Origin of the sequence: Mesorhizobium sp. M1273 (genome assembly GCF_040318195.1) — a bacterium.
Classification (GTDB): Bacteria; Pseudomonadota; Alphaproteobacteria; order Rhizobiales; family Rhizobiaceae; genus Mesorhizobium.
Genome location: NZ_JAMYLV010000034.1, coordinates 1 through 56,001 on the forward strand (window position 1 = coordinate 1; position 56,001 = coordinate 56,001).

The following is a 56,001-nucleotide window of genomic DNA, read 5'->3' on the forward strand; positions in this document are numbered from 1 at the left end:
AGAACACGATCCACCATCGCGAATCTCCCTGCTCCAACCTCACAACAGAATCACTGATCGGCTTCTGTGCAAAGATCTCCTTGTGGGAGAAGGTGGCCGAGCGAAGCTCGGTCGGATGAGGGGTGTCGGATGAGGGTGTTGGAAGGATCGCTACCTCAACGGAATTAGCGTTTAGCGCTCCCGTCCCAATCTTCCCACGCCGCGTTTCTTCCAGCACCCCTCATCCGGCTCGGCGCTACGCGCCGATCCACCTTCTCCCACAAGGGGAGAAGGAAAAGTCCCCTCCCGCGTCAGAACGCGTCCATCCTGGCCGCGACCTTCGCGATGAACCTCGTCCGCGTCTCGTCCGTCGACAGGTTCATCGAGTAATGCGCGAGATAGGAGACCGACCCGCCGGGTTTGATGGTGGCGCGCAGCACCCGCTTGACCAGCTTGCGCGGCGGGTCACCCATCAGCATGGCTCGGAACCGGCTGCCGCCATAGGTCGTGACCGCGACCACCTTGCGGATGTTGTGCAGTGACGGCGTCACCTTGCCGTCGACCAGCTTGAACGACACGCCGGGCAGGAAGACGCGATCGAAAAAGCCTTTCAGAATGGCCGGATAGCCGAAGTTCCACACCGGAAACGACAGCACCAGCGCCTCGGCCCGCAGAAGGCGCTCGACATAGGCTGACGCCGGATCGCCGTCGCTGCGTTCGTCGTGATAGGACATCCGTTCGGCGTGCGTCAGCCTGGGATCGAAACCCTCGGCATAGAGATCACAGTCGTCGACCACATGGCCGGCCGCCGTCAGGCGCTCGACGATGGTCCGGTGCAGATCGGCGTTGAAGCTGGTCTCCACCGGATGAGCGTAGAGGACGAGGATGTTCACAGGAGAACATCTCGCAAGTCGGCACCAAGCACCCCCCTCTGCCCTGCCGGGCATCTCCCCCTCAAGTGGGGAGATCGGCTGTCAGTATCGCGTTCGCCACTCGACGACGTTGGAAGATGGTCGAGACGATGGAACTGCCAATCTCCCCCCTTGCGGGGGAGATGCCAAGTGGTGGCAAAGAGGGCAGGCCAGAGGGGGGTACAGCGCCACACGCCCGTCATCGTCTCAACCCGCCTTCTCCAGCCCCTTGAACAGGAACGACTTGCCCGAGCGATAATCATAGCCCGGGTTTTCCCAGGCGATCATCTTGCCCGGATTGAGCAGCCCTTGCGGGTCGGTTTCGCGCTTGAAGGCGAGCTGCACCTCGTCGGTGCGCTTCATGCCGCCTTCTTCCAGCGTGTAGCGGTGCGGGTTGAAGATCCAGCAGCCATTGTCCTCGTGGATGCGGATGATCTCGTCGAGCCGCTCCGCCGTGGTGAAGCGCACCAGCGGCAGCCCTGCAATGCCGATTGCGCCGTCGAAGCGGATGAATTCGAGATGCGCCGGCACCTCGTCGCCGAAGCGGTCGACCATCGCCTTGACGTGGCCGAGGTGGTCCGGCGACGGATAGCGGGTCTGCAGATAGGTGATCGTCGGATCGACCCGGATGGCACGCAGCGTCGTGTGGTTCCAGGTCAGCTCATAGGCCGGCGGCAATCCCTTGAGATCGGCCTCCTTGTCGGCGCGGAAGACGATCTCGCCCTTGCTGCGCGCCGTGAAGGCGAGGAAGGCATCCATCGCATGCGGCGCGATCATCAGGACGACGATGCTTTGGCCGCGCCGGAAAAACCGCTGGTGGCGCTTGAAGTAATCGTAGGGGATGGGTGCTGCGATTGGCGTGATCAGTTTCGCCAATATGCCGTCCTGAATGGCAAGATCGTTGCCGAAGCCAGCCGCATCCATGAAATCGTCGAAGCCGACGATGACGTCGATCCAGTCATAGCTGGCGGTCAGAGGCATCTCGACTTCGGTGATGATGCCGTTGGTGCCGTAGGCGTGCATCACCTTCAGCACGTCCTCGCCGGTGAGCTCCATGACCCGCGGCTGTGCCTCCATCGTCACGGTCCTCAGCCGGATGACGTTGCCGAGGTCGCGCAGTCCGCCCCAGCGGATCGAGCCGATACCGCCGGAGCCGCCGGCGACGAAGCCGCCGATCGATGCCGTGTTGTAGGTCGACGGCGACATGCGGAGCTCCTGGCCGGAATGCGCCCGCGTCGCTCTGTCGATGTCGGCGAGCACGGCGCCGGGGCCGGTGACGACACGGCCGGGGGCAATCGTCTTGACCGCGTTCATCTCGGCGAGATTGAGCACGACGCCGCCGGACAAGGGCATCGCTTGGCCGTAGTTCCCGGTGCCGCTGCCGCGCGGCGTCACCGGGACGCCATGCCGGTGGCAGGCGGCGAGAATGCGGACGACCTCGTCTTCGGTTTTCGGCGTCACGATCAGGTCACCGGTGACGTGTTCGAGCTGCTGCTTCAGCACCGGGCTGTACCAGTAGAAGTCGCGGCTCTTCTGCTGGACGATCGCCGGATGGTCGTCGATCTTCAAACCGTCCAGGTCGCGCTTGAGCGCCGCAATATCCATCATTCCACCATCAGATCATCGAGTTCGGCATAATCGGGCAGCTGGCGCTCGATCGCATGCCCGTCGCGCACGACGATGCGATCCGATTCGGGCCGTGACAGCAATTCCGTCCAGCTCCGCCCCTTGAAGACGACGAAATCGGCCGGCGCTCCTGCGGCAAGCGTGCCGAAACCATCGAGCCGCATCACCTTGGCCGGCGTCGCGGTCACCGCCTGCGGCCAGTCGGCGACGGGATGGTCGAGATGCAGGATGCGCGTCGCCATGCGGTAGACCTCCAGCATGTCGAGATCGCCATAGGCGTAGAACGGGTCGCGCGTATTGTCGGAGGCGACGGCGACGGCAATGCCGCGCGCCTTCATCTCGTGCAGCAGCGTCACCCCGCGCCAGCGCGGCGTTGTCCTGTCGCCTCGCCGGTCCTGCAGATAGAGATTGCACATCGGCAGCGACACCACCGCCAAGCCGGCCTTGGCGACCTTGTCCAGGGTGTCGAGCACGTCGAGGTCGGGCTGGCGCGCCAGCGAGCAGCAATGGCCGACCAGGCTGTTCCCGTCAAAACCGTTCCAAAGGGCGGCTTCGGCGATTTTCTTCAGCGAGATCGCCGCGATATCGTCGGTCTCGTCGGCGTGGAAATCGAGGTCGAGGCCGTGCTTGATCGCCTGCGCGAACACCTGGTCGAGCAATTCTTCGAGATCCGGCACCATGTAGGTGACGACCCCGAGGACACCCTTGGCGGCAGCCACCCGTTTGGCCAGCCTCTCGAACCATTTCCTGTCGCGCACGCCCTCGATGCCGAGCAGGCAGGCCGCCTGCAGCTCGATGCGGCCGCGCCATTTCTCCCGCATCGTCTCGAACACCGGCCAGGAGATCTCTTCCTGCGGCGCGACGCTGTCGAGATGCGTGCGCAGCGCCCTGGTGCCGTGCGCGTAGGCGCAGCGCAGCGAAAAATCCATGCGGCGGGCAACGTCGTCGGCGCTCCAGCGCGCCGCCCGGTCAGCGCCGGTCGCATTCAGCGCGCCCATGAAGGTGCCGTCCGGGTTGGGCTTTCGGGGCCAGATATGGCCCTTGTCGATATGGGTGTGGCAGTCGACAAAGCACGGCAGCACGATGCGGCCGCCGAGATCGATGGCGTCCGCCGGTGCTGCCGATCGCCGATGCGCCGCAATGCTGGAAATCCTGCCGTCGGCGACCGCGATATCTGCGAGTGCAAAACCGTCGGCGTCGGAAGGAGCGGCAAGACCGGGCGTCAGGGAGGCGTGAAGCCGGACCTTGGAGAGGACGAATTGGCCGGATTTGGGGATCATCGCAGAGGTCATCGCTGCCCCTCATCCGGCTGCCGCCACCTTCTCCCCGTATAGAGACGGGGAGAAGGGGCTGACCGCGACCGCGGCGCACTTTCAGCAACGCTGGTGATGGGCGAGATCGTCGAGGAAGGCGTCCTTCTCCCCGTCACTATACGGGGAGAAGTGCCCGGCAGGGCGATGAGGGGCAGCGCTGACGCCGGGATGGGCGACAGGCAGCTTTTGCCTACAAAACACGGCACCATCACCGCTCCTGCCTCAGCGCGCTCTCGTGCCAGCGCCGCAAAATGAGATGCGAAATCAGCGACAGCACCAGGAAGATCAGGATGCCGGTGAGCGAGATCAGGATCAGCGCCGCGAACAGTCTTGGTGCGTTGAGCCGGTAGCCGGCCTCGATGATGCGCGAGGCTAGGCCGGACGACTGGCCGGTGGCGCCGGCGACGAACTCTGCCACCACCGCGCCGATCAGCGACAGGCCGCCGGCGATCTTCAGCCCGCCGAGGAAATAAGGCATCGCCGCCGGCAGCCGCAGATAGCGCAATTGCTGCCAGCGGGTCGCACCGTTGAGCTTGAACATGTCGCGCAGATTGCGGTCGACGGAATTGAGGCCGAGCGTGGTGTTGGAGAGGATCGGGAAGAAGGCGACGATCCAGGCGCAAAGCAAAAGCTTCGTCGTCTGGTTGTCGACATAGATATTGATCAGCGGAAAGATCGCGACGATCGGCGTCACCTGCAGCACGATGGCGAAGGGAAAGAACGACATCTCCACCCATTTCGACTGAGCGAACAGCACTGCCAGCCCGACACCGCCGACCACGGCGAGAAGCAGGCTCAAGAAGGTGATCCTGAGTGTCACCAGCAGCGACGAGAACAGCAGCCCGGCATCGTCGTGCAGCGTTTGCAGCACCACGCCGGGGCGCGGCAGTATGTATTTCGGAATGTCGTTCCAGACACAGATGCGGTCCCACAGCCAGATGGCCAGGATCATGATCGCCAGCGGCAGCAGCCATCTGCCGATGCGCTCGAAGCGCTCCTGGCGGACGCGGCGCGCCTCCTCCGGGTCGAGCGCCAAGACTGGTTCTTCAATGGCCGTCATGATGCGGTCCGGCAGTTGAGTTGATGGCGCCGATCAGCACGTCGGATGCCTGGCGGCAGAGCGCGGCATAGTCGGGCGAGGTGCGAAACGCCTCGTCGCGCGGATAGGGCGCGTCGACGGCAAGCTCGGCAAACACCCGGCCCGGCCGCGCCGCCATGACGACGACGCGGTTGGAGAGGAATACGCTTTCGAAGACGCTGTGGGTGACGAAAACGACGGTAAAACGCTCATCCTGCCATAGCTCCAGAAGATCGTTGTTGAGCTTGAAGCGGGTGATCTCGTCGAGTGCGGCGAACGGCTCGTCCATCAACAGAATGCGCGGCTTGGTCACCATGGCGCGGGCGATCGAGACGCGCATTTTCATGCCGCCTGACAGTTCGCGCGGCACGGCCTTCTCGAAGCCCGTCAGGTGAACCCGCGCCAGCATCTCCATCACCGCCGGCGCCGCCTTGGCCCGCGACACACCCTTCAGACGCAGCGGCAGCCAGACATTGTCGAAGACGTCGGCCCAGGGCAGCAGCGTCGGCTCCTGGAAGACGAAGCCGATATTTGAACGGTCGCCGATATTCGAACGCTCGAGGGCGCCGCTGCCGCGCCAGTCGAGCACGCCCGAGGTCGGCGTCGACAGGCCCGCAATCAGCCGCAGCGCCGTCGATTTGCCGCAGCCCGACGGCCCGAGCAGGCTGAGGAAATCGCCCTCCCGGATCGTCAGCTCGACATTGCTGAGCGCGGTGACGCCGTTGGAAAAAACCTTGCCGACGCCACGCAGCGCCAACAGCGTCGGCCCCGATACGCTTCCTGGCTGTTGCGCCACTTTCTCCAGCTTCACGGCCTACTTCTTCAGGTCGAGCCCGACGCTCTTGTTGACGAAGGCCAGCGTGTAGGCCTTCTTGATGTCGATGCCCGCCGGCGTGACCTTGGCCTTGACCATCTTGTCGTAAAAACTCTGGATGCGCGCATCGGTCATGGCGCCGATGCCGAGCTTTTCGCTGTCGCCGGAATCGACCACGCCGAACTTCTTCAGCTGCTCGATCGAGAAGGCGATCTGCTCATCCGTCATGTCCGGATTTTCCTTTTTGATCATCTCGTTGGCGGCCTTGTTGTCGCCGTAGAGATAATTGTACCAGCCTTTGGCCGAGCCATCGACGAAGCACTGGACCACCTCGGGACGCTTGTCGATCGTCTCCTGCATGGTCTCGACCGTCGTTGCATATGTGTCCCAGCCATAGTCGGCCAGCAGAAACTGGTTCGGCGTGAAACCGCCCTGCTTCTGGACGGCGAATGGCTCCGAGGTGACGTAACCCTGCTGGATCGACTTCTTGTTGGCGATGAACGGCGCCGGGTTGAAGGTGTAGGGCACGCGCTTGGCGGCATCGAAGCCGAGGTCGGTGACCATCCACTGGAAGAAGGTCTGCGCACCTTCGTCGCCGAGGATGTACTGGTCGGCGTTCTTCAGGTCTTCCCATTTATCCAGCCCCTGCCCGGGATGGGACATGATGACCTGCGGGTCCTTCTGGAAGTCGGCCGCCACGACGCGCATCGGTATGCCTTGCTGCACGGCATCGAAGGCCGACAGCAGGTTGCCGCCCATGTAGAAATCGATCTTGCCGGCCAGCAGCAGCGGCCGGCCGCTGACCTGTGGGCCGCCCTGCATGATCGTCACGTCGATGCCGCAGGCGGCATAGGTGCCGTCCACCACGGCCTGGTAGTAACCGCCATGCTCCGGCTCGGCCAGCCAGTTGGTGCCGAAGGTGACTTTTTCGTTCGCTGCCGCGGCAAGCGTGCCTGCGCCAAGCAGCACGATCACGCCCGCCGAAATCTTGAGTTTTCCGTACATCCACACCACCCTTTGTTCGCTCCGGCGCGTCACGCGTCGGGCTCGACACCATTGTTTCAAGAAGCAAGACACATGCCACCGGCGCGTTGCGCCGGGACCGCCCGCTTGTGCAATGCCCGCCTGAGCAATGGCGGCGCGAAGGCCGGACGGGTCATGCTGTACGAAAGGCATCGTGCCTATTTTTTGATCGCCTGTCCACAATCGCCCTCGTGACATGCACCGCCATCTTGATGCCCGCATCGATCCCGCTTTAGGCTGCCGTGAACGGAGATTGCCATGTTCAAATTTCTCACGCCGAAGTCGATCAAGCCGCCCTTCGCCCGCTACAGCCATGGTGTCGAACTGCCGCCCGGCAAGCGGCTGGTGCTGTGTTCGGGCCAAGTCGCAATCACCCCGGACGACCAGATCCCCGAGGAGGCCGGCGCACAGGCCGAGCTTTGTTTCCAGAACATAGCGGCGATTCTCGGCGAGGCCGGACTCGGCCTGTCCGACATCGTCCGCATCAACACCTACGTCACCGACCGCGCCTTCCTGCGGCCCTATATGGAGGTTCGCGACCGGCTGTTTGCCAGCCCGGCGCCGGCCTCGACGCTGATGATCGTGTCCGGTTTTGCCCGGCCGGAATTCAAGGTCGAGATCGAGGTCATTGCGGCGGGATGATCGACAGCCGATCGTTCCCGCGTTAGGTCTGGGCTTGTCGGTTCAAGAGGGCATGACATGACCGCTGCAAAAAAACGCGTATGGTGGGGTGACTACCGGACCACCGAATACGCGACCGTCGATCCTGAGGCGACCATTGCCGTTCTGCCGCTGGCGGCGATTGAGCAGCACGGCCCGCATCTGCCGGTCTCGACCGACACCTCGATCATGAACGGCATGCTGGAAACGGTGATCGCGCGCCTGCCCGGCGATCTCGACATCCGCATCCTGCCGGTCCAGGCGGTAGGCAAGTCGAACGAGCATTTGCATGCACCGGGCACCCTCACCCTGCCGGCGACGACCTTGGTCGAGGCGTGGACCGAACTTGGCCTGTCGGTCGCGCGCGCCGGCGTCCGAAAACTGATTGTCGTCAACTCGCATGGCGGCAATGAGGAGATCATGGGCCTCGTCACCCGCGAATTGCGCGTGCGGGCAAAGATGCTGGCGGCAAAGACCAGCTGGCAGCGTTTTGGCCGGCCGGCCGGCATGTACACCGAGCTCGAAGACCGCCACGGCATTCATGGCGGCGACGTCGAGACCTCGTTGATGCTGCATTTCCGGCCCGACCTCGTCGACATGGCCAAGGCCGACAATTTCGTGTCCAAGGTCGCCCGCGCCGAAAAGGAATTTTCGCTGCTGCGCCACACCGGAACGCACGCCTTCGCCTGGATCGCCAGCGACCTCAACCCGAATGGCGTGGTCGGCGACGCCAGCATTGCCACCGCCGAAAAAGGCCGGCTGACCGCCGAACATCAGGCCGACGGCTTCATCGGCCTGCTGAGGGACGTGGGCAAGGCAAAGCTGGCGGATTGGTTGGCGTAGGTGTTTGATCCCACCAGCTCAGGCCTCGCTCACGAGGGGCGATTCCATTCGCGCGCGAGGATCCTCACTTCACCTCTTGAAGCGGCGACACCGTGTAGATTTCGTCCAGTATCTTCACCATCAAGGTGTTGGCGGTCGCCTGGCCGTCGAGCGCGAGAGTCAGGTTGGTCCATATGACCAGGGTGACGTCATTGGCCGGATCGTAGCCCATGAAGGACTGGTAACCGGGCATCTCGCCTTCGTGATAGTAGATTTCGTTAGGCCCGAAAGTCAGCGTTAGGATGCCATAGCCGTATTTTTGCATGGCGGGTTCGCCCGGCTCCGGCGCCTCAGGGCTTGCAAGCCACTGCCGCTGGAAGTCGGCATTGAAGAGCTTGCCCCCGACCAGCGCGCGCATCCAGGTCGCGAGGTCATCCGCGGTGGAGACGACTCCGCCAGCCGCAAAGTAGGCGGACGGGTTCTGCCATGTGTCGTCGTTGGGCTTGAGCGTTCCCGCCCTGGCCGCAGCCTGGAGGTCGTCCGGATAGGGCGCATCAGCCAGGGCGTACGAAGTACTGCCGTAGAGATAGCCGTTTGAGTATGGCTCGGGGATGGCGTTCGACGGGCTCGGCGGCAACGCCGTGTTCTTCATGCCGAGCGGCCCGAACAGGCGGTCCCGGAAGATGGTCGAGAGCGGCTTGCCGTCGATCTTCTCGGCAACAAGGCCGAGCAGATAGTAGTTGGTGTTGTTGTACTCGAATTCGGCACCCGGCGCGAAGTCCGGCGGCCGTTTGAACGCCATGCCGAGTACTTCATCAGCGGTCCATACCCTGTAAGGATACTTGTCCAGGCTTTCGGCAAGTTCCGGCGCATTGGTGAAGTTAGGGAGGCCGCTCCGCATTGTTATGAGCTGCCGAATGGTTATCTCGTCGCCGTTGGGAACGCGCTGGACGTATTTCGAGATCAGATCGGCGAAGCTCAGTTTCCCTTCCTGCACCAGTTGCACGATGACAGCGGCGGTCATCGTCTTGGTGTTCGAGGCCGCACGGAAGTGGGTATCGGCGCGCGGCGGGTTCGTGGCACCCAGTTCAGTCGTACCGTAGCCGAAGACGAGGTTGCCCCGCGGAGTCTTGAGCAAAACCATGGCGCCGGGCAGCATAAGTTCCTTGGCCAAACCCTCGACAGTGGCTTGGAGCGCTGCCAGGTCGATCGACTTGAGAGCCGGCATGGACGCGGCCATGGCGCTGCCTGTCGCGCAGACCACGCCAACAACGATGGCCAAAATTCTCCCGATCATCATTCGCCCCTTGGCCGTGTGCTAGAACTCCTGCGCACTTTTCCTGGAATTTGTTTTTAGGCTCAGATTTTCAACGCAAACGGGGTGCCCTCAAACGCTTCGGCGCCACGCCCGATCGCCTCGATGGCGCGGCTCATGCGGCCGTTGCGCTCGAGCAGTGCGTCGGCAATTGCGATCAGCCGCGGATTGGGCGTCGCGGTGGGCGACAGCCTGCGCAGCGTCTCGGCCAACTCGGCCTCGTCGCGCTTCGGCGCCAGCGCTGCCGCGATGATATAGGCCGAGGCGGTCGAGCGGCTGATGCCGGCATAGCAATGCACCACCAGCGGCCGCGACCGATCCCATTGGCGGGCGAAATCGAGCAGGTTCAGGACATGCTCCTCGCCCGGCATGGTCATGCCCTCCTGCGCTACCGCAATGTCGTGCATGACCAGATGCAGATGGTTTTCCCTGGTGATCGAGGCCGGTCGCATCACCTCCGTTCCGGCGGCAAGCAGCGAAAGCAGCCGCCCGGCCCCGGTCTTCGTTACCGTTTCCTCGACTTTGGACAGCGAGCAGACATGGATCATTGGATCGTTTCTCCCTTGGCATCATCGTCGCGCCGCGGGGCCCAGCCGGCAAGTGCGGATTCGAGCCGCCGCCATTCTTCGTCGGCTCCCGGCAGGCCGGCGCGCAGCACATCCGGACGATCGGCGAAATGCCGAAGCAGGATGCCGCGCTGGCCGAGCACCGAAAACAGGCCGGCAGCGTTCGCGAGCCTGATATAGCGGAACAGCGCGGTGCCACCGGCGACAGGCAGGCCGAAGCGGCCGAACAGCGTATCGAGCCGTGCGGCATCCTCGGCCAGACGGCGCCGCATCCCGGCCTGCCAGCCGGTATCGGCAAGCGCCCTTATGCCATATTCGAGCGCCGGCCCGGCAACCGCCCATGGCCCGAATTGCGCCTCCAGCCGCTCGACCGTCAGCGCATCGGCCAGTGCAAAGCCAAGCCGCAGGCCGGCCAGGCCGAAGAACTTGCCGAACGAACGCAGCACGACGATGCCGCCCTGGTCGACGTCGCCGGCCAGGCTTTCGCTGCGCGGGCCGACATCCATGAAAGCCTCGTCGACCACCAGCAGCCCACCTCTGGCTCGTAATGTCCCGGCAAGTCGAAGCAATCTTTCGCGCTCGACGACACGCCCGTCCGGGTTGTTGGGATTGACGACGACGGCAAGGTCGGCCGCCGCCAGGGCTTCGAAATCATCGACTTCAGCCGCCGCATGGCCGGCGATCGCCGCTGCCCGCCGATGCTCGGCATAAGTCGGCCCGAGCACCAGCGCCGTGCCCGTGCTGACCAGGGAAGCGACGCGCGGCAACAAGATCTGCGTGCCGGGCGCCGCTGCGACATTCGCCGCCGACGGGGCGCCATAGGCGCTTGCCGCGCGTTCAGCCAAGTCGCGGCCGCGCGCTGTTTCCGGCAATCGCGACAGGGCGGTGGCGGGCAAATCGAAAAGCGGGTAGGAGTGCGGATTAATCCCGGTCGAGAGGTCGACGAAAGGCAGCGGCGCGTGAGGGAAAAGCGCCCTCGCCCGGCCAAGGCTTCCGCCGTGGTCCACTGCCGCCGTCACTCCATCAAGAGCCTTCATGCCGATCCTGATCACTTTCCTGTCGCTGGCCATCGAACTTGTACTCGGCTACCCGGCCCGGCTCTTCGATGCCATTGGCCATCCCGTCACCTGGTTCGGCAGGCTGATATCCTTTCTCGACCGCAGGCTCAACCGCGCCACTGATTCCGACGCCCACCGTCGCGGCTGGGGCGTCTTCGCGCTGCTGGTGATCGTGCTGGTGCCGGCCGCCCTCGCCCTCTGGCTCGAAACCTTGCTTTGGAGCATTCCCCTCGGCTTGTTGGTCACCGCAATCCTGGCGACGTCGCTGCTGTCGCAGAAGAGCCTGGCCGAGCATGTCGAAGCGGTCGCCGATGCCCTCGACAGCGGCGGACTGGACATGGGCCGAATTGCCGTCTCGCGGATCGTCGGTCGCGACCCGGAAAAGCTCGACAGGGCCGCTGTCTGCCGCGCCGCGATCGAAAGCCTGGCCGAGAATTTCTCCGACGGCGTCGTCGCTCCGGCCTTCTGGCTCGGTATCGGCGGGCTCGCCGGCGGCGTCGCCTACAAGGCCGCCAACACCGCCGATTCGATGATCGGCCATCGCACTCCGCGCCACGAAGCCTTCGGCTGGGCGGCTGCGCGCTTCGACGATTGGATCAATCTGCCGGCGTCGCGGCTGACGGCGCTGCTGATTGTACTCGCCGCTTTTCTGGTCAAGGGCGCCGACGCCAAGGGCGCCTGGCACGCCGTGCGGCGCGATGCGAAAAAACACCGCTCGCCCAATGCCGGCTGGCCGGAAGCAGCGATGGCCGGCGCGCTCGGCCTGGCGCTCGCCGGCCGCCGTTCCTATGACGGCGTCATGGTCGAAGACGCATTGATGGGCGAAGGCGGCCGGCGCGATGATGTCGAGAGCACCGACATCCGACGGGCGCTGAAACTCTACCGCGTCGCCGACTTACTGCTGATCGCGCTGTTCGGCGTGGTCGCGGTGATCGTCATCGCCGCGTGAACGTCCGAATGGGTCGGCAAACCCGACCTACCAGGTAACACGGACTTCCTTTGCGCTCGGATCGGCTTCCACGCCAAACCTTTTGATCGCGTACCCACCGGCAGCTACGGGAGAAGATTTCAATAAGGGTTCGACTACGACAAAAAGTCGTTCAGCGTTTGGCCCATACATGTAGAGGATGCATTCGCCTTCACCAAACAAGTCACCGTCAAACTCGCCGACCGATGCATCCTCGATAGCTTTCTCTAGCCGATCCTCGAGCGCATAAATGGATTCGCGTTCGTCAGCGGCACCAAACTGACCATCATTGAGAATAAGATAGACGATTACCGCCTGGTCCACGAACAATCTCCAGCTTCGCAAGCGACCAGAACTCTATCCCCTGACATCCGGCGGCACTGAAACTCTACCGGATCGCCGACTTTCTGCTGATCGCACTGTTTGGGGTAATCTCGACGGTCGTAATTCTGTTGTGATCTTCGCCCGATCTCAGGCGAAACAAAAACCCGCCATGCGGCGGGTCGTTGGAGCCAATTAGCACCATACCGAAATTAGTAGCATAGCTGCCGGCACAAAGCAAGAACAAAATAGGGCTACGCCTCAAATGATCGCTTCAGGTCGGCGCTGCCCCTCACCCTTACCATTCCAGGGGCGAGCCGCTTCGTGCGGCTTTCCCTTCTCCCCTTGTGGGAGAAGGTGGCCGCGAAGCGGCCGGATGAGGGGTGTTCCAGCTTGGCACCAAACAGCGCCCCGGCCAGCACCTCTCAACCGTCTTGGCGCTGCGCGCCAATCCACCTTCTCCCACAAGGGGAGAAGGAAGAAGAGGCGCCAGCAACACCCCTCAGAACTCGATCCCCTGCTGCGCCTTCACGCCGGCGGAGAAGTGGTGCTTGGTCACGCCCATCTCGGTGACCAGATCGGCCGCCTCGACCAATACCGGTTTGGCGTTGCGGCCGGTGACGACGACATGCAGGCCTTCGCGACGCGCCTTCAGCGCCGCGACCACCTTTTCGAGATCGAGGTAGTCGTAGCGCAGCGCGATGTTCAGCTCGTCGAGCACCACGAGGCTGATCGACGGCTCGGCCATCAGCTCCAGCGCTTTCGCCCAGGCAGCCTCGGCCGCCGCGATGTCGCGCTTCAGGTCCTGTGTCTCCCAGGTAAAGCCTTCGCCCATGGCGTGCCAGACGACACGATCGCCAAAACTAGCAAACGCGTCCTTCTCGCCGGTGTGCCATTTGCCCTTGATGAACTGAACGACGCCGACGCGCTTGCCATAGCCGAGCATCCTGAGTGCCAGCCCAAAGGCGGCCGTGGTCTTGCCCTTGCCCGGTCCGGTGTTGACGATCAGCAGCCCCTTCTCGACCGTCTTGGCCGCGACCTCTGCGTCCTGCACCGCCTTGCGCTTGGCCATCTTGGCGCGGTGGCGCTCCTCGTCCTTGGGATCGATAGTATCAGCCATGTCATTTCACCTTGAGCGGCAGCCCCGCCACCATCAAAAGCACGGTGCCGGCAAGGGCCGCGACGTCCTGGTTCAGCCGGCCGGCGGCGTCGCGAAACCGTCTTGCCAGCGCATTGTCCGGCACGATGCCCTGGCCGACCTCGTTGGACACCACGAACCACGGTCCGCGCGGCCGCGACAGCACATCGGCCAGCCTCCGGCATTCGGCCTCGACATCATGGTCGGCCAGCATGTGATTGGTCAGCCACAGCGTCAGGCAATCGATCAGCACCGGCTGGCCGTCAGGCAGCGCTCCGATCGCGCCGGCAAGGTCGAGCGGCGCATCGATGGTCGTCCAGCCGGCGCCGCGGCGCGAGCGGTGCAGCGCGATGCGCTGGCGCATCTCCTCGTCATAGGCTTGCGCCGTGGCGATATAGCTCCAAGGCGGCGGGCCGACCGTCACCAGGCTCTCGGCATGCGCGCTCTTGCCGGAGCGCGCACCGCCGATGACCAGGGTCAGTGCCCCGGCAGCGCGGTCAGGCAAAGCTGTCGCGCAGGCTGGTCGCCGTGCCCGTGAAGCGTCCGCGCACCACGCCGACGACCGCGCCGAGCACCAGCCAGAACACCAGATTGGTCAGCGTCACCGCCACCACGAACTGGTGGTGCAGGCCTTCCGGGATCGCGGTCTCGAAGCTATCGGGCTGCGGCGCGCCGACAATATGCGGCGCCATGATCAACGCTACGGCAAGGATCGCCAGCGGCAACGATCTGCGGAAGGCGATAAGGCCGAGCCCGGCGGCGGTCGCCACCACTGTTGCCCACCACCAGATCTGGCGTTGGACAAGGTCGGCCGCCGGCATCGCAGGCAGTTCCGGCGGCAGGCCGAGGCCCGGCGCCAGCGTGAACACGGCAAAGCCGGCAAGCCCCCAGAACAGGCCCTGGCGCCAGTTGCCGATGCCGCCGGCGAATTCCGAAACCGCGACCAGGACCAGCGCGAAGCCGATGCCGGTGACGATATTGGCAACGACGCTGAAGCCGAAGCGCTCGAAACCGTCGGCCGGCGCCCAGCCTTCGCCTTCCGCCGGAGCCATTGCTTCAGCCGGTGCCGGCGCGGCGCTGCTCATAGCCGTCGTGCCCGCGGCGCTTTCGGCCGGTGCCGCAGGTGCCGCGGCATGGTCATGGCCGCCGCCGGCCTGTTCGTAGACTTCCGCCTTCAGGATGAGCGGCACCGTGGCATAGGCTTGCATGCAGGCGAGAGCCACGCCGGCCACAAGCCCTGCGATCGCCGCGATGAACACGACGTTGCGAAACAGTGTCATGATGTCAGCCCCTTGTCAGTGGCAGGGAAAGCCCATCGAATGGCGATAGTCGTGCGCGGCATTGTGGACCGCATCGATATGCGAGAAGCCGACAAAGCCCATGACGAAAATGCCGAGGAATGCAGCAAGCGCCAGCTGCATGAGACGCGACTGCGAGGAGGCGGAAGCGCCGAGCGAAACGGAAGCGGTATTCATGTCTTGTCCTTTCGCCCTCCACCCGAGGGCATAGAAGTCAGTTTCCTGTCGCCGGCAGGTCTCCTGGCTCGCGGATCAGCGCCCTTCCCCACCTTCCCGAAGGCGAACCTTCAGTGGCATATGGAGAGGACTACCGCACACAGTTGCGGGGGCAGCCGCGGCATTGGGCAAACAATTTCGCCCGCACCGCATTCCCTCTTGGTTCCAAACGGAACCGACGACATCAGCGACTATAGGCAGAATCGCCGCGCCCGGTAAACCAAATTCCGCCGGATCGTGTGGCGAATGCGCCGCCTCGCCAAGTTCGCAGACCGGCGCCGCGATTGACAATTTTCGCAGCCGGGTGTCGGCTGGCGGATGGAGAGGAAGCCGGGCATGCAACCCAGCCCGAACAAGCGATCCCTACAACGGCCTGACGCGGCCCGAGCCGACGCTGCCGTCAACAGCCTATTGGGACATCGCGGCCTATCAGCGCGATCTCGAGGCCATCTGGTATCGCAACTGGCTGCTCGTCTGCCGCGACGCGAAGCGCTCGCCGATCCGGCCGCCGATATCGACAACATCGTCGCGTTCGGTACCCAGGTGCTGGAGGAGGATGCTGATATCTGCGAGGTCAACCAGATGGGCCTGCGCTCGATGCGCCATAAGGCCGGCGTGCTGATGCCCGAGGAATACGACTTGCACCGCTTCCACAACTGGGTGCGCGAGCGCCATGCGGCGCTCGCACATCAAAGCGATTTGGGCAGATAACGCCAGGTGACGAAGCCGCAGGCCACCGCCAGCAGCCCGAGCGTCGCGAAAACCGCGCCCAGGCCGAAGAACGCCAGCACGCCGGCCAAAGGCTTTCCGGCTGTGGCCTAAAGCAGCCCTGATGCCGACCGGCGCCAACACGACGCAAGGCCCAGCTTCTTTTGACGGTGGCAACCGTGATAGTCGTCTTGCCGGGGCTGAACCAAGACAGCGAGACCATGAGCATCGACACGCCGACCGCAGCCGTTCAGGATCAACCGAAGTCGAAGCGCATCGCCGTTATCGACATTGCACGCGGCATCGCTTTGCTTGCCATGGCGAGCTATCATTTCACCTGGGACCTCGAATTCTTCGGCTACACCGATCCCGGCCTCACCGCCTTCGGCTGGTGGAAAATCTACGCGCGCTGCATCGCCTCGAGCTTCCTGTTCCTGGTCGGCATCAGCCTCTATCTCGCCCATGGCAAAAAAATCCGCTGGACCGGCTTCTGGAAGCGCTTCGCCATGGTTGCCGGGGCAGCGCTCGCAATATCGCTGGTCACCCGCATCGCCACGCCCGACGGCTTCATCTTCTTCGGCATATTGCATGAGATCGCGCTCGCCAGCCTGCTCGGCCTGGCGTTCCTGCGCCTGCCGGCGCTGCTGACGCTGCTTGTCGCCGTATTCGTCGTCGCTGCGCCTTTCTACCTGCGATCCGAGCTTTTCGATCATCCGGCTTTGTGGTGGGTCGGCCTGTCGGCGACCAACCCGCGCTCCAACGACTACGTTCCGCTGCTGCCCTGGTTCGGCGCCGTACTTGCCGGCATCGCGGTTACCAAGCTCGCTGCCACCTCCGGCGCGCTGACGCGGCTGTCGGCCTTGGCGCCCGGCCGCTGGGCAAATCCGCTGGTCTTCATCGGCCGGCACAGCCTTGCCTTCTACCTGATCCATCAGCCGGTGCTGATCGGCTCGGTCTGGCTGTTTTCGCAATTCATGCCGGCGCAGGCCGAAACCAGGGAGGTGAGTTTTCTGAAATCCTGCCAGATATCCTGCGAGCAGGCACGCGACACCGAGTTCTGCTCCAGCTATTGTGCCTGCATGCTGGACACTCTCCAGGGCGAAGCCTCGCTTGACCGGCTCTACAGCGACGACCAGTCCCCGGAGTGGAAGGCGCATATTGGCGAGCTCGCCGGCACCTGCACCGCCCAAACCGAGGCGGCGGAACCGGGAACGCGCTAATCGAGGGAGGACAATAATGAGCGACAGTCACCCGAAACCCGTGCAGCAAAATCCTGGGCAGCCGAAGCTGGGGCACATCCCATGGCCGCCGCTGATCTACATCGCTGCCATCATCGTCAGCGTCGCGCTAGGGCTGTTCTATCCGCTGCCGTGGATCGGCGATCTTCTCGGCGACATCCTGTTCGCCGCCGGCCTTGTGGGGTTGGTGGCGGTTGCCGCGCTCTGGTTCACGGCAATCCGCACCATGATCCGCGCCAAGACGACGCTCAACCCGAACGGCGTGCCTGACCATCTGGTGACCACCGGACCCTTCGCCGTCAGCCGCAACCCGATCTACCTCGCCAACACGCTGCTGCTGGTCAGCCTCGCCTTTGTCACTGGGATCGCCTGGTTCCTGCCGCTGGCAGTCATCGCGGCGTTCCTGACGCAGAAGCTGACGATCGAGAGCGAGGAGAAGGTGCTGACGGCCAAATTCGGCAAGAAATACCGGGACTACGCCAAAAGGGTGCGGCGCTGGATCTGAGCCGAGGCTGACACCGGCTTAGGTGGTGACGCCGAGCTCCACCAGCCGCTCGACGCAGGATTCCTCGGCCTGGTCGAGCTCTGCCAGGGTCTCTTCGAGGTCGCGGCGTTTCTGGCGAAGATCCTCGCGCTTTTCCTCGATGCGCTTGATCATCAGTTTGAGCTGGCCTACCTCGCCGGGCGGCTCCCTGTACATCTGGATGATCTCGCGGATCTCGTTGATCGAGAAGCCGAGTCTTTTTCCCCGCATGATCTGGCGGATGAGATGCCGGTCCGACGGACGGAACAGCCGCGTGCGGCCGCGTCTTACCGGCTGCACCAGCCCTTCGTCCTCATAGAAGCGCAACGTCCGCGTCGACACGTCGAATTCGCGGGTCAGCTCCGTGATCGAATAATATTCCCGCATCGTCACTCCAATGCCCCGGCCACGCCGCGAGTTCCAACTGGCCGGCGCCGCCGGCGCCCAGGCGCGTACCAGAATCGGCGGACAAGGCACCTTTCAAAGCCTCGCATGGCATTTACGTAAAAGTCAATTGAGGTGACGTTCAGCGCACGCCGAACCACCATGTGGCGAGCCCGAGAAAGGCAAAGAAACCGACGACATCGGTGACCGTGGTGACGAAAACCGCCGAAGCCACAGCCGGATCGATCTTGAAGCGGTCGAGCAGCAGCGGGATAAGGATGCCCGCCAGAGCCGCCACGAACATATTGATGATCATCGCAGCCGCAATGATGCCGCCGAGATTGCGATCGTGGAACCAGGCAGCAGCGACGAGGCCGATCAGGATGGCAAAGATGATGCCGTTGATGAAGCCCACCCCGATTTCGCGGCGGATGATGCGGCCGGCATTGTAGATGTCGAGGTCCCTGGTCGCCAGCGCCCGCACCGTGACCGTCATGGTCTGCGAGCCGGCATTGCCGCCCATGCCGGCGACGATCGGCATCAGCACCGCCAGCGCCACGATATGCTCGATGGTGCGGTCGAACAGGCCGATCACCGAGGCCGCCAGGAAAGCCGTCAAAAGATTGACCAGCAGCCAGGGCACGCGCGAGCGCGAGGTCGAAAAGATGCTGTCCGAGAGTTCTTCGTCGCCGACGCCGCCCATGCGCAGCAGATCTTCCTCGGCCTCCTGCTGGATGACGTCGACGACGTCGTCGATGGTCAGCACGCCGACCAGCCGCTCGTTCTCGTCGACGACGGCGGCGGACAGAAGATCGTATTGTTCGAATTCGCGTGCCGCCTCCTCCTGGTCCATGGTGGCCGGGATGGCATGCCTGGTCTCATGCATGACCTCTTCGACCTTGACCGAGCGCTTGGTACGCAGGATCTGGTCGAGGTCGATGGCGCCGAGCAGCTTGAAGCTCGGATCGATGACGAAGATCTGGCTGAAACGGTCGGGAAGATTGTTGTCCTCGCGCATGTAGTCGATGGTCTGGCCGATCGTCCAGAACGGCGGCACCGCGACGAACTCGGTCTGCATGCGGCGGCCGGCGGTCTCTTCGGGATAGTCAAGCGAACGCCGCAGCCTGATCCGCTCGGTGAACGGCAGCTGCGACAGGATCTCGTCCTGGTCCTCCTGGTCGAGGTCTTCGAGAATGTAGACCGCGTCATCGGAATCGAGATCCTGCACCGCCTGGGCGATCTGCGCATTGGGCAGACTGTCGACGATGTCGCGGCGGATCGCCTCGTCAACCTCGGTCAGCGCGGAAAAATCGAAATCCTTGCCCAGCAATTCGACCAGCGCGCGTCGCTGTTCCGGGTGCAGGGCCTCGAGCAGGTGGCCGAGTTCCGACTGGTGCAGATCGTCGACTTCGCGCTTCAGCGTCAGCGTATCGCGATCGGCGATCGCGGCACCGATCTGGGCGAGGAACGATGACAGGATGACGCCGTCCTCGTCATAGATGTCGGCGCGGCGCTCCTCAGCCGCCCTGGCGCCGGTCATCTGTTCGTCCTGGCCTTCCACCAGCGCCTCCCGCCATCGGATTTCCGGATAAGGTGCCTGTCAGGTCTAGACCATGATCCTGACAATCGGAATCGATTTTGCGAAAGGACCATGCACAACGACAAATTGCTACAGCGCCGTTCGCGCGTCCAAACGACGCGGCGCATACCGGATGGTAGGAGGAGAGGACGTTCTACAAACCTGCGGCGCTGCAAACCTTCGCGGCGGCAGGTAAAGGGCAGCGTATCTCCCCGCCCCGGTCAACCAGATGGGCAGATCGACACTGATTCAAAAACGGCGAGGCCGACGGTGCGACGGCCTCGCTGGATATTGGACTTAACGGCTTCCCGATCAGGCGGCGTGGCGCTTGGCCTCAGCCGCATAGCGGTCCAGGAGACCGCTCCAGCCACCCTCCGATTCGAAGGCCTCGCGCATCGCCTCTGCGATTTCGCCCATGTTCTCCAGAAGCCTGTGCTCGAGTTCCACGCGCGTCGCGTTCTCGCCGAGCGCGACAAAGCGGATCTCGACTTCGGTCAGCAATGCCGGATCGTAGCGCCAGCCGGCTCCAATGCGCCAGGCGAGCGTCAGCCTCGACGGCGGATCCCAGGCGAGAACCTCGCCCCAATCGCATTGTGACCCATCCTCGTCGATCTCGTACCAGCGGCCGCCGGCTTTCGGTTCGATCACCGCGGTCGTCAGGGCGGATTTGCCGATCGAGTGCGAAGCCGGCCACCAGCGCCCGAATCCTGTGGTGAACACATCGAATGCCTTGTCGAGCGGCACCTCCACCGTCACCGACTTCCTGACCGGCGCGGGCTTGATCATGGTCGTCATTTCCTCTTCTCCTTGCTGTTGTCGACTTCCCGTTTGAAGGCGTCGAGCGCATCGCCCCACATGCGGTCGAGCCAGGCACGCATCTCGCCGAGCCCATGCGGGTCGAGATGATAGATGTTGCTGGCACCTTTCGGCTCTGCGCGGACCAGCCGGGCTTCCTTCAAGACCTTGAGGTGCTGCGATACCGCCGGCTGCGAGACCGGAAGCACTCGCGTCAGATCTATGACCGAGCGTGGCCGATCGGCGATGAGCTCGAACACCTTGCGGCGCGTCGGATCGGCCAAGGCCACCATTCCTGCATAATCATAAATCATGACTTATGATAAGCTAAAACTTATGATAAGTCAACCGAGGGCGTGGCGGGCCCGTGTTCAAGCAACCGGCCGGCCCCGAGGCTCCGGGGCAATTCCTTCACGCGGGGGCATGGACAGCGATGCGGATGCAAGACTGCTCAGGGAATCGATCCACCGCATGCGGGCCGGCCGGCAAATGTCGACCACCGGCGAAAAGTAAACCTGGCAGCAAGGTTTTTACCTTACCGGTGTATGTGTCTCTCCGGCGAAACGTTAAGAACAGGTAAATTGGTTTGGCCCTAACCACGGAAGCCTCTCGCTACAGGCCCTCCGCCATATGGCAATTGCGCCTCTCCTTGTTCATGGCGACATACGTTTTAGGCGCATCTGCATTATATCCAGAAATATTCTATACGTCCGCCTTAATCTATTCTCACAAGTTTCTTGTTGGCATTCCGGTGTTGTTTATCGGCGGCGTCTGCTGTGCCGCGCTAATCCATGGCCGGCGGCAACCGGTTCGCTACGCACTGGATTTGGTTCAAGGGCGCTGGCGCGGTTGTCTGCTGGTGCTGCTGTTCTTCTTTGCCAGCTTGACCGCGTTCTCTACCTACAAGATCGCCATCCCGTCCGTCGTCCCATACTATGCCGACAACTGGTTGGCCGACGCTGATGAATGGCTGCACGGGATGCCGCCATGGGAGATCGTCCATAAGCTCGACAGCAACAACTGGTCGTTCGTCGTCTTCAACAGCTATGAAGTCATTTGGTTTTACCAGTGGTTCGGCGCCATCCTTTTCGTGTCGCTCTGGTCGGACGAGATTGCCCGCATCCGCTATCTCTGCGCAGCAGCGCTGACGTTGTCCGTCCTCGGAACGGTCTTGGCCGTGGCGCTGGCATCGGTCGGACCGGTTTACTACCACCACTTTGTCGGCGTGGATCGCTTCCACGGATTGAATGTGGCCTTGGACAGGCTGGACCATAGTTACATGGTGCGGGAACCCGCGGCATATCTCCTGATGGCTTACCAAAGCGGCCGGCCAAGTCTTGGCGGCGGCATCTCGGCCATGCCAAGCATGCATGTCGCCTTTGCCGCATTGAACGCCTATTTGCTGTCATCGATCAATCGCTGGCTTGGCGTTCTGGGTTGGACCTTTGCAGCCCTGATCCTGTACGGATCGGTGTTCACCGGCTGGCACTATGCCATGGACGGCTACGCATCGATCGTTGTTGTATCGGTGATCTGGTGGGCGACCGGACGCCTGGTGCGCGAATAGAGTTATGTGCGCTTGTCGATAGATGGCCATGCCTGCCGATGGCCACTTCGCATAAGCCAAACTCGCGACCGCAATCAGGCAAAAAGCACGTGCCCCGACATGGACGCTCCCTGCCGTGCTCGAATTTCAACGGGCAAGAGATTCCGCTTTCGAATTTAATGGTGCGGTCGAGATGCAGCGCCGCAACGCCTCCCGCGTTGATTTTAAGCCATTTTTCTACGATTCTGTGGCGACCTGTATTGAGGATGGTTCGGCAGCGGCAAAGCATGTAGTTCCAGCCAGCCACCATCGGCAGGCAGCTGGCAGCCTTGCCATCACATCCTCCTCTGACGAACACCTAGTACGGTCAACCCTTAGCTGCCGCGCCGCGCCGCTCGAGCGCGGTCTTGCGGATGGTTTCTGCGATCTCCGGGCTGCTGCTGCACAGCATCTGGAAATCCGCCGAGTGTAGCGACAGGAGTGAGACCACCGTTGTGGCGCTGACGGTCGCCGAGCGCGGTTCGCCGGTGATCAGCGCCATCTCGCCGAAGAAGGCGCCAGGGCCCAGATCCACCGGGTTCGGCGTCGCGACGCTGACGCGCCCCTCCACGACGAAGAACATCTGGTCACCGGTCTCGCCATTGCGGCAGATCACAGCGCCCGCCGGCACGATGCGAGGTCGTAATGCGCGCACGATCTCGACTAGTGTGGCCGGGCCGAGCTTCTGAAACAACGGCACGGCGGCGACCAATTGCCAATTGCGGACGAAATCCTCGCGACGGACTTCTTGATAAAAGCCGGTGGCAAGAATGCCAGCCCAGAGCGCGAAGATGCCGATGCCACTCATCATGACCGCCCCGGCAAGGACGCGGCCGGCGAAGCTTTCCGGAATAGCGTCGCCATAGCCGGTGGTGGACAGCGTGACCACCGCCCACCACATTGCCTGGGGGATGCTGCCGAACTGTTGCGGTTGGACGTCGCGCTCGATGACATAGGCTGCGAGCGCAAAACCGAAAAGAACGATGCCGAAGACCGTGGCGACGCCGATCAGGTTGCGCGCTTCGTTGGTCAGGATTCTGCCCAGCAGCGGGAAGAAAGTTGAATCGCGCAGCGGTTTCAGCAGCCAGACAGCACAGTAGAGGCTCCGGTCGGGCGTGCCGACGAGCAGAAATGCGGCGAGTGGAACCAAAACCGCGAGCACATCAATGGCGATTGCCGGCGTCCTGTCCCGAACGTCTCCCGCCCGGCGCTTGAGCAGTTTCTCGGCCAATTCCAGGAGATAGACGCCCCAAATGACCGCGAGCACGGCAGCCAAAGCCAGTCTGCTTCGTCCGGACAGGTCCGGTGTCGTGAGCGTAGCCACCGCCACAAGCCCAGTCGCAGCCAGCACCGCGTTGAGCGGCGCGTAAATTCTTAGGAAAGGCAGTACCGACATTCTATGCCCACGAGCGGATACTACCCGCCAGAATAGGATGCCTTCAAGGCAAGCGCAAAGGGGCTTATTTTCGCTGCGATCGTCGCTGGACCATAGGCCATGAACCATCCGATCAGCGTCGAGATCGAGCTGCCCCTCGAACCACACCCAGCGCCGGCTCGTTCTGGGTTGGACCTTTGCAGCCCTGATCCTGTACGGATCGGTGTTCACTGGCTGGCACTATGCCGTGGACGGCTACGCATCGATCATTGTTGTGTCGGTGATCTGGTGGGCGACCGGACGCCTGGTGCGCGAATAGTTTGCACGCCAACCGCATAGATGGCTCCGCGCGCCGATTGCTTCTTCACTGGGCCACATTCGTGATCGCAACCAGGCAAAAAGCCTCGCGCCCCGACAAGGACGCTCCCCGCCGTGCTCGAATTCAACGGGTTAGAGGTTCCGCTTTCGAATTTAATGGTGCGGTCGAGAAGACTCGAACTTCCACGGGTTGCCCCACAGCGACCTCAACGCTGCGCGTCTACCAATTCCGCCACGACCGCACGTGGTAGGAGCCGGAACCAACCGGCCCGCGGCGTGTAGCAAATCGTTTCCGGTGAAACAAGTGCGCGGCCAGCAATAATCGGCCGGACATCGGCATAACTCTTCAAGGGCCGAACGTGCCGGAACTGGACGTTTGTACCGATTGCCGCCATATGAGTGGCGAGACGAGATATCATGACAGAGCGCAGCCAGATCGCCACGTCGTTCCTGCCCTTGCCCGGCTCGGCGCCGGTCGAATGGCGCATCGAGCCCGGGCTCACCGCCTATCCCGATGCGCTCGCCGTAATGGAGGCGCGCGCCGAGGCAATCCGCAGCGGCGGCGCCGGCGAGATGGTCTGGCTGGTCGAGCACCCGCCGCTCTACACCGCCGGCACCAGCGCCCGCATCGAGGACCTGATCGAGCCGGACCGTTTCCCGGTCTTTGCCGCCGGGCGTGGCGGCGAATACACCTATCATGGGCCGGGCCAGCGCGTCGCCTACGTCATGCTCGACCTGAAGCGGCGGCGCGAGGATGTCCGCGCCTTCGTCGCCGCACTCGAACAATGGATCATCGGCTCGCTGGCCGCCTTCAACGTACGCGGCGAACGCCGCGAGGACCGCGTCGGCGTCTGGGTGGTTCGGCCGGACCGCCCCGCTTTGCCCGACGGCTCGGCGGCCGAGGACAAGATCGCCGCCATCGGCATCAGGCTGAGGCGCTGGGTGAGCTTTCACGGCATCGCCATCAATGTCGAGCCGGACCTTAGCCATTTCAGCGGCATCGTGCCGTGCGGAGTCCAGGATCACGGCGTCACCAGCCTTGTCGACCTCGGCCTTCCCGTGACCATGGCCGACCTCGACCTGGCGCTGAAATCTGCTTTCGAGGACGTGTTCGGGCCCGCCGCGGTGTCGCCTGTCGAAGTGTCCCGCAAGGCCGGCTGAAACACTCGCCCAATGCCTGCGCCAATATGCGAAGGCGGCCCTCGCTCATCAGCATCGAGCCGCCCTTGAGCTCAATCCTCACATCGCGCCGATCCAGATTGCCATGGAAATGAGGAACGTGCTCATGCACACCAGCGAGACGACATCCTGAACAAGATCGGTCATAACTCTCTCCTGTTGTTAGTATGTTCGTATTTTGTTCTAATTTTGTTCGAATGTCAACGATCGCAGTCCGGGCGTCACCGGAATTGCGCTCGGTCATTTCGACAGGGTTAAGAAACGGTTGAGAGGGAGATGCCGAGCGTTTCGGGGCCGACAGGCGCGCGAAAGCGGCGGGACGGCGCACGGCAGCTCGCAGGCCGTCATCGCCTCAATTGCAGCGCACTCTAAAGCGGCACGACCTTGCCGTCGGCCAGCGTCACGCGGCGGTCCATGCGCGAGGCGAGCTCGTGATTGTGGGTGGCGATGAGCGCCGCCAGGCCCGATTGCCGGACCAGTGCTGCCAGCGCCTCGAACACATAGGAAGCAGTCACCGGGTCGAGATTGCCGGTCGGCTCGTCGGCCAAAAGCACCAGCGGCGCATTGGCGACGGCACGCGCAATGGCGACCCGCTGCTGCTCGCCGCCGGAGAGCTCGGAGGGGCGATGCTGTGCCCGCTTGCCGATCTGCATATAGTCGAGCAATTGCGCCGCCCGCTCGGCCGCCTCCTTGCGCGGCAGCCCTTTTATCAGCTGCGGCATCATGATGTTTTCCAGCGCAGAAAACTCAGGCAACAAATGATGGAACTGGTAGACGAAGCCGACGTCGTTGCGGCGGATCGCCGTGCGTTCGTCGTCGGAAAGCCGGCCGCAGGCGCGCCCCGCCAGGATCACGTCGCCGGCGTCCGGTCGCTCCAGCAGCCCGGCGGTGTGGAGCAGCGTCGACTTGCCGGTGCCCGACGGCGCCACCAGCGCCACCATCTCGCCACGCTTCAGCGAAAAATCGGCGCCGTTCAGGATGGTCAGCTTGCGCGGCCCCTGCACATAGTGCCGCTCGACGCTCTTCAGCTCGATAATGGCCTCGGCCATCATTCGTACCTCAGCGCTTCGACCGGATCGAGCCTGGCCGCGCGCCACGCCGGAAACAGTGTCGCCAGGAACGACAGCGCCAAAGCCATGAGAACGACCGAGATCGTCTCGCTGGCATCCATGCGGGCCGGCAGCTGGCTTAGGAAATAGAGCTCGGGATTGAACAGCCGCTCATTGGCCAGCCAGGAGAAGAACTGGCGGATGCGCTCGACGTTGAGGCAGATCACGATGCCGAGCAGCACGCCGGCGATGGTGCCGACAACGCCGATCGCAGCCCCGGTCATCAGGAAGATGCGCAGGATCGCGCCGCGCGTGGCGCCCATGGTGCGCAGGATGGCGATGTCGTGGCCCTTGTCCTTGACCAGCATGATCAGGCCCGAAATGATGTTGAGGGCGGCCACCAGCACGATCAGCGTCAGGATCATGAACATGACATTGCGCTCGACCTGCAGCGCGTCGAAGAACGTCTTGTTGCGTTGCCGCCAATCGACAAGGCTGATCGGCCGCTGCGCCGCCTCTTCGACCTTCGGCTTCAGCGCGTCGATATTGTCGGGATTGTCGGCGTAGATCTCGATCGTCTGCGCCCTTCCGTCCATGTTGAAGTAAAGCTGCGCTTCGGAAAACGGCATGTAGACGATGGAGCTGTCATATTCCGACATGCCGACCTCGAAGATCGCGGTGACCGGATAGCCTTTCATGCGCGGCGTCGTGCCGAGCGGCGTGATGTCGCCCTCGGGCGAGATCAGCGTGATGGTATCGCCGAGCACAAGGCCGAGATTTTCGGCCATGCGGCTGCCGATGGCGACGCCTTCGCCGGTGTCGAAGCCGACGATCGAGCCCTCCTTAATGTTGTTGGCGACGATGGTGATCTTGCCGAGATCCTCGCCGCGTATGCCGCGCACCAGCGCGCCGGTGCCGCCGCCGACATTGCCTTGCGCCAGCACCTGCCCGTCGATCAGCGGGATGGCGTATTTGACGCCGGGCACGCCGTTGATGCGGCCGGCGACCTGGCCATAGTCCTCCAGCGGCATGTCGAGCGGCTGCACGATCAGATGCCCGTTGACGCCTAGGATGCGCGTCAGCAGTTCGGCGCGAAAGCCGTTCATGACCGCCATGACGACGATCAGCGTGGCGACGCCCAGCATGATGCCGAGGAAGGAGATCGAGGCGATCACCGAGATCACCGTCTCCTTGCGACGCGAGCGCAGATAGCGCCACGCCACCAAGCGTTCGAAGCCGGAAAAAGGCCCGGCGCCCGATGGTCTTGCTGCCGCCGCTTCGTTCATGCGGCGGCACCGAAACGCTTTTTCACGTCGCCGATCGGCAGCGTCTCGCGCTCGCCGGTCCTGCGGTTCTTGATCTCGACCTCGCCGGCGGCGACACCACGCGGCCCGACGATCACCTGCCACGGGAGCCCGATCAGGTCGGCGGTGGCGAACTTGCCGCCCGGCCGCTGGTCGGTGTCGTCGTAGAGCACCTCCTTGCCGGCGGCGGCAAAGGCGGCATTCAGCTCGCCGCAGACGCGGTCGCATTCGGCATCGCCAGCCTTCATGTTGATCAGGCCGACATCGAACGGTGCCACCGCCTCCGGCCAGATGATGCCGTTATCGTCATGGCTGGCCTCGATGATCGCCGCGACCAGCCTGGACGGGCCGATGCCGTAGGAACCGCCAGAAACGAAATGATCCTTGCCGTCCGGCCCGGTCACCTTGGCGCCCATCGGCTTGGAATATTTGTCGCCGAAATGGAAGATATGCCCAACCTCGATGCCGCGCGCCGAGACCCGGTCGCGCGCGGGCACCTTCTCCCACGCCGCCTCGTCATGCATCTCGTCGGTGGCGGCATAGGGCGTCGTCCACGTCTTGACGATGCCGCCGATCTCGGCGTCGTTCGAAAAATCAGTGTCTGCCCCCGGCACCTCAAGCGAGAGATAGTCGCGATGGCAGAACACCTGGCTCTCGCCGGTGTCGGCCAGGATGATGAACTCATGGCTGAGGTCGCCGCCGATCGGCCCGGTGTCGGCGCGCATCGGAATGGCCTGCAGCCCCATGCGCGTAAACGTCCTGAGATAGGACACGAACATGCGGTTATAGGCGGCCTTGGCGCCTTCATAATCGAGGTCGAAGGAATAGGCGTCCTTCATCAGGAACTCGCGCGAACGCATGACGCCGAAGCGTGGGCGCACCTCGTCGCGAAACTTCCACTGGATGTGATAGAGATTGAGCGGCAGGTCCTTGTAGGACTTGACATAGGAGCGGAAGATCTCGGTGACCATCTCCTCGTTGGTCGGCCCGTAGAGCATATCGCGGTCTTGCCGGTCCTTGATGCGCAGCATCTCCTTGCCGTAGTCTTCATAGCGGCCGCTTTCGCGCCACAGCTCGGCCGATTGGATGGTCGGCATCAGGATTTCGAGTGCACCGGCGCGATTCTGCTCCTCGCGAATAATCCGGCAGACCTTGTCCAGCACCCGCTTGCCGAGCGGCAGCCAGGAAAAGCTGCCCTGCCCCTGCTGGCGGATCATGCCGGCGCGCAGCATCAGCCGATGCGAGACGATCTCGGCCTCGCGCGGATTTTCTTTGAGGATGGGCAGGAAATAGCGCGACAAACGCATGAACTGGTCCGTGAGAGAGGATGGCGGCGCCGGAATCGGCGCAGCGCAGGCTTGCTTGCCCCGGCTTCATAGCCATTTCATGGCGGAATGGAAACCCGGCCCAGGCGCTGCACAGGCGCCGCAATTGCCGCACACGGCTTGCTGGGCGTTTCGCAAGCAACGCCTGCCGTACTATTGTGCACTGCAGCACGAGATTGCCTGTTTCTGGGCAAAATTCTTCGTGACATTTTCACCCGCCTTAGGCTAGTGTGCCCCCATAACCGAGAGGGTAGAGAAAAATCTGCCCTCCTACGCGGTCAAAGTCTTGGGAGGATGCGATCTAGGCGCGGTAACTCGCTGCCGCCGGACACCGGAAACAGATCGGACGCGTTTAAATTGCAAGGCCTCGCGCCTTGCATTTTTTTTGTGCAATCATCTGGTTAGCACGACAGATTACCAACCTACATGACGTTGCGTCAGCCCAGACCCGCCCCGGCCTTTACTTTGGGTTGACCTTGCTGGCTCAGCTTGATTTCAGAGCCTCGGCTAGGCTGGGATAGTCGGACACGGTAGGTAGCCGGCTAATGCGCTGGGCTCTGGTTGAAATCCGGCACGATGTGCGGGATGTCGTCGATGCCGAGGCCAAGCCCTCTCGTGATGCCGTAGAAGATACCCATGAGGACCAGCGTGGCTATCGTCGTGCGCAGCGCGGCGCGCAGCATGTGCGGTCCGCGCGGTGCGCTCGGAACCGTGCCAAGCGTCACGTCCCGATCCTCGTCCTGCGTCCGCATGCTGAACGGCAGGACGGCGAACAACACCACCCACCACGTGGCGAAGAACAGGGCGATAAACGAAACCCAACTCATGCTTGCTCCAGTTCGACCAGCGTGCCGAAGAAATCCTTGGGGTGCAGAAACAATACCGGCTTGCCATGTGCGCCGATCTTCGGATTGCCGTCGCCGAGCACGCGCGCGCCGCTGGCCTTGAGACGGTCGCGCGCCGCAACAATGTCGTCCACCTCATAGCAGACATGGTGCATGCCGCCGGACGGATTCTTCGCGAGGAATGCGGCGATCGGCGAGGCTTCGCCGAGCGGCTCGAGCAACTCGATCCTGGTGTTGCCGACATCGACGAACACCACCGTAACGCCATGCTCCGGCAGCGCCTGCGGCGCGGTCACGCGCGCGCCAAGCATATCGCGATAGACCGCCGCAGCCGCGGCCAGATCCGGCACCGCAAGCGCGACATGGTTGAGGCGTCCGAGCATAGAGTGCTCCCGGTTAGGGGAGTAGGGGAATAGGGGAGTACGGGAGTAGGGAAAACAAGTTTGGAGAGTGCAAACTATCTGTTCTTCCCTACTCCCCTACTGCCATACTCCCCTACTCCTCATCTTGTGACGAACACCGTCACCAGCGGCTTCTTGCCCCAGGCTTCGTTGGCCGCGCCGCGCACCGCGCGCCGCACCGCCTCCTGGACCAGGTCGAGGTCTTTTCGGCGCTGGCGGGGGATGGAGTCCACGGCGCCGATTGCCGCATCGATCATCAGGTCTTCCAGGCTCTCACCGCTGCCGTCGGCCTCGGCGACGCCGATGGCGACCAGATCGGGATCGCCGGCAAGCTCGTATTTGTCGTCGAGCACGACATTGACGGCGACATGGCCGGCAAAGGACAGCTTGCGGCGGTCGCGAATGCCCATCGCCTGGTCGGTGCCGATCAGCCTTCCATCCTTGTAGATGCGGCCGAACGGCACCTGGTCGATGATGGCGGCGGCACCCGGATACAGCCTGAGCATGTCGCCGTCGCGCACCTGCGCGACCTGGCCGATGCCGGACGTCGACATCAGCGAGCCCTGCGCCACCAGATGCGCCGCTTCGCCATGCACGGGAACGCCGATCTGCGGCCGCACCCATTCATACATCTTGCGCAATTCGCTGCGGCGTGGATGGCCGGAGACATGCACCAGCGCATCGCCGTCCTCGATGATCTTGATGCCGAGATCGATCAGGCGGTTCTTGATTTCGAGGATCGCCTTCTCGTTGCCGGGAATGGTGCGCGAGGAAAACACCACCGTGTCGCCAGCCGTCAGCGCCACCGACTTCATCTCGTCGCGCGACAGCTTGGCAAGTGCGGCAAGCGGCTCGCCCTGGCTGCCGGTGCAGATGATGACGAGGTTTTCGCGCGGGATGAAGCCGTAATCCTCCTCGGCGATGAATTCCGGCAACCCGTCCATATAGCCGAGTTCATCAGCCACATCGATGACTCGCTTCATCGAGCGGCCAATCACCAGGCACTGGCGGCCGGCATCCCGCGCCGCCTTGGCGATGGAGACGATACGCCCGACATTGGAGGAGAAGCTGGTGACGGCGACCCGGCCCTTGGCGTTCTGGATGACGCTCTTGAGGCCCTCGCCCACCGCCACTTCGGACGGCGATTCCCCTTCCCGCATCGCATTGGTGGAATCGCAGACCAGCGCCAGCACGCCCTTGTCGCCATAGGCTCGGAAGCGCGCCTCGTCGGTCATCGGCCCGACCGTCGGCGCCGGATCGATCTTCCAGTCGCCGGTGTGGATGACGACGCCGGCCGGCGTCGTGATCGCCAGCGACATCGGTTCGGGAATGGAGTGCGCAACAGGGATGGCCTCGATCTCGAACGGGCCGACGGTGAATTTCTCGCCGGCCCGGTAGATCGTCACCGGGATCTTCGGCGCCCCTTGCTCGCCCTGCCGCTTGGCTTCCAGCAGGCCGGCGCTGAACGGCGTCATCCACACCGGCGCCTTGAGCTTCGGCCAGATATCGTGCAACGCCCCGTAATGGTCCTCATGCGCATGGGTGATGACGATGCCGCGCAGATTGGCGACATTCTCCTCGATGAAGCGTGTGTCGGGCAGAACCAGGTCGACGCCGGGCAGGGTTGCATCGGGAAAGGTGACGCCGACGTCGACCACGATCCATTCGCGCGCATTGGCCGGTCCATAGCCGTAGAGGGCAAAGTTCATGCCGATCTCGCCGACACCGCCGAGCGGCACGAAGACAAGTTCGGCGTTTTCCGCTGTCGCCATGGTCTTTCCTTCCTTGCCGGTCAAAATTGCGGGCCGGTCAAAATTGTCGGCCGGTCAAAATTGTCGGCCGGTCAAATTCAAGCTGGTCAAATACCTGGCCAGTCAAACGTATTGGCCGGTCAAACGCCGGCCGAGGCAACCGCGCCGAAATGCACGTCGCCGGCGGCGATCGTCAGAACCGAACCTTCATCGTCGCGGATCACGAAACGGCAGTCCTCGTCAATGGTCTCGAAGGTGCCGCGCACCACATTACCGTCAATTCTGACAGCAACCTGCCCGCCAAGCCCCGCCGCACGCGCCAGCCACCGCCGCCTGACGGCGGCAAGCCCACGCCCTTCGTTCCACAGCCGCGCATTCTCGCTCCAGGCATCCGACAGCGCCAGAAACAGCGTCTCGGCATCGCAAGCAGACCCCAGCGCGCTGAGCGACGTCGCTGGATAAGGCAAATCCTCAGGGTATGCCACCACGTTGACGCCGATACCGATAGCCACCGCCGAACGGTCGCCATCCAGCATCGCCGATTCCAGCAGGATGCCGGCGAGCTTGGCGCCCGAGGCAAGCACATCGTTCGGCCATTTCAGTTCGAAACGGTTCTTGCCTTGGCTCGCACCATCGAGGCCGATCGCGATCCCGCCCTTCGGCACGACGGCGTCGAGCGCGTCGGCCAGCGCCAGTCCGGCAACGAAGCCGAGCGTCGCGGCAAGCCGAAGCTCGGTGTTGGTGATCACCAGCAACGTCGCTGCCAGATTACCCTCGGGCGTCGCCCAGGCGCGGCCACGGCGGCCACGCCCCGCTTCCTGCTTTTTGGAGACGACCCAGAGTTTGCCCGGATCGCCGGCCCGTGCGTGCTCCAGCGCCAGCGCGTTGGTGGAGCCGACCGTGTCGTGCGCCTCGAGCCGGAACCCGTCCGAAGCCGCGGTTGGAGCCAGCCTGAACGTCATTCCGTCAGAAGAAGGTCTTGGCTGCGGCAGCGGCGTAGGTTCCGATCGGGCCGCCGATCAGCACGTAGAACAGCACGAAGGCGCCACAGACACCGAGCACGACGCGCAGTTCGGACGCCATCGGCACGAAGCCGCCGACCGGTTCGTCGAACCACATGATCTTGATGATACGCAGATAATAGTAGGCGCCCACCACAGACGCGAGCACGCCGATGATCGCCAGCGCGTAGAGGTTGGCATTGATGGCGGCGAGGAACACGTACCATTTCCCCCAGAAGCCAGCGAGCGGCGGGATGCCGGCCAGCGAGAACATCAGGATGGTGAGGATCGTCGCCATGATCGGATTGGTCGCCGACAGGCCAGCGAGATCGCTGATCTGCTCGACATTGCCCTCCTTTCGCCGCATGGCGAGGATGAAGGCGAAGGTGCCGAGCGTCATCACCAGATAGATCAGCATGTAGATGGCGACGCCGCGCACGCCGTCCTGGCTGTTTGCGGCAAGGCCGACCAGAGCATAACCCATATGGCCGATGGAGGAATAGGCCATCAGCCGTTTGATGTTGGTCTGGCCGATGGCCGCGAAGGCACCAAGCGCCATCGAGGCGATCGAGATGAAGACGATGATCTGCTGCCAGTCGGCGGCGATCGGCTTGAAGGCGCCCATGGTGACGCGCACCATCAGCGCCATCGCCGCCATCTTCGGTGCCGCCGCCAGAAAAGCCGTCACCGGCGTCGGCGCGCCTTCATAGACGTCGGGCGTCCACATATGGAACGGCACCGCCGAGATCTTGAAGGCAAGGCCGGCCAGCACAAAAACCAGGCCGAAGACGAGGCCGAGCTGGCGCTCGCCGCCGCTCAGCGCCGCGGCGATCTCCTGGAAGCCGGTGTTGCCGGTGTAGCCGTAGACCAGCGAGATGCCGTAAAGCAGCATGCCCGATGACAGCGCGCCAAGGACGAAGTACTTCAGCCCGGCCTCGGTCGAGCGCAGATTATCGCGGTTGATCGCCGCCAGCACGTAGATCGCCAGCGATTGCAGCTCGAGGCCGAGATAGAGCCCGATCATGCCGTTGGCCGAGATCATCAGCATCATGCCGAGCGTGCAGAGCAGGATCAGCACCGGATATTCGAACTTGTCGAAACGCTCCGCCTGGGCAAAGCGGACCGACATGACCAGCGTCACCGCCGAGCCGATCAGCGCCAGCACCTTCATGAAGCGGGCGAATGGGTCCTGGATGAAGGCTTCGCCATAGGCATTGCCCTGCCCTGGGGAAAAGATCAGCCAGGCGCCGGCGATCACCAGCACGGCAACAGCAAGGCCGCTCACCGTGACAGTGGTGTTGGCGCGAGAATAGGCGCCGAGCATCAACAGCGCCAAGGCGCCGAGGGCGAGGATCAGCTCTGGCGTCGAGAGCGACAGGCTTGAGAGAAGGTCCGGCGTCATGGTTCGCAAACCCCCAGTCAGTTCGCCGCCGCGGTCTGCGCGGCGCCGATGGATGCGGTGACATTGGTAACGAGCGCCTTGACCGATTCGGCGGTCGCGTCGAAGATCGGCGCCGGATAGACGCCGAAGAAGATGACCAGTGCGACCAGCGGATAGATGATCACCTTCTCGCGCGTCGACAGGTCGAGCAGGCCTTTCAGGCTTTCCTTGGTCAGCGCGCCGAAGATCACCTTGCGGTAGAGCCAGAGCGCATAGGCCGCCGAAAGGACGACGCCGGTGGCGGCGAAGAACGCCACCCAGGTGTTGACCCGGAACACGCCGAGCATGGTCAGGAACTCGCCGACGAAGCCGCTGGTGCCGGGCAGGCCGACATTGGCCATGGTGAAGATCATGAACACGGTCGCATATTTCGGCATGTTGTTGACCAACCCGCCATAGGCGTCGATGTCACGCGTGTGCATGCGGTCGTAGACGACGCCGACGCAGAGGAACAGCGCGCCGGAGACCAGGCCGTGCGACAGCATCTGGAAGATCGAACCCTGGACGCCTTCCTGGTTCATCGCGAAGATTCCCATGGTGACGAAGCCCATGTGAGCGACCGACGAATAGGCGATCAGCTTCTTCATGTCCTCCTGCATCAGCGCCACCAGCGAGGTGTAGATGATGGCGACGACGGAAAGCGTGAAGATCAGCGGCGCGAACATTTCGGATGCGATCGGAAACATCGGCAGCGAAAAACGCAGGAAGCCGTACCCGCCCATCTTGAGCAGGATGGCGGCCAGGATCACCGAGCCGGCCGTCGGCGCCTCGACATGCGCGTCCGGCAGCCAGGTATGCACCGGCCACATCGGCATCTTCACCGCGAAGGACGCGAAGAAGGCAAGCCATAGCCAGGTCTGCATATTGGCCGGGAAGTTATGCGTCAGAAGCGTCGGGATATCGGTGGTGCCGGACTGGAAGAACATCGCCATGATGGCGAGCAGCATCAGCACCGAGCCGGCCAGCGTATAGAGGAAGAACTTGAACGAGGCATAGACGCGCCGCTTGCCGCCCCACACGCCGATGATGATGAACATCGGGATCAGGCCGGCTTCGAAGAAGACGTAGAACAAGACGATGTCGAGCGCGCAGAACACGCCGATCATCAGCGTCTCGAGCAGCAGGAAGGCGATCATATAGGCCTTGACGCGCTTCTCGATCGATTCCCACGAGGCGAGGATGCAGAGCGGCATCAGGAAGGTGGTCAGGATGACGAACAGCATGGAGATGCCGTCTACGCCCATATGGTAGGAGATGCCGGAATCCAGCCAGGCAAATTTCTCGACGAACTGGAAGCCGGGCTGCGAATTGTCGAAGCCGGTCCAGATGAACAGCGAAACCACGAAGGTGAACGCAGTCGTGAACAGCGCGATGGCGCGGATGTTGCGGCGCGCGTTGTCGCTGTCGTCACGCACGAAAAGGATGAGCAGCACACCAACCAGCGGCAGGAAGGTGACCAGAGATAGGATCGGCCAGGCGGTCATCAGAGCATCATCCAGGTGACGAGTGCGGCAACGCCGATCAGCATGGCGAAGGCATAGTGGTAGAGATAGCCGGTCTGCAGCTTGACGACCCGGTTGGTGACGTCGACGACGCGCGCCGAAATGCCGTCCGGCCCGAGCCCATCGATGACGGTGCCGTCGCCGGTCTTCCACAGGAAGCTGCCGAGGCGCTTTGCCGGCCGCACGAACAGGAAGTCGTAGAGCTCGTCGAAATACCATTTGTTGAGCAGGAAGGCGTAGAGCAGGCGATGGTTGGCGGCGACGCTCCGAGGCATTTCCGGCGCGCGAATATAGAACTGCCAGGCAATCGCAAAGCCGATCAGCATGGCGATGAACGGTGACAGCTCGACCCACAACGGCACTTCGTGGATTTCGTGCAGGATGTGGTTGTCCGGCAGCGTGAACAGCGACGCCTTCCAGAATTCGGCATAGCCCTCGCCGATGAAGGCGCCGTGGAAGATCACGCCGGCGAACAGAGCGCCCGCCGCCAGGATGAACAGCGGCACCAGCATGACCGGTGGCGATTCATGGACATGATGCATGACCTCGTGGCTGGCCCGCGGCTCGCCGTGGAAGGTCATGAAGATCAGCCGCCAAGAGTAGAACGAGGTGAAGCAGGCGGCAATGACCAGCAATATGAAGGCAAACGCGGCGACCGCATTGTGGCCGGCGAAGGCCGCTTCGATGATGGCGTCCTTGGAGAAGAAGCCGGCGGTGCCGATGATCGTCACCGGGATGCCGACACCGGTCAGCGCCAGCGTGCCGATCACCATCATCCAGTAGGTCTTCGGGATGAGCGTCCTCAGGCCGCCCATTTTGCGCATGTCCTGCTCGTCGGAGACGGCGTGGATGACCGAGCCCGAGCCGAGGAACAGCAGCGCCTTGAAGAAGGCGTGGGTGAACAGATGGAAAATCGCCGCGCCATAGGCGCCGACGCCGAGCGCCACGAACATGTAGCCGAGCTGCGAACAGGTCGAATAGGCGATGACGCGCTTGATGTCGTTCTGGACGAGACCGACTGTCGCCGCGAAGAAGGCGGTGAAGGCGCCGATGAAAGTGACCACGGTCAATGCCGAATGCGACAGCTCGAACAGCGGCGACAACCGCGCCAGCATGAACACGCCTGCCGTCACCATGGTCGCGGCATGGATTAGTGCCGAGACCGGCGTCGGGCCTTCCATGGCATCCGGCAGCCAGGTGTGAAGCGGCACCTGCGCCGACTTGCCCATGGCGCCCATGAACAGGAGCAGGCAGACGACCGTCATCGCAGCCTGCTTGTCGAGCGCATAGCCGAGGAAGGTCAGCACGGCCGCACCTTGCGGCGCGCCTTCGGCCGGAATGAACGTCGCCGCATTGGCGAAGATGGTGCCGAGATTGACCGAGCCGAACAGCACGAACACGCCGAATATGCCGAGCGCAAAGCCGAAATCACCGACGCGGTTGACGACGAAGGCCTTGATCGCAGCCGCATTGGCCGACGGCTTCTTGTACCAGAAGCCGATCAGCAGATAGGAGGCAAGGCCGACGCCTTCCCAGCCGAAGAACATCTGCACGAGGTTGTCGGCCGTCACCAGCATCAGCATGGCGAAGGTAAACAGCGACAGATAGGCGAAGAAGCGCGGCCGGTCCGGATCGTGATGCATGTAGCCGATCGAGTAGATATGGACCAGCGACGACACCGTGTTGACGACGACCAGCATGACCACCGTCAGCGTGTCGATCCTGAGCGCCCAGGACGCCTCCAGCCCGCCCGACTGGATCCAGCGCATCACCGGCACGGTGAACACCTCGCCGCCGCCGAAGCCGACCGAGAAGAAGGCGACCCACGACAGCACAGCCGCGATCACCAGGAAGCCGGAGGTGATGTATTCTGAAGCCTTGGCGCCGAGCGAAGTGCCGAACAGGCCGACGATCAAGAAGCCGAGCAGCGGAAGGAAGACGATGGCCTGATACATGGTGGTTCCGTCAACCCTTCATCATGTTCACGTCTTCGACCGCGATCGAGCCGCGGTTGCGGAAGAAGACGACGAGAATGGCAAGGCCGATCGCCGCTTCGGCCGCCGCGACCGTCAGCACGAACAGTGCGAACACCTGGCCGACCAGGTCGCCGAGCGCCGCCGAGAAGGCGACGAAATTGATGTTGACGGCAAGCAGGATCAGCTCGATCGACATCAGGATGACGATGACGTTCCTGCGGTTCAGGAAGATGCCGAACACGCCGAGCGTGAACAGGATCGCCGATACGGTCAGGTAGTGCGCGATGCCGACGACCATCTCAGACTCCTTCGCCCGTCTTGACCTTGCGGATTTCCACTCCGGTTGCCGCCGTGCGGCCGACCTGGGCGGCGATCGACTGCCGCTTGACGCCCGGCTTGTGGCGCAGCGTCAGCACGATGGCGCCGATCATGGCGACCAGCAGCACCAGCCCCGCCACCTGGAAGTAATAGAGGTAATCCGTATAGAGGATGTCGCCGAGCGCTGCCGTGTTCGAGCGCGCGGCCAGGTCCGGAATGGGCTTGGCGACCGTCGCCGCCAGTTTCGGCGCGAATGTATAGCCGCCGAGCACCACGATCAGCTCCGCCGCCAGGATCAGCCCGACCAGCGCGCCGATCGGTGCATATTGCAGGGCGCCTTCCTTCATTTCGGCGAAGTCGACGTCGAGCATCATGACGACGAACAGGAACAGCACCAGCACCGCGCCGACATAGACGACGAGCAGGATCATCGCCAGGAACTCGGCGCCGGTCAGCATGAAAAGGCCGGCGGCGTTGAAGAAGGTCAGGATCAGGAACAGCACCGAATGCACGGGATTGCGCGCCGATATGACCATGAACGCCGATGCCACCGCGACAAAGGCGAAGAGGTAGAAAAAGGCCGCCTCTAGTCCACTCAGCATGGGTTCCCCCGGGTTTCCTGTCAGAACAGGACGTTCGTCCTGTTTTTTGCCACCGCCTCCGGTCGGCAAGTTGCGTGTTCCTTAAACGAGGGCCCTCGCCCCGTCCATGCGTCAAATATCAGCGGTAAGGCGCATCCAGCGAGATGTTGCGCGCCAGTTCACGCTCCCAGCGGTCGCCATTGGCCAGGAGCCTGTCCTTGTCGTAATAAAGCTCCTCGCGCGTCTCCGTCGCGAATTCGAAATTCGGGCCCTCGACAATGGCGTCGACCGGGCAGGCTTCCTGGCAGAAGCCGCAGTAAATGCATTTCACCATATCAATGTCGTAGCGCACGGTGCGCCGCGTGCCGTCATTGCGACGTGGGCCGGCTTCGATGGTGATGGCCTGCGCCGGGCAGATCGCCTCGCATAGTTTGCAGGCGATGCAGCGTTCCTCGCCGTTCGGGTAGCGGCGCAGCGCATGTTCGCCACGGAAGCGCGGGCTGACCGGCCCCTTTTCATGCGGATAGTTGATGGTCTCCTTCGGCGCGAAGAATTGGCGCATCGACAGGAAGAAAGCGCTGACGAAGTCCTGCAAAAGCAGTGACTTGGCGGCCTGGGATAGCGTACTCATTCAGCACCCCCAAAGATCTGTGTTGCAGCGATTGCGCCGATAAATCCGAAAAAGACAGGCATCAGGAAACGGTATGCAAGTCTCGTCATCGACGCCAATATCTGCTTGTCCCAGCCAAACACCGGCACTCGGTAGTTTGCTGCCAACCTTTGGTCCTGTTGCCGCAAAACGTAGGGCAGCACAACAACGTTGCCAAAGAGCGCAACAAGCACGCCGACAGCTGCGCCTAGAAAACCAACGATCAGACTGCCCATCACGCAAACCCCGTGATCTTGAGGAAGGCGGCGGTGGCGACCACCATGAACAGCGAGATCGGCAGGAAGACCTTCCAGCCGAGCCGCATCAGCTGGTCGTAGCGGTAGCGCGGCACGAACGCCTTCACCATGGAGAACATGAAGAACACCAGGCAGACCTTGAGCACGAACCAGATCAGCCCCGGCACCCAGGTGAACGGCGCGAAGTTGAAGGGCGGCAGCCAGCCGCCAAGGAACAGGATGGTGGCCAGCGCGCACATCAGGACGACGGCGACATATTCGCCGAGGAAGAACAACAGGAACGGCGTCGAGGAATATTCGACCATATGGCCGGCGACGAGTTCCGATTCGGCTTCCACAAGGTCGAAGGGCGGCCGGTTGGTCTCGGCCAACGCCGAGATGAAGAAGACGATGAACATCGGGAACAGCGACAGCCAATGCCAGTCGAGGAAGGTGTTGGGCAGGCCGAGCCGCGTGCCCAGCCCGTCCTGCTGCGACAAGACGATGTCGGACAGGTTGAGCGAGCCGACGCAAAGCAGCACGGTGACAATGACGAAACCGATGGAGACTTCGTAGGACACCATCTGCGCCGCCGAGCGCAGCGCGCCGAGGAAGGGGTATTTCGAATTGGACGCCCAGCCGCCCATGATGACGCCATAGACCTCGAGCGAGGAGATGGCGAAGACATAGAGGATGCCGACATTGACGTTGGCGATCGCCCAGCCTTCATTGACCGGTATGACCGCCCAGGCAGAGATCGCCAGCACCGCCGACACCAAGGGCGCCAGCAGGAAAACGCCCTTGTTGGCGCCGGACGGGATGACCGGCTCCTTGAAGACGAATTTCAGCAGATCGGCGAACGCCTGCAGCGTGCCCCACGGGCCGACGACGTTCGGTCCGCGGCGCAATTGCACCGCCGCCCAGATCTTGCGGTCGGCGTAAAGCACATAGGCGACGAAGATCAACAGAACGACGATCAGCACGACCGACTTCAAAAGGATCAGCAGCGCCGGCAGCACGTAGAAGGAGAAGAAGGTGTCCATGTCTACTCCGCCGCCTGCCTGAAGCCGTTCTTCGCCAAAGCCGAGCACTCGGCCATCACCGCGGAAGCCCGCGCGATCGGGTTGGTCAGGTAGAAATCCTTGACCGGCGAGGTGAAGGTGCCCTTGTTCAGCCGCCCGCCGAGCTTGGCAACCCTGGCGATGTCGGCCGGGTCGCCGGCCGCGACATGGTCGATTCGGGCAAGATGCGGGTATTCCGCATAGAGCTTAGCGCGCAGCTGCGGCAGCGAATCGAACGGCAGCTTCTTGCCAAGCACATCCGATAGTGCCCGAAGGATCGCCCAGTCCTCGCGTGCCTCACCGGGCGCGAAGCCGGCACGGTTGGTCTGCTGCACGCGCCCCTCGGTGTTGACGAAGGTGCCCGACTTCTCGGTATAGGCGGCACCCGGCAGGATGACGTTGGCGCGGTGTGCGCCCTTGTCGCCATGCGTGCCGATATAGACGACGAAAGCGCCGCCGGTCTTTGCCATGTCGATTTCGTCGGCGCCGAGCAGGAACAGCACATCGGTCTCGCCCAGCATGCCGGCGACGTTCCTGCCGCCCTCGCCCGGCACAAACCCGACATCGAGGCCGCCGACGCGTGCCGCGGCAGTGTGCAGCACGGCAAAGCCGTTCCAGTCGGCCCTGGCGGCGTTGACGGCGACGGCGAGCTTCGCCGCCTGGCCGAGCACGGCCGCCCCGTCCGGACGCGCCAGCGCACCCTGTCCGACGATGATCAGCGGATGCGTCGCCTTCTTCAGCAGTTGGAAGAACTTGCCATTGCCGTCGGCCAGATCCTTCAGCGATTCCGGCCCGGCGCCGAGCTGCTCGTAATCATAGCGCGTATCGCCGACATCGCCGATGACGCCGACCGGCAGATTGCCGGCCCGCCAGCGCTTGCGGATGCGGGCGTTGAGCAAGGATGCCTCGAAGCGCGGATTGGCGCCGATGATCAGCACCGCATCGGCCTGTTCGATGCCTTCGATGGTCGGGTTGAACACATAGCTCGCCCGGCCGAGCGACGGATCGAGTGCGGCGCCGTCCTGGCGGCAGTCGGTGTTCTTCGAGCCGAGCGAAGCCATCAGAAGCTTCAGCGCGTAGATCTCCTCGACGGCGGCAAGATCGCCGGCAATGGCACCGATCTTTTCGGGTGCGGCATTCGACACCGCTTCCTTGATCGCGGCAAAAGCCTCGGCCCAGCTTGCCGGGGCCAGTCTGCCCTCCTTTCGCACATAGGGCCGGTCGAGGCGCTGCGTGCGCAGACCATCCCAGATGAAGCGGGTCTTGTCGGAAATCCACTCCTCGTTCACCGCCTCGTTGGTACGCGGCAGGATGCGCATCACTTCGCGGCCTCGGCTATCGACGCGGATCGCGGAGCCGACGGCGTCCATCACGTCGATGGATTCGGTCTTGGTCAGTTCCCACGGCCGTGCCTGGAAGGCGTACGGTTTGGAGGTCAGCGCACCAACCGGGCAAAGGTCGATGACATTGCCCTGCAGTTCCGAAGTCATCGCGCTTTCGAGATAGGTGGTGATCTCGGCATCCTCGCCGCGGCCGATCAGGCCGAGCTCCGATATGCCGGCAATCTCGGTGGTGAAACGGACGCAGCGCGTGCAATGGATGCACCGGTTCATGATCGTCTTGACCAGCGGCCCGATATACTTGTCTTCGACCGCCCGCTTGTTCTCGTGGTAGCGCGATGAATCGACGCCGAACGCCATCGCCTGGTCCTGCAGGTCGCACTCGCCGCCCTGGTCGCAGATCGGGCAGTCCAGCGGATGGTTGATCAGCAGGAATTCCATCACGCCTTCGCGCGCCTTCTTGACCATCGGCGTGTTGGTGAAGATTTCCGGCGGCTCGCCGTTCGGGCCTGGGCGCAGGTCGCGCACGCCCATGGCGCAGGACGCCTGCGGCTTGGGCGGGCCGCCTTTCACCTCAATCAGGCACATGCGGCAATTGCCGGCGATCGACAGCCGCTCGTGGAAGCAGAAGCGCGGCACTTCCGCGCCGGCGTCCTCGGCCGCCTGCAGCAGCGTGTAATGGTCGGGTACAGTGATCTCTTTCCCGTCGACCTTGAGCTTTGCCATTTCGCCTCAAACCCCTGCGGACGTTCCGCAATCTTTCCTTCCGGGCGCAGCCGAGACCGCGCACGATATTGAATTCACTTTTTGGCCCCGGCCAACGCGGCCGCCTGACCGATCCAGCCGTCACGGCCGATGCGGCCCTTCAACGACAGGTAATCTTCGACCCAGGCGATCTCTTGCGGCGTCCACGCGGCGATCTGGGCGTATGTCCAGATGCCAAGGCCGTTCAGCACCTTTTCCAGTTTCGGCCCGATGCCCGATATCGCCTTGAGGTCGGCCGGCTCGGCTGGCCGATCCATCGGCTTGGGCTGCTTGAAATCCTCCGGCATCAGCCCGGCCGACGCATCCGCTGCAACGGTGCTCGCATTCGCCAAGCTCCGCGCCGCGGTGCTCGTCGCAATGTCGGTCACATCATTGGCGAAGGACTGCGCCTCGGCAATCAGGGTTTTGGTCGCCGCGCGCGCCTTTGTCGAGGAGCTTTTGCCGGTTGCGGAAAAGCGTTCCGTTCGCGCCTCGAAATCCTCGGCGACCGGTTGCCAAAGCCGCTGCGAGGTCTCGGCGGCGCCTGAAAGCACGCCCATCCAGATACCAAAGGCGTGGTTGGCAAGGCCGATGCCGAGTGCCGTCATCGCCGCCGCGCCCGCGACAGGATGCGCCAGGAGATTGACGGCATTGGCCATCTCCTTCGGCATCATCCTGGTCAGATCCTGGTTCATCTTCAACAACGGGTCCATATCGGGCGTAAAATCGTCGGGTGTCGAAAACAGCGACATAGGTGGTCTCCTGGTCGTTTCCGTCTGCCCCGCGCTCGTTTCCTCGTTTCGGGCATTCGCCCGCAATTTTTTGAATTCTTCTATTCCGCCGCCGCCAGCACCGGTTCGGCGCGGTGTGCGTTGCGCGAAAACTCGTCGATGCGCCGCTCCACCTCGCCGCGGAAATGCCGCATCAGGCCCTGGATCGGCCACGCCGCCGCATCGCCCAGCGCACAGATCGTGTGGCCCTCGACCTGCTTCGTCACGTCGAGCAGCATGTCGATCTCGCGCTTCTGCGCCTCGCCGCGCACCAGCCGTTCCATCACCCGCCACATCCAGCCGGTGCCCTCACGGCAAGGCGTGCACTGGCCGCAGCTCTCGTGCTTGTAGAAATAGGACAGCCGCGCGATCGCCTTCACGATATCGGTCGATTTGTCCATGACGATGACAGCCGCCGTGCCGAGGCCCGATTTCAGGTCGCGCAACGCATCGAAATCCATCGGCGCGTCGATGATCTGCTCGGCCGGCACCAGCGGCACCGAGGCGCCGCCCGGAATGACCGCCAGCAGGTTGTCCCAGCCGCCGCGGATGCCGCCGCAATGCGTCTCGATCAGTTCGCGGAACGGGATCGACATCGCCTCTTCGACGGTGCACGGATTGTTGACGTGGCCGGAGATGCAGAACAGCTTGGTGCCGACATTGTTGGGCCGGCCGAAGGACGAGAACCAGGCGGCACCGCGGCGCAGGATGGTCGGCGCGACAGCGATGGACTCGACATTGTTGACCGTCGTCGGGCAGCCATAGAGGCCGACATTGGCCGGAAATGGCGGCTTCAGCCGCGGTTGGCCCTTCTTACCCTCGAGGCTTTCGAGCAGCGCCGTTTCCTCGCCGCAGATATAGGCGCCGGCGCCATGATGCATGTAGATGTCGAAATCGTAGCCGGAGGTGTTGTTCTTGCCGATCAGCTTGGCCGCATAGGCCTCGTCTATGGCGCGTTGCAGCGCCTCGCGCTCGCGGATGAACTCGCCGCGCACATAGATGTAGGCGGCGACCGCGCCCATGGCGAAGCCGGCAAGCAGGCAGCCTTCGACCAGCGTGTGCGGGTCATGGCGCAGTATGTCGCGGTCCTTGCAGGTGCCGGGCTCGGATTCGTCGGCATTGACGACGAGATAGCTCGGCCGGCCGTCGCTTTGCTTGGGCATGAACGACCATTTGAGCCCGGTCGGGAAACCGGCGCCGCCGCGGCCGCGCAGGCCCGATGCCTTCATCTCGTTGACGATCCACTCGCGCCCCTTGGCAACGATGCCGGGCGTGTTGTCCCAGGCGCCGCGCGCCATGGCGCCGGCCAGCGACTTGTCGAAGCGGCCGTAGATGTTGTTGAAGATGCGGTCTCTGTCCTGAAGCATTGCTCGTTCCTCAGACCGGCTTCTTGCCGGTCGGCCGGCTCTTGTTTCCGGGCGACGGCTTGGCCGCCTTGGCGGCAGCCTTCGCCGGTTTGACCTTGGCCTCCGGCGCTTTGAAAGCAGACGCCGGCTCGGCCTTGTTCTTGGGGCCCTTGCGCTGTTTCGAGACGTCCTCGACCTGCGGTTCGGCCTTGTTGGCATTGGCGGCCGAATGCAGAGGCGCTGCGACGCTCGCCGCCCTTTCCGCCGCGGGCGCGACTTTCGTCGCCGACGGCGATTTCAGCGCCGGGTTGGTCTCGACCGCGTCGGTCTTCGGCTTGCTGGCATTCGAGGGCGCAACCGGCGCCGGCGCGGCAGGAGCAGCTGGCGGAACTGATGCTGCGGCGGCAGCTGCCGGCTCTGCATCCTTGGCGGCCTTGGTCGCCGCCCTGGTTTCCCGGTCGCGGGTCGCCTTGAGGATCGCCTTTTCGCTCTTGAGGGTCGTCAGGCCACTGGCCGGCTCGGAAGTGATGCGGCCGTTTTGCGGTCCTGGCGTCACCGAAGCACCTTTGCCGGCGTCATAGAGGTCGATGATCTCGGCAAGCCGCTCCGGCGTCAAATCCTCATAGGTGTCCTTGAATATCATCACCATCGGTGCGTTGACGCAGGCGCCGAGGCATTCGACCTCCTCCCACGACAGCGTGCCCTTGTCGTTGGTGTGGAACTGGTCGTGATGGATCTTCGAGCGGCAGACATCCATCAGCGCTTCCGAGCCGCGCAGCATGCAGGGCGTGGTGCCGCAGACCTGGATATGCGCGCGGGTGCCGACCGGATTGAGCTGGTACTGGGTATAGAAGGTGGCGACTTCCAGCCCACGGATATAGGGCATGTCGAGCATGTCGGAGATCGTTTCGATCGCCGCCTTGGTCACCCAGCCTTCCTGCTCCTGCGCCAGCATCAGCAAGGGGATGATCGCGGATTGCTCGCGTCCCTTCGGATATTTCTTGATCCACTGCTTCGCCGCCGCCGCATTCGCCCGGTTGAAGGCGAAGGAGGCTGGCTGGAGGCTGGCTTCTGCGAGACGGCGGACTGACATGGAGTTTCGCTTTTATGTTTTCTTATTGAACCGAACTGGAGACGCGATAGCAGTTCTCAGATTGCCCTAACACGCATACAAACTCTTCCTTACCGCGCTTCAGACGGATGTATTCATCATAACGATCGTCAACCCAAGAGACACAGTAAGGCCTCGGCCGGCTGGGCACTTGGGCAACAAACGACTCGATCGGACACGGAAGAGAATGAAAACCCATCCCCTCATCCATCGGCGCATGCCTCTCGTATGTACGCCCCATCAGCAAGTCGCCCTCCGAGACCAGCTCAAACCCGATCTTGAGCAGGTCTCGCGAAAGCAATCGACCATCCGGGGCCCAAGCAGGAACTTGGGCCGCCATGGTCAGAACCGCTGCGGTGACAAGCGCGTTCATTGCTACCGATCCACCTCACCAAACACGATGTCGAGGGAGCCGAGAACGGCGGTGACGTCGGCCAACATGTGGCCGCGACACAAAAAGTCCATGGCCTGGAGGTGCGCGAAGCCGGGCGCGCGCAGCTTGCAGCGATAGGGTTTGTTGGTGCCGTCGGAGACCAGATAGACGCCGAACTCACCTTTCGGCGCCTCGACCGCCGCATAGACCTCGCCGGCCGGCACGCGGTAGCCTTCGGTGTAGAGCTTGAAGTGATGGATCAGCGCTTCCATCGAGCGCTTCATCGCCGCGCGCTTCGGCGGCACCACCTTGCCGTCGAGGTTAGACACCGGCCCGCTGCCTTCCTTGCCGAGCAACAGGTCGACGCACTGGCGCATGATTTTCGCCGACTGCCGCATCTCTTCCATGCGTACCAGATAACGGTCGAAACAGTCGCCGTTCTTGCCGATCGGAATGTCGAAATCCAGCTCGGCATAGCATTCGTAGGGCTGCGATTTGCGCAGGTCCCACGGCGCGCCCGAGCCGCGCACCATGACGCCGGAAAAACCCCAGGCCCATGCGTCGGCCAGAGACACCGTCGCGATGTCGACATTGCGCTGCTTGAAGATACGGTTGCCGGTCAAAAGCGCGTCGAGATCGTCGACCGATTTCAGGAATGGGTCGATCCACTTGCCGATGTCCTCGATCAGCTTCTGCGGCAGATCCTGATGGACGCCCCCGGGGCGGAAATAGGCAGCATGCATGCGCGAGCCCGAGGCGCGCTCATAGAACACCATCAGCTTTTCGCGCTCGACGAAGCCCCACAGCGGCGGCGTCAGCGCGCCGACATCCATCGCCTGCGTCGTCACGTTGAGGATATGCGACATGATGCGGCCGATTTCCGAATAGAGAACTCGGATCAACTGGCCCCGCTTCGGCACCTCGATACCGAGCAGCCGCTCCGCGGCAAGCGCAAAGGCATGCTCCTGGTTCATCGGCGCGCAATAATCGAGCCGGTCGAGATAGGGCACGGCCTGCAGATAAGTCTTGGCCTCGATCAGCTTTTCCGTGCCGCGATGCAACAGACCGATATGCGGATCGACGCGATCGACGACTTCGCCGTCGAGCTCCAGCACAAGGCGCAAAACGCCATGCGCCGCAGGGTGCTGAGGGCCAAAATTAATGTTGAAATTGCGGACGGAGGTTTCAGCCATTTTTTCTATATACTCATTGCCCCAGTACCGGAGCTTCGATCCTCAACAAATCAGATTTTGATGTCCTTACCCTGTGCCTTCAGGGCAGCTTGTGTCTGCCGGAGTGCCTCAGGGACGATGGTTTTTTGGAAGTACTCGGCCAGATACGGCAGTTTGGCCATATAGGCCGGCGTCTTTGCCAAAATACGCGACCCCATCGGCGACGCGTAAAAGTCATCCATCGCCTCCACTTCATCGGGATCGAAGGCTTCCAGCAGCATCAACGCCGTCAGATGCTCTAGAGTCTCCGAGTTATCCAGCAATGCTCGCTTGATGAAGTCATCAGCAAACTCACCCGCATCGCTGTCTGAAATCGAGGGATTGGCTCCTTTCAATTCAGCTATCGTTTGCTGCCGCAAGGCGGGCGCCATCGCTTTGAAATTTGCGTTCATGTTGAAATTTCGAACATAGCGCAAGGCAGCGCTGACCGCTTTGGGATCATATTTTTGCAGCTTAGACTCAAAATTGCCGTCAGGAATGCTATCCGCTCGACCCGTCAAGTCACCGGCCAACAGCGCGAAAAACGATACGATCACGATCGGAAGCCAATGCCGTGATATTTTTATCATTGTTTCGCCTTTTCGTCGCCTGGAAGCACGTAATCCGTACCTTCCCACGGAGACAGAAAATCGAAATTGCGGAATTCCTGCTTGAGCTCCACCGGCTCGTAGATGACGCGCTTGGCTTCGTCGTCGTAACGCACCTCGACGAAGCCGGTCAGCGGAAAGTCCTTGCGCAGCGGATGGCCTTCAAAGCCGTAGTCGGTCAGGATCCGCCGCAGATCGGGATGGCCCGAAAACAGCACGCCGTAGAGATCGTAGGTCTCGCGCTCGAACCAGTCGGCGCCGGGATATATCCCGGTGATCGACGGCACGAGCGTCTCTTCGTCGGCCTGGACCTTGAGCCGGATGCGGATATTCTGCTTCGGCGACAGCAGGTGATAGACGACGTCGAAGCGCTTTGCCCGTGACGGATAATCGGCGCCGCAAACGTCGATGATCGAAATGAACTGGCATTTCGGGTCGTCGCGCAGGAAGGTCACCACCTCGATCAGGTCGCGCGGCTCGACCGAGATAGTGAGTTCGCCATAGGCGAGCACCGCCGCGCCGATCCGGCCGATCAGCTTCTCGCCGAGATAGGTCGAGAGGTCATTCAACGCCTGGGTCATGCCGCTCACCGCTCGATCGTGCCGGTGCGGCGGATCTTCTTCTGCAGCAGAAGGATGCCGTAGAGCAGCGCTTCGGCGCTCGGCGGACAGCCGGGCACGTAGATGTCGACCGGCACGATGCGGTCGCAGCCGCGCACCACCGAATAGGAATAATGATAATAGCCGCCGCCATTGGCGCAAGAGCCCATCGAGATGACGTAGCGCGGCTCCGGCATCTGATCGTAGACCTTGCGCAGCGCCGGCGCCATCTTGTTGGTCAGCGTGCCGGCGACGATCATGATGTCGGACTGGCGCGGGGACGCGCGCGGCGCGACACCGAACCTCTCCGAGTCATAGCGCGGCATCGACGTATGGATCATCTCGACGGCGCAGCAGGCGAGGCCAAACGTCATGAACATCAGCGAGCCGCTGCGCGCCCAGGTGATCAGCGCCTCGGTCGAGGTGACGAGAAAGCCCTTGTCGGCGAGCTCGTTGTTGATCTCCAGGAAGAATGGATCGTCGGACCCGACCGGCCTGCCGGTGTTGGGGTCGATGAGGCCCTTGGGCTTCGGCGCGACGAGCGTACCGGAACTGTCGTTCAATCCCATTCCAGCGCTCCTTTTTTCCATTCATAGGCAAAGCCGATGGTCAACACCGCCAAAAACACCATCATCGACCAGAAACCGAGCATGCCGATCTGGCTGAACGACACCGCCCACGGAAACAGGAAGGCCACCTCCAGATCGAAGATGATGAACAGGATCGACACCAGGTAGAAGCGGATATCGAACTTCATGCGGGCGTCGTCGAACGAGTTGAAGCCGCACTCGTAGGCGGAAAGCTTTTCCGGATCGGGGTTGCGGTAGGCCACCAGGAACGGTGCGGCGAGCAGCGCCAGCCCGACGATCAGCGCCACGCCGATGAACAGGACGATGGGCAGGTACGAACCTAAAAGTGCGTTCATGCTGCAGTTTCCGTTGGCGGCCAATCCACTCTGATTACAGCACCGGACCCACTTGCGGAAGCGTGACAGTTTAACCACTGAACCGTTTTAAGGGGGCTCTATGCTGCAACGCGGCGAGGGTTAGCGCAGCGCTTTCGGCGAAGCAAGTCAAACCTTGTTCAAATCGCGGTGCTGGACGGCATATCCGGGAAAACTGGTCCGATCCGCTCCTGTTTGATTTCCTTCACTTTTTACTCCACTTTTCTCTCCTGACATGGATGCCGCCAAAACCCTGTTAGCATGGCACGGAATCGCAGGTCATTTTCTCTGTCTAAAATCGTCCGGATGCCGCCTTCATGAAGGAAAAAATCTCGCTCGCCATGGCCCGCCGCATTGCGCTCGCGGCACAGGGATTCAATGACCCGCGCCCCACCGGCACGCCTGACCGCCGGCATCTGGCCCGCGTGCTTGCCCGTACCGGCCTGCTGCAGATCGATTCCGTCAGCGCCGTGGTGCGCGCCCACTATATGCCGCTCTATTCGCGGCTTGGCCCCTACAAGCTGGCGCTGCTCGACGACGCCGCCGTAACGCGCAAGCGCATGGTCTTCGAATATTGGGCGCACGAAGCCTCCTTCTTGCCGGTCGAGACCTATCCGCTGATGCGCTGGCGCATGCAGCGGGCCGAGTGCGGCGACGAAATGTACAGCGGACTGGCCAAATGGGGCCGCGAGCACGCCGCCTATATCGAAGACATCTATCGCGAGGTCGCCGAACGAGGCCCGATCGCGGCGTCGGCTTTCGAAGGGCAGAAGGGTTCGGGTGGCTGGTGGGGCTGGAGCCATGCCAAGCACGCCTTCGAATGGCTGTTCTGGGCCGGCCGCATCACCACGGCGCATCGCCGCGGCTTCGAACGGTTCTACGATCTGCCGGAGCGCGTGCTGCCGCCAACAATACTGAGTCTGCCAACGCCCTCCCCCGAAGACGCTCACCGCGAATTGCTGCGCATCTCGGCCCGTGCCCACGGCATCGCCACGGCAGGCGACCTGCGCGACTATTTCCGCCTCTCGCCCGCCGACATCAAGGGCCGCATCGAGGAGCTGGTCGAGGCCGGCGAGCTGTTGCCGGTGAGCGTCGACGGCTGGAACAAAACAGCCTATCTCCACAAGGACGCCCGTTTGCCGCGCAGGATCGAGGCGCGCGCCTTGCTCGCGCCGTTCGATCCTGTCGTCTTCGAACGATCGCGCACCGAGCGGTTGTTCGACTTCCACTACCGCATCGAGATCTACACGCCGGCCGAAAAGCGGCGGTATGGCTATTATGTGCTGCCATTCCTGCTCGGCGACAGCATCGTCGGGCGCGTTGACCTCAGGGCCGACCGTCCGGCCGGCGTATTGCGCGTCCATGCCGCCTATGCGGAGCCCGGCGCCCCGCCACAAACCGCTGCCGAACTCTTCAAGGAATTGAAGCAGATACAGGGCTGGCTCGGCCTGGAACGCATCGAGGTGACCGCTGCCGGCGATTTGGGCCGGCCGCTCGCGGATATCGCCGCGCCATAGACGTGCGTTGACACAACTGCCTCCACAAGCCTAAATCCGTTCCAGACGGTCCCCTGCCCGCAACGGCAGGGGCCAAGAGGGAATGCGGTGCGAAATCTCGATTTCAAATCCGCGGCTGTCCCCGCAACTGTAAGCGACGAGCCAAGGCCGAAAACCACTGGGATATTCCCGGGAAGGCGGCACCCAGGCGATGACCCGCGAGCCAGGAGACCTGCCGTCTAGGACCTAAGAATCCGATCGCCTGGCGGGTTTTCCGGGCAAGGAGCCTGATTTGGAACGCGACAGCAGTTTTCCGGCTGAGACAGCGGATTTATTGTCCGGCCATGGTGATTCCCCGGCCGGCGTTACCGTCATCGTCTGCTCGTCCTGCCGTGACGAGACCGGTTCGGACGCTCATCCGCGCGCTGGCGAACTGCTCGCAGAGGACACGCGCCGCGCTGCTTCCAGCGAAAACATCAAAATCCGCACCGTCGAATGCCTCGGCAATTGCAAGCGCCGGCTCAGCGCGGCCATGCTGCGCGACGGCTGCTGGAGTTACGTCTTTGGTGATCTGACCACGACCAGGGGCGCCGATCTCGTCACCGGGGCAAAGCTGTTCGCCACCTCGACCGATGGGCTCATTCCATGGCGCGGCCGTCCCGATTGCCTGAAGCGCGGCCTGGTTGCCCGCATCCCTCCCCTTGACCTTTTGAAGGACCTGACATGACCGCTGCCTCCCTTTCGCGCGTTCCCTGCACCGTGGTCACCGGCTTTCTCGGCGCCGGCAAGACGACGTTGATCCGCCATTTGCTCGAAAACGCCAAAGGCAAGCGCCTGGCCATCATCGTCAACGAGTTCGGCGACATCGGCATCGACGGCGAGATCCTGAAGGGCTGCGGCATCGACACCTGCCCCGAGGAAAACATCGTCGAGCTGGCCAATGGTTGCATCTGCTGCACCGTCGCCGATGATTTCGTCCCGGCGCTGGACCAGATCCTGTCGCTGACGCCGAGGGTCGACCACATCCTGATCGAGACATCCGGCCTCGCTTTGCCCAAGCCGCTGGTCCAGGCCTTCCAGTGGCCGTCGGTGAAAAGCCGCGTGACGGTGGACGGCGTCATTGCCGTGGTCGACGGACCGGCGCTGGCTGATGGCCGCGTAGCCAACGACATGGACGCCCTGCAGGCGCAGGACGAGACGCTCGACCATGACGATCCGGTCGAGGAAGTGTTCGAAGACCAGCTCGCCTGCGCCGACCTGATCATCCTGTCGAAGAGCGACCTGATGGACGCAGCCGGCTCGGCCCGTGCCAATGCCGTCATCGGCAAGCACGTTGCGCGGGCGGTGAAGATCGTACCGACTTCGCAAGGCAAGGTCGACCCTTCGGTGCTGCTCGGCCTCGGCCTCGCCGTCGAGGACGAAATCGAGAACCGCAAGACCCACCACGACGACGAGCTCGACCACGAACATGACGATTTTGACTCGTTCGTCATCGACATCGCATCTGTGTCCAACCCGGACGAGCTCGCACAACGCGTCGCCACGGCGGCGGAGGAAGAAAACGTGTTGCGCGTCAAAGGTTTCGTCGAAGTCGGCGGCAAGCCGATGCGGCTCCTGCTGCAGGCCGTCGGTCCGCGCGTCAACCACTATTACGACCGCGCCTGGACCGCTGAAGACGACCGCCGCTCGCGCCTCGTCGTCATCGGCCTGAAAGGGCTGAACCGCCCGGCCATCGAGCGTATCCTCGCCGGCTGACCCCAAGTACGAGCCGCGATGCACATCCTCACCACCACATCCGCCTCGCTCGACGATCTCGCCGAGCCTGTCGATCTCAGGCAAACGCCTGCGGATGTCGTGGCGCTGTCCTTCACCGACAGCGACCTGGCCGGGCTGGCGGCGGCGTGGAAGGCAGATGCGCACCGCCTGCCGTCGATGCGGCTCGCCGCCTTGCGCGACCTGCGCCATCCGATGTCCGTCGACCTGTGGATCGACAGTGTCGCCCGCCACGCCAAGGTCATTCTGGTCCGCATCCTCGGCGGCTATGACTGGTGGCGCTATGGCTGCGACCAGCTCGCCGCTATCGCGCGAAATCGCGGTATCAAGCTGGCGCTCCTACCGGGCGAGAGCCACGACGAGGATTTGCGACTGATCGAAGGCTCGACGCTGCCGCGCGAGGAGTTGGACGCCCTGCTTGGCTACTTCCGCGAGGGCGGGCCGGCAAATATGACGGCGCTGGTGCAGAGGCTGGCAAGTCTCGCTGGATCGGGTGCGGCGGTAGCCGAACCTGTTAGCGTGCCAAAGGCGGGATTTTACGAGCCGGGACTGGGGGTCGTAGAACGCGGTGTCCCCCTCCCCCTCGAGGGGAGGGCCCGGCCGCAGGCCGGGGGTGGGGTCCTCTCCGAAGCGCGCCTGCACAAAACGTCGAGCACTGCCGTGACGACCCCACCCGGCCCTGCGGGTCCCCTCGAGGGGGAGGGGGACGTCGTGCCAATTCTCTTCTACCGTTCGATGCTGCTCGCGGCCGATGTCGCGCCCATCGACGCGCTTTTCGAAGCCCTGCGCCACCGCGGCATGGCTCCCGTGCCTATGTTCGTCTCCAGCCTCAAGGACCCGGCGTCGCTCGCCTTTGTCGCAACCGCGCTCGCAACCCTGAAGCCTGCCGCCATCATCACCGCCACAGCTTTCGCCTCGGGTGCCGAGCCCGGCGTTGAAACCCTGTTCGACCGCGCCGGCGTGCCCGTGTTCCAGGTCATCGTCGCAACCACCCGCCGCGACATCTGGCAAACCAATCAGCGCGGCCTGGCGCCCGCCGACCTTGCCATGCATGTCGTCCTGCCCGAGCTCGACGGCCGCATCCTGGCCGGCGCCATTTCATTCAAGGGCGAAAGCGAAACCGACCCGGCGCTGGCCTTCCGCGCCTTCGCCAACCGGCCTGAGCCCGACCGCGTGGCGCAAGTGGCGAACCGTGTCGAGGCCTTCGTGCGCCTGCAGCGGTCGCCGCGTGCGGAGCGCAAGCTCGCCATCCTGATCCCCGACTATCCGAGCGCCCCCGGTCGCACCGGCTACGCGGTTGGTCTCGACGTGCCGTCCAGCGTCCTGGCAATGCTGCACGACCTCAGCGAACAGGGCTACGCCGTTGAAAGCATTCCGCAAACACCGCGCGAGTTGCTGGAGACGCTGGAAAAGGGCGGCCATGGGCTGGCATTGAAGGAGTATTTGACCTTCTCGACGGAATTGCCGCCGTCGGCCATCGCTGCGGTGGAAGCCGCATGGGGAAATCCAGAAGATGAGACAGGTTTGTGCGAGGCACCCCCCTCTGTCCTGCCGGACATCTCCCCCTCAAGGGGGGAGATTAGCAGTTCCGCCACCGGCTCTCCCTTAAGGCCCTCGGTAATTGGCGAAAGTAGAGACAACAGCGCAATCTCCCCCCTTGAGGGGGAGATGTCCGGCAGGACAGAGGGGGGCGCGACGGAACGCCAACCTTCGCTGCTGGTCAGCGAAAAACAATTCGCCTTCCGCACAGCCACCTTCGGCAACGTCACCGTGGCACTCGCCCCTGACCGCGGGCGCTCAGCCGACCGCCGCGCCGACTATCACGACCCGACGCTGCCGCCGCGCCATGCGCTGGTCGCCTTTGGGCTCTGGCTGCGCAAGTCGCTCGGCATCCATGCAATTGTCCATGTCGGCGCCCACGGCACGCTGGAGTGGCTGCCCGGCAAGACCGTGGCGCTCAGCGAAAACTGCTTTCCCGAGATAGTCACCGGTCCCCTGCCCGTCATCTATCCCTTCATCGTCTCCAACCCGGGAGAGGCAGCGCAGGCCAAGCGGCGCATTGCCGCCGTCACGCTCGGCCATCTGCCGCCGCCGCTGACCGGCGCCGGGCTGGACGAAAACCAGCACCGGCTTGAACGACTGGTTGACGAATATGCCCAGGCCGACGGGCTCGACCGCCGCCGCCGCGACCGCCTGGCGAAGCTGATCGTCGAGACGGCGGAAAAGACCGGCCTCGCCTCGGAAGCCGGGGTTGCCCAAACCGACGTCCCCGACGAAGCGCTGCGCCGCATCGACGCCTGGCTCTGCGATCTCAAGGATTTCGCCATCAAGGACGGCCTGCACATTTACGGCCGCTCGCCGGAAGGCGAGGCCGATCCGTTGCGGCGGCAAAGCGCGGCAGCTGAAAAAACCGCGCTGCTTGCCGCCCTCGACGGCCGCCACGTCGCTGCCGGTCCGGCCGGTGCGCCGGCGCGTGGCCGGAGCGATGTGCTGCCCACCGGCCGCAATTTGTTTACCGCCGACCCGCGCACCATGCCGACGCCGACCGCCTATGATCTGGGCAAGGTGGCAGCGGAGGAAGTCGTCCGCAGCTACATGCAATCGCATGGCGACTGGCCGCGCTCGCTGGTCATCGACCTCTGGGGCTCGGCCTCGCTGCGCACCGGCGGTGAGGAGATCGCGCAAGGCCTGGCGCTGATGGGCTGCCGGCCGCAATGGGATTCCGCCACCGGCCGCATCACCGGCATAGATGTGCTGCCGCCGGCAACACTCCGCCGTCCGCGCATTGATGTCACCTGGCGCATATCGGGCCTGTTCCGCGACATGTTCCCGACCCAGATCGCGCTGATCGACGCCGCGGCCAACGCGGTGGCGACCCGCGACGAGGACGATTCGGAAAACCCGCTCGCCGCCAGGGCCCGCATCGACGGCAAGATCAGCCCGCGCATTTTCGGCACCTCGCCGGGCACTTACGGCGCGGGCGTCGAGGACTTGTTGTCGAGCGGCGACTGGGCCGCGCGCGAAGAGATCGGCCGCACCTATCTCGCCGCCACCTCGCACGTCTATGGCGGCTCCGAGGGCAAAGGCATTTCGGCGCCCGGCGCGTTCGAGGATCGCCTCGCCGAGGCCGACCTTCTGGTTCATACCGGCGACGACCCCGGCCGCGACATCCTCGAAGGCTCGGCCGACGTCGCCTTCATCGGCGGCTTTTCGGCAGCACTTGCCGCGCTCGGCAAAAACGCCGACGTGATCGTGCTCGACACCACGGACCCGCAAAGACCGAAGCCGCGCTCGGTTGGTGAGGCCGTATCCCGGGTAGTTCGCGCCCGCGCCGTCAATCCGCGCTTCATCGCCGGCCAGATGCGTCATGGCCCGCGCGGCGCCTCGGAATTCGCCGAGACGGTCGACCGTCTAGTCGGCTTTGCTGAGACTACCCATGCCATATCGGGCACGCTGAT

56 protein-coding genes, 1 tRNA gene and 2 riboswitches (1 of these 59 only partly in view) are annotated in these 56,001 nt (G+C 63.3%); of the genes, 12 read left to right on the forward strand and 45 right to left on the reverse strand.

The features are described 5' to 3' along the window. Positions 1-290: 290 nt before the first annotated feature. The 6 genes from NKH30_RS26415 to NKH30_RS26440 form a co-directional block, all read right to left on the reverse strand. Entirely contained in the window at positions 291-872 is a 582-nt protein-coding gene (locus NKH30_RS26415) for an NAD(P)H-dependent oxidoreductase (protein WP_352997490.1), read from the reverse strand. A 225-nt stretch (positions 873-1,097) separates the two neighbouring features. After that, positions 1,098-2,498, reverse strand: coding sequence for an FAD-binding oxidoreductase (locus tag NKH30_RS26420; RefSeq protein WP_502911525.1), 1,401 nt, complete (start codon positions 2,496-2,498; stop codon positions 1,098-1,100). After that, positions 2,495-3,796 carry a cytosine deaminase gene (locus NKH30_RS26425; protein WP_352997520.1) on the reverse strand — a complete coding sequence of 434 codons (1,302 nt, stop codon included), beginning with the start codon at positions 3,794-3,796 and terminating at the stop codon, positions 2,495-2,497. The genes NKH30_RS26420 and NKH30_RS26425 overlap by 4 nt, the downstream gene beginning before the upstream one ends. A gap of 241 nt (positions 3,797-4,037) precedes the next feature. Next, complete coding sequence (locus NKH30_RS26430) at positions 4,038-4,889, reverse strand: ABC transporter permease (protein WP_352490743.1); 852 nt, start codon at positions 4,887-4,889, stop codon at positions 4,038-4,040. Beyond that, positions 4,876-5,718, reverse strand: a complete 843-nt coding sequence (locus tag NKH30_RS26435) for an ABC transporter ATP-binding protein (RefSeq protein WP_352454638.1) — start codon at positions 5,716-5,718, stop codon at positions 4,876-4,878. Before NKH30_RS26435 ends, NKH30_RS26430 begins: the two co-directional genes overlap by 14 nt. Positions 5,719-5,721: 3 nt before the next feature. Then, positions 5,722-6,726: an ABC transporter substrate-binding protein gene (locus NKH30_RS26440; RefSeq protein ID WP_352815816.1), complete on the reverse strand. Its 1,005-nt coding sequence runs from the start codon at positions 6,724-6,726 to the stop codon at positions 5,722-5,724. A 276-nt stretch (positions 6,727-7,002) separates the two neighbouring features. On the opposite strand from NKH30_RS26440, the gene NKH30_RS26445 reads away from it, so the two are divergent. Continuing rightward, the gene (locus tag NKH30_RS26445; RefSeq protein WP_352470263.1) at positions 7,003-7,386 is read left to right on the forward strand and encodes a RidA family protein; all 384 of its coding nucleotides are present in this window, start codon (positions 7,003-7,005) and stop codon (positions 7,384-7,386) included. A gap of 57 nt (positions 7,387-7,443) precedes the next feature. Further along, entirely contained in the window at positions 7,444-8,247 is an 804-nt protein-coding gene (locus tag NKH30_RS26450) for a creatininase family protein (protein ID WP_352997491.1), read from the forward strand. A 64-nt stretch (positions 8,248-8,311) separates the two neighbouring features. Here the strand turns inward: NKH30_RS26450 and NKH30_RS26455 are convergent, their stop codons facing one another. Genes NKH30_RS26455 through cobD form a run of 3 tightly spaced genes read right to left on the reverse strand, consistent with a single transcriptional unit; the run spans position 8,312 to position 11,144 of the window. Next, complete coding sequence (locus NKH30_RS26455; RefSeq protein WP_352997492.1) at positions 8,312-9,526, reverse strand: serine hydrolase domain-containing protein; 1,215 nt, start codon at positions 9,524-9,526, stop codon at positions 8,312-8,314. 59 nt (positions 9,527-9,585) lie between these two features. Then, entirely contained in the window at positions 9,586-10,089 is a 504-nt protein-coding gene (locus NKH30_RS26460) for a tyrosine phosphatase family protein (RefSeq protein ID WP_352997493.1), read from the reverse strand. Beyond that, on the reverse strand, positions 10,086-11,144 hold the full coding sequence (gene cobD / locus NKH30_RS26465; protein ID WP_352997494.1) for a threonine-phosphate decarboxylase CobD: 1,059 nt from the start codon (positions 11,142-11,144) through the stop codon (positions 10,086-10,088). Before cobD ends, NKH30_RS26460 begins: the two co-directional genes overlap by 4 nt. Here cobD and cbiB point away from each other — a divergent pair. Beyond that, the gene (gene cbiB / locus NKH30_RS26470) at positions 11,143-12,114 is read left to right on the forward strand and encodes an adenosylcobinamide-phosphate synthase CbiB (protein WP_352997495.1); all 972 of its coding nucleotides are present in this window, start codon (positions 11,143-11,145) and stop codon (positions 12,112-12,114) included. The genes cobD and cbiB overlap by 2 nt on opposite strands. A gap of 27 nt (positions 12,115-12,141) precedes the next feature. On the opposite strand, the gene NKH30_RS26475 is transcribed toward cbiB, so the two are convergent. The 5 genes from NKH30_RS26475 to NKH30_RS26495 all read right to left on the reverse strand — a co-directional run bounded on the left by NKH30_RS26475 (position 12,142) and on the right by NKH30_RS26495 (position 15,066). Continuing rightward, entirely contained in the window at positions 12,142-12,456 is a 315-nt protein-coding gene (locus NKH30_RS26475; protein ID WP_352470255.1) for a hypothetical protein, read from the reverse strand. A 499-nt stretch (positions 12,457-12,955) separates the two neighbouring features. Beyond that, complete coding sequence (gene cobO, locus NKH30_RS26480) at positions 12,956-13,573, reverse strand: cob(I)yrinic acid a,c-diamide adenosyltransferase (protein WP_352815825.1); 618 nt, start codon at positions 13,571-13,573, stop codon at positions 12,956-12,958. A 1-nt stretch (position 13,574) separates the two neighbouring features. Beyond that, positions 13,575-14,096, reverse strand: a complete 522-nt coding sequence (cobU, locus tag NKH30_RS26485) for a bifunctional adenosylcobinamide kinase/adenosylcobinamide-phosphate guanylyltransferase (RefSeq protein WP_352997496.1) — start codon at positions 14,094-14,096, stop codon at positions 13,575-13,577. Beyond that, complete coding sequence (locus tag NKH30_RS26490) at positions 14,089-14,871, reverse strand: CbtA family protein (protein WP_352997497.1); 783 nt, start codon at positions 14,869-14,871, stop codon at positions 14,089-14,091. The genes cobU and NKH30_RS26490 overlap by 8 nt, the downstream gene beginning before the upstream one ends. Positions 14,872-14,886: 15 nt before the next feature. Then, positions 14,887-15,066: a CbtB domain-containing protein gene (locus NKH30_RS26495; protein WP_023676561.1), complete on the reverse strand. Its 180-nt coding sequence runs from the start codon at positions 15,064-15,066 to the stop codon at positions 14,887-14,889. A 36-nt stretch (positions 15,067-15,102) separates the two neighbouring features. Then, positions 15,103-15,300: riboswitch (cobalamin riboswitch) on the reverse strand. A 141-nt stretch (positions 15,301-15,441) separates the two neighbouring features. Here NKH30_RS26495 and NKH30_RS26500 point away from each other — a divergent pair. The 3 genes from NKH30_RS26500 (at position 15,442) to NKH30_RS26510 (ending at position 17,556) form a co-directional block, all read left to right on the forward strand. Then, positions 15,442-15,816, forward strand: coding sequence for an SRPBCC family protein (locus NKH30_RS26500; RefSeq protein WP_352929098.1), 375 nt, complete (start codon positions 15,442-15,444; stop codon positions 15,814-15,816). Positions 15,817-16,034: 218 nt separating this feature from the next. Then, complete coding sequence (locus NKH30_RS26505; RefSeq protein ID WP_352997498.1) at positions 16,035-17,033, forward strand: heparan-alpha-glucosaminide N-acetyltransferase; 999 nt, start codon at positions 16,035-16,037, stop codon at positions 17,031-17,033. A gap of 16 nt (positions 17,034-17,049) precedes the next feature. Then, a complete protein-coding gene (locus NKH30_RS26510) occupies positions 17,050-17,556 on the forward strand; it encodes a methyltransferase family protein (protein ID WP_352454650.1) in 507 nt (168 codons plus the stop codon). Between the two features lie 18 nt (positions 17,557-17,574). Here NKH30_RS26510 and NKH30_RS26515 read toward each other — a convergent pair whose 3' ends face one another. From NKH30_RS26515 to NKH30_RS26530, 4 genes are all read right to left on the reverse strand, one after another. After that, a complete protein-coding gene (locus NKH30_RS26515) occupies positions 17,575-17,961 on the reverse strand; it encodes a MerR family transcriptional regulator (protein ID WP_023676566.1) in 387 nt (128 codons plus the stop codon). Between the two features lie 139 nt (positions 17,962-18,100). Beyond that, complete coding sequence (mgtE, locus tag NKH30_RS26520; RefSeq protein WP_502894205.1) at positions 18,101-19,498, reverse strand: magnesium transporter; 1,398 nt, start codon at positions 19,496-19,498, stop codon at positions 18,101-18,103. Between the two features lie 351 nt (positions 19,499-19,849). Next, positions 19,850-20,332 (reverse strand): SRPBCC family protein, encoded by a 483-nt coding sequence (locus NKH30_RS26525; protein ID WP_352997499.1) that lies wholly within the window; start codon positions 20,330-20,332, stop codon positions 19,850-19,852. Next, entirely contained in the window at positions 20,329-20,646 is a 318-nt protein-coding gene (locus tag NKH30_RS26530) for an ArsR/SmtB family transcription factor (RefSeq protein WP_023676569.1), read from the reverse strand. The genes NKH30_RS26525 and NKH30_RS26530 overlap by 4 nt, the downstream gene beginning before the upstream one ends. Positions 20,647-20,987: 341 nt before the next feature. Here NKH30_RS26530 and NKH30_RS26535 point away from each other — a divergent pair, with 341 nt between their 5' ends. Continuing rightward, positions 20,988-21,899 carry a phosphatase PAP2 family protein gene (locus tag NKH30_RS26535; RefSeq protein WP_352618929.1) on the forward strand — a complete coding sequence of 304 codons (912 nt, stop codon included), beginning with the start codon at positions 20,988-20,990 and terminating at the stop codon, positions 21,897-21,899. A gap of 346 nt (positions 21,900-22,245) precedes the next feature. On the opposite strand, the gene NKH30_RS26540 is transcribed toward NKH30_RS26535, so the two are convergent. Further along, complete coding sequence (locus tag NKH30_RS26540; protein WP_352470245.1) at positions 22,246-23,313, reverse strand: cyclic nucleotide-gated potassium channel; 1,068 nt, start codon at positions 23,311-23,313, stop codon at positions 22,246-22,248. A gap of 454 nt (positions 23,314-23,767) precedes the next feature. Beyond that, a tRNA-Leu gene (locus tag NKH30_RS26550) sits at positions 23,768-23,852 on the reverse strand. A 175-nt stretch (positions 23,853-24,027) separates the two neighbouring features. Between NKH30_RS26550 and lipB the strand changes: the two genes are divergently transcribed. Then, positions 24,028-24,771 carry a lipoyl(octanoyl) transferase LipB gene (lipB, locus tag NKH30_RS26555; RefSeq protein ID WP_352539628.1) on the forward strand — a complete coding sequence of 248 codons (744 nt, stop codon included), beginning with the start codon at positions 24,028-24,030 and terminating at the stop codon, positions 24,769-24,771. A 386-nt stretch (positions 24,772-25,157) separates the two neighbouring features. Here lipB and NKH30_RS26560 read toward each other — a convergent pair whose 3' ends face one another. From NKH30_RS26560 to NKH30_RS26680, 25 genes are all read right to left on the reverse strand, one after another. After that, positions 25,158-25,841: an ABC transporter ATP-binding protein gene (locus NKH30_RS26560; RefSeq protein ID WP_254818120.1), complete on the reverse strand. Its 684-nt coding sequence runs from the start codon at positions 25,839-25,841 to the stop codon at positions 25,158-25,160. Beyond that, positions 25,838-27,124, reverse strand: a complete 1,287-nt coding sequence (locus NKH30_RS26565) for a lipoprotein-releasing ABC transporter permease subunit (protein ID WP_352997500.1) — start codon at positions 27,122-27,124, stop codon at positions 25,838-25,840. The genes NKH30_RS26560 and NKH30_RS26565 overlap by 4 nt, the downstream gene beginning before the upstream one ends. Then, the gene (gene proS / locus NKH30_RS26570) at positions 27,121-28,449 is read right to left on the reverse strand and encodes a proline--tRNA ligase (protein WP_352470242.1); all 1,329 of its coding nucleotides are present in this window, start codon (positions 28,447-28,449) and stop codon (positions 27,121-27,123) included. Before proS ends, NKH30_RS26565 begins: the two co-directional genes overlap by 4 nt. A 560-nt stretch (positions 28,450-29,009) precedes the next feature. After that, entirely contained in the window at positions 29,010-29,294 is a 285-nt protein-coding gene (locus NKH30_RS26575; protein ID WP_352470241.1) for a DUF1467 family protein, read from the reverse strand. After that, on the reverse strand, positions 29,291-29,695 hold the full coding sequence (mce, locus tag NKH30_RS26580; protein WP_352768813.1) for a methylmalonyl-CoA epimerase: 405 nt from the start codon (positions 29,693-29,695) through the stop codon (positions 29,291-29,293). The genes NKH30_RS26575 and mce overlap by 4 nt, the downstream gene beginning before the upstream one ends. Positions 29,696-29,814: 119 nt before the next feature. Next, positions 29,815-31,485 (reverse strand): ribonuclease J, encoded by a 1,671-nt coding sequence (locus NKH30_RS26585; protein WP_352450006.1) that lies wholly within the window; start codon positions 31,483-31,485, stop codon positions 29,815-29,817. Between the two features lie 119 nt (positions 31,486-31,604). Continuing rightward, positions 31,605-32,426 carry a biotin--[acetyl-CoA-carboxylase] ligase gene (locus NKH30_RS26590; protein WP_352997501.1) on the reverse strand — a complete coding sequence of 274 codons (822 nt, stop codon included), beginning with the start codon at positions 32,424-32,426 and terminating at the stop codon, positions 31,605-31,607. Positions 32,427-32,430: 4 nt separating this feature from the next. Further along, positions 32,431-33,867, reverse strand: a complete 1,437-nt coding sequence (gene nuoN, locus NKH30_RS26595) for an NADH-quinone oxidoreductase subunit NuoN (RefSeq protein WP_352817108.1) — start codon at positions 33,865-33,867, stop codon at positions 32,431-32,433. A 17-nt stretch (positions 33,868-33,884) separates the two neighbouring features. Then, entirely contained in the window at positions 33,885-35,390 is a 1,506-nt protein-coding gene (locus NKH30_RS26600; RefSeq protein ID WP_352997502.1) for an NADH-quinone oxidoreductase subunit M, read from the reverse strand. After that, entirely contained in the window at positions 35,390-37,363 is a 1,974-nt protein-coding gene (nuoL, locus tag NKH30_RS26605; RefSeq protein ID WP_352742342.1) for an NADH-quinone oxidoreductase subunit L, read from the reverse strand. The genes NKH30_RS26600 and nuoL overlap by 1 nt, the downstream gene beginning before the upstream one ends. A 10-nt stretch (positions 37,364-37,373) precedes the next feature. Then, positions 37,374-37,682, reverse strand: coding sequence for an NADH-quinone oxidoreductase subunit NuoK (nuoK, locus tag NKH30_RS26610; protein WP_023676620.1), 309 nt, complete (start codon positions 37,680-37,682; stop codon positions 37,374-37,376). Between the two features lies 1 nt (position 37,683). Beyond that, positions 37,684-38,304 carry an NADH-quinone oxidoreductase subunit J gene (locus tag NKH30_RS26615; RefSeq protein ID WP_023676621.1) on the reverse strand — a complete coding sequence of 207 codons (621 nt, stop codon included), beginning with the start codon at positions 38,302-38,304 and terminating at the stop codon, positions 37,684-37,686. A 118-nt stretch (positions 38,305-38,422) separates the two neighbouring features. Then, positions 38,423-38,914 (reverse strand): NADH-quinone oxidoreductase subunit NuoI, encoded by a 492-nt coding sequence (gene nuoI, locus NKH30_RS26620; protein WP_352745068.1) that lies wholly within the window; start codon positions 38,912-38,914, stop codon positions 38,423-38,425. After that, a complete protein-coding gene (locus NKH30_RS26625; RefSeq protein ID WP_352745070.1) occupies positions 38,911-39,168 on the reverse strand; it encodes a hypothetical protein in 258 nt (85 codons plus the stop codon). Before NKH30_RS26625 ends, nuoI begins: the two co-directional genes overlap by 4 nt. Then, entirely contained in the window at positions 39,168-40,211 is a 1,044-nt protein-coding gene (gene nuoH / locus NKH30_RS26630; RefSeq protein ID WP_292663045.1) for an NADH-quinone oxidoreductase subunit NuoH, read from the reverse strand. Before nuoH ends, NKH30_RS26625 begins: the two co-directional genes overlap by 1 nt. A gap of 2 nt (positions 40,212-40,213) precedes the next feature. After that, entirely contained in the window at positions 40,214-42,295 is a 2,082-nt protein-coding gene (gene nuoG / locus NKH30_RS26635) for an NADH-quinone oxidoreductase subunit NuoG (protein WP_352870858.1), read from the reverse strand. Between the two features lie 74 nt (positions 42,296-42,369). Next, complete coding sequence (locus NKH30_RS26640) at positions 42,370-43,065, reverse strand: helix-hairpin-helix domain-containing protein (RefSeq protein ID WP_352458243.1); 696 nt, start codon at positions 43,063-43,065, stop codon at positions 42,370-42,372. 80 nt (positions 43,066-43,145) lie between these two features. Then, on the reverse strand, positions 43,146-44,450 hold the full coding sequence (nuoF, locus tag NKH30_RS26645) for an NADH-quinone oxidoreductase subunit NuoF (RefSeq protein ID WP_023676626.1): 1,305 nt from the start codon (positions 44,448-44,450) through the stop codon (positions 43,146-43,148). A 10-nt stretch (positions 44,451-44,460) separates the two neighbouring features. Beyond that, entirely contained in the window at positions 44,461-45,522 is a 1,062-nt protein-coding gene (gene nuoE / locus NKH30_RS26650) for an NADH-quinone oxidoreductase subunit NuoE (RefSeq protein ID WP_352929080.1), read from the reverse strand. Between the two features lie 22 nt (positions 45,523-45,544). Next, a complete protein-coding gene (locus tag NKH30_RS26655; protein WP_352589699.1) occupies positions 45,545-45,913 on the reverse strand; it encodes a hypothetical protein in 369 nt (122 codons plus the stop codon). Positions 45,914-45,915: 2 nt separating this feature from the next. Beyond that, a complete protein-coding gene (locus tag NKH30_RS26660; RefSeq protein ID WP_352470232.1) occupies positions 45,916-47,106 on the reverse strand; it encodes an NADH-quinone oxidoreductase subunit D in 1,191 nt (396 codons plus the stop codon). A gap of 50 nt (positions 47,107-47,156) precedes the next feature. Beyond that, on the reverse strand, positions 47,157-47,714 hold the full coding sequence (locus NKH30_RS26665) for a DUF2059 domain-containing protein (protein WP_352470231.1): 558 nt from the start codon (positions 47,712-47,714) through the stop codon (positions 47,157-47,159). Then, positions 47,711-48,313: an NADH-quinone oxidoreductase subunit C gene (locus tag NKH30_RS26670; protein WP_352470230.1), complete on the reverse strand. Its 603-nt coding sequence runs from the start codon at positions 48,311-48,313 to the stop codon at positions 47,711-47,713. Before NKH30_RS26670 ends, NKH30_RS26665 begins: the two co-directional genes overlap by 4 nt. Before the next feature lie 5 nt (positions 48,314-48,318). Beyond that, the gene (locus tag NKH30_RS26675) at positions 48,319-48,900 is read right to left on the reverse strand and encodes a NuoB/complex I 20 kDa subunit family protein (RefSeq protein WP_023670824.1); all 582 of its coding nucleotides are present in this window, start codon (positions 48,898-48,900) and stop codon (positions 48,319-48,321) included. After that, complete coding sequence (locus NKH30_RS26680; protein WP_023676631.1) at positions 48,891-49,256, reverse strand: NADH-quinone oxidoreductase subunit A; 366 nt, start codon at positions 49,254-49,256, stop codon at positions 48,891-48,893. The genes NKH30_RS26675 and NKH30_RS26680 overlap by 10 nt, the downstream gene beginning before the upstream one ends. Before the next feature lie 335 nt (positions 49,257-49,591). Here NKH30_RS26680 and NKH30_RS26685 point away from each other — a divergent pair, with 335 nt between their 5' ends. The 4 genes from NKH30_RS26685 to NKH30_RS26700 form a co-directional block, all read left to right on the forward strand. Then, the gene (locus NKH30_RS26685) at positions 49,592-50,791 is read left to right on the forward strand and encodes a winged helix-turn-helix domain-containing protein (protein WP_352997503.1); all 1,200 of its coding nucleotides are present in this window, start codon (positions 49,592-49,594) and stop codon (positions 50,789-50,791) included. Between the two features lie 29 nt (positions 50,792-50,820). Then, a riboswitch (cobalamin riboswitch) is annotated at positions 50,821-51,024 on the forward strand. 38 nt (positions 51,025-51,062) lie between these two features. Continuing rightward, positions 51,063-51,497 carry a DUF1636 family protein gene (locus NKH30_RS26690; protein WP_352997504.1) on the forward strand — a complete coding sequence of 145 codons (435 nt, stop codon included), beginning with the start codon at positions 51,063-51,065 and terminating at the stop codon, positions 51,495-51,497. Beyond that, positions 51,494-52,525, forward strand: coding sequence for a cobalamin biosynthesis protein CobW (cobW, locus tag NKH30_RS26695; RefSeq protein ID WP_352997505.1), 1,032 nt, complete (start codon positions 51,494-51,496; stop codon positions 52,523-52,525). The genes NKH30_RS26690 and cobW overlap by 4 nt, the downstream gene beginning before the upstream one ends. Positions 52,526-52,543: 18 nt before the next feature. Continuing rightward, positions 52,544-56,001, forward strand: partial view of a cobaltochelatase subunit CobN gene (locus NKH30_RS26700; protein WP_352997506.1) — the 5' portion only. The gene runs 202 nt beyond the window's last position; only the first 3,458 of its 3,660 coding nucleotides appear in the window; its start codon is at positions 52,544-52,546; the stop codon falls past the right edge of the window.

Coding starts and splice junctions, on each gene's coding strand:
- NKH30_RS26420 (WP_502911525.1), bottom strand. CDS start 2,498: ATGATGGATATTGCGGCGCTCAAGCGCGACCTGGACGGTTTGAAGATC.
- NKH30_RS26425 (WP_352997520.1), bottom strand. CDS start 3,796: ATGATCCCCAAATCCGGCCAATTCGTCCTCTCCAAGGTCCGGCTTCAC.
- NKH30_RS26430 (WP_352490743.1), bottom strand. CDS start 4,889: ATGACGGCCATTGAAGAACCAGTCTTGGCGCTCGACCCGGAGGAGGCG.
- NKH30_RS26440 (WP_352815816.1), bottom strand. CDS start 6,726: ATGTACGGAAAACTCAAGATTTCGGCGGGCGTGATCGTGCTGCTTGGC.
- NKH30_RS26445 (WP_352470263.1), top strand. CDS start 7,003: ATGTTCAAATTTCTCACGCCGAAGTCGATCAAGCCGCCCTTCGCCCGC.
- NKH30_RS26450 (WP_352997491.1), top strand. CDS start 7,444: ATGACCGCTGCAAAAAAACGCGTATGGTGGGGTGACTACCGGACCACC.
- NKH30_RS26455 (WP_352997492.1), bottom strand. CDS start 9,526: ATGATGATCGGGAGAATTTTGGCCATCGTTGTTGGCGTGGTCTGCGCG.
- NKH30_RS26460 (WP_352997493.1), bottom strand. CDS start 10,089: ATGATCCATGTCTGCTCGCTGTCCAAAGTCGAGGAAACGGTAACGAAG.
- cbiB (WP_352997495.1), top strand. CDS start 11,143: ATGCCGATCCTGATCACTTTCCTGTCGCTGGCCATCGAACTTGTACTC.
- cobD (WP_352997494.1), bottom strand. CDS start 11,144: ATGAAGGCTCTTGATGGAGTGACGGCGGCAGTGGACCACGGCGGAAGC.
- cobO (WP_352815825.1), bottom strand. CDS start 13,573: ATGGCTGATACTATCGATCCCAAGGACGAGGAGCGCCACCGCGCCAAG.
- NKH30_RS26490 (WP_352997497.1), bottom strand. CDS start 14,871: ATGACACTGTTTCGCAACGTCGTGTTCATCGCGGCGATCGCAGGGCTT.
- NKH30_RS26495 (WP_023676561.1), bottom strand. CDS start 15,066: ATGAATACCGCTTCCGTTTCGCTCGGCGCTTCCGCCTCCTCGCAGTCG.
- NKH30_RS26500 (WP_352929098.1), top strand. CDS start 15,442: ATGCAACCCAGCCCGAACAAGCGATCCCTACAACGGCCTGACGCGGCC.
- NKH30_RS26505 (WP_352997498.1), top strand. CDS start 16,035: ATGAGCATCGACACGCCGACCGCAGCCGTTCAGGATCAACCGAAGTCG.
- NKH30_RS26510 (WP_352454650.1), top strand. CDS start 17,050: ATGAGCGACAGTCACCCGAAACCCGTGCAGCAAAATCCTGGGCAGCCG.
- NKH30_RS26515 (WP_023676566.1), bottom strand. CDS start 17,961: ATGCGGGAATATTATTCGATCACGGAGCTGACCCGCGAATTCGACGTG.
- mgtE (WP_502894205.1), bottom strand. CDS start 19,498: ATGACCGGCGCCAGGGCGGCTGAGGAGCGCCGCGCCGACATCTATGAC.
- NKH30_RS26525 (WP_352997499.1), bottom strand. CDS start 20,332: ATGACGACCATGATCAAGCCCGCGCCGGTCAGGAAGTCGGTGACGGTG.
- NKH30_RS26530 (WP_023676569.1), bottom strand. CDS start 20,646: ATGATTTATGATTATGCAGGAATGGTGGCCTTGGCCGATCCGACGCGC.
- NKH30_RS26535 (WP_352618929.1), top strand. CDS start 20,988: ATGGCGACATACGTTTTAGGCGCATCTGCATTATATCCAGAAATATTC.
- NKH30_RS26540 (WP_352470245.1), bottom strand. CDS start 23,313: ATGTCGGTACTGCCTTTCCTAAGAATTTACGCGCCGCTCAACGCGGTG.
- lipB (WP_352539628.1), top strand. CDS start 24,028: ATGACAGAGCGCAGCCAGATCGCCACGTCGTTCCTGCCCTTGCCCGGC.
- NKH30_RS26560 (WP_254818120.1), bottom strand. CDS start 25,841: ATGATGGCCGAGGCCATTATCGAGCTGAAGAGCGTCGAGCGGCACTAT.
- NKH30_RS26565 (WP_352997500.1), bottom strand. CDS start 27,124: ATGAACGAAGCGGCGGCAGCAAGACCATCGGGCGCCGGGCCTTTTTCC.
- proS (WP_352470242.1), bottom strand. CDS start 28,449: ATGCGTTTGTCGCGCTATTTCCTGCCCATCCTCAAAGAAAATCCGCGC.
- NKH30_RS26575 (WP_352470241.1), bottom strand. CDS start 29,294: ATGAGTTGGGTTTCGTTTATCGCCCTGTTCTTCGCCACGTGGTGGGTG.
- mce (WP_352768813.1), bottom strand. CDS start 29,695: ATGCTCGGACGCCTCAACCATGTCGCGCTTGCGGTGCCGGATCTGGCC.
- NKH30_RS26585 (WP_352450006.1), bottom strand. CDS start 31,485: ATGGCGACAGCGGAAAACGCCGAACTTGTCTTCGTGCCGCTCGGCGGT.
- NKH30_RS26590 (WP_352997501.1), bottom strand. CDS start 32,426: ATGACGTTCAGGCTGGCTCCAACCGCGGCTTCGGACGGGTTCCGGCTC.
- nuoN (WP_352817108.1), bottom strand. CDS start 33,867: ATGACGCCGGACCTTCTCTCAAGCCTGTCGCTCTCGACGCCAGAGCTG.
- NKH30_RS26600 (WP_352997502.1), bottom strand. CDS start 35,390: ATGACCGCCTGGCCGATCCTATCTCTGGTCACCTTCCTGCCGCTGGTT.
- nuoL (WP_352742342.1), bottom strand. CDS start 37,363: ATGTATCAGGCCATCGTCTTCCTTCCGCTGCTCGGCTTCTTGATCGTC.
- nuoK (WP_023676620.1), bottom strand. CDS start 37,682: ATGGTCGTCGGCATCGCGCACTACCTGACCGTATCGGCGATCCTGTTC.
- NKH30_RS26615 (WP_023676621.1), bottom strand. CDS start 38,304: ATGCTGAGTGGACTAGAGGCGGCCTTTTTCTACCTCTTCGCCTTTGTC.
- nuoI (WP_352745068.1), bottom strand. CDS start 38,914: ATGAGTACGCTATCCCAGGCCGCCAAGTCACTGCTTTTGCAGGACTTC.
- NKH30_RS26625 (WP_352745070.1), bottom strand. CDS start 39,168: ATGGGCAGTCTGATCGTTGGTTTTCTAGGCGCAGCTGTCGGCGTGCTT.
- nuoH (WP_292663045.1), bottom strand. CDS start 40,211: ATGGACACCTTCTTCTCCTTCTACGTGCTGCCGGCGCTGCTGATCCTT.
- nuoG (WP_352870858.1), bottom strand. CDS start 42,295: ATGGCAAAGCTCAAGGTCGACGGGAAAGAGATCACTGTACCCGACCAT.
- NKH30_RS26640 (WP_352458243.1), bottom strand. CDS start 43,065: ATGTCGCTGTTTTCGACACCCGACGATTTTACGCCCGATATGGACCCG.
- nuoF (WP_023676626.1), bottom strand. CDS start 44,450: ATGCTTCAGGACAGAGACCGCATCTTCAACAACATCTACGGCCGCTTC.
- nuoE (WP_352929080.1), bottom strand. CDS start 45,522: ATGTCAGTCCGCCGTCTCGCAGAAGCCAGCCTCCAGCCAGCCTCCTTC.
- NKH30_RS26655 (WP_352589699.1), bottom strand. CDS start 45,913: ATGAACGCGCTTGTCACCGCAGCGGTTCTGACCATGGCGGCCCAAGTT.
- NKH30_RS26660 (WP_352470232.1), bottom strand. CDS start 47,106: ATGGCTGAAACCTCCGTCCGCAATTTCAACATTAATTTTGGCCCTCAG.
- NKH30_RS26665 (WP_352470231.1), bottom strand. CDS start 47,714: ATGATAAAAATATCACGGCATTGGCTTCCGATCGTGATCGTATCGTTT.
- NKH30_RS26670 (WP_352470230.1), bottom strand. CDS start 48,313: ATGACCCAGGCGTTGAATGACCTCTCGACCTATCTCGGCGAGAAGCTG.
- NKH30_RS26675 (WP_023670824.1), bottom strand. CDS start 48,900: ATGGGATTGAACGACAGTTCCGGTACGCTCGTCGCGCCGAAGCCCAAG.
- NKH30_RS26680 (WP_023676631.1), bottom strand. CDS start 49,256: ATGAACGCACTTTTAGGTTCGTACCTGCCCATCGTCCTGTTCATCGGC.
- NKH30_RS26685 (WP_352997503.1), top strand. CDS start 49,592: ATGAAGGAAAAAATCTCGCTCGCCATGGCCCGCCGCATTGCGCTCGCG.
- cobW (WP_352997505.1), top strand. CDS start 51,494: ATGACCGCTGCCTCCCTTTCGCGCGTTCCCTGCACCGTGGTCACCGGC.